Raw genomic sequence first — 49,194 nt, forward strand, 5'->3', positions numbered from 1 at the left:
AGGCACCGACACCGTGTCGACCAACTGAATCTATCAGGGAGCTAAAGACAGGTTTCATCAGAGTACGCGACGTTCGTTAGCAGCGCAGCGTATGACCGCATCGAGCCCAATTTACTTGTCTTTTGCGTCGCGGCGAATGTCGGCTTTGACGAAGGGAAGAACCCCGCGTAGTTGGAAGAGGAAAGCCAAGAACACACTTTCTCAGAGATCTACTGGCGACTGCCGGTTTATGTCATGAAGGTGAGCTAGAGTTTCGCAAAGGCACAACTTCGTGGAATTTGCCGCTTGCGGTGAATTCGGGAGGTCTTTTGCTTGCTCGAACTGTGACGTCATCTAGGCCGTTGTCGCGAAATACTTTCTTCACCGACCCGATGACGTCCTCTAGAACAAGCCCCGCCGCCGCACCCGTTGCCAGTTGCACGCGCAGCTCGAAATCGAATTCGCCAGTCTGGATCAACTGGATGCGCTGGGCTTGGTCGTGCTCAAAATCGAAAATCAGTGGCGACAGGGTCACCTCGCCTACGCGAACCAACGTCGCTTGGCGTCCCTCGACCTGCAAACTACGAAACGGCGATCCACAGGGGCAAGCATGCTGGTCAAACCGAATACAGTCACCCAAATCATAGCGGATGAAGGGCTGAACGTCGTTAGCGAGCACGGTCAGCAGAGCGGTCGCAGACAACGTTCCGTCGGGAACGGGTTGCATTGCTTCGTCGACCGCTTCGAGGATAACCCAATCTTCATTCACGTGTTTCCTCCCGTGGCTACACTCGAACGAAAGCGCCAAGCACTCGGTGCACCCATAGGGATCGGCAATGCCGTATTTCAGCGACGGAAAGGCTCGCCCGACTCGTTCGCGGAGATCGTCGGTGAGTGTCTCGCCTCCTGTGGTAATGAACGCCGGTTCGATCCGCAGCCGCCTGGCCTCTTTTTCCTGGACTAGAATGGCCAGCATGCTGGGGTACGTCACGATCCAAGCGATGTTCCCAATCGCATTCAGTCTTTTGACAAGCTGACCAATTGGCTGTTCAGCCTCGACAAAGGTGACACCAAAGCCCTTGGCAAGCCGGGGGTTCAAACGTTGCACTAGTTTGTTGAAACCGTTTCCGGCAAAATGGCCGTTCCCGCCTGTAATCGTCACCCTGTCGCCAAGTTTTCGGACGTCTCGCACAAGCTTCCGATGATATCGTTCGAAGCGTGCCAGCATGATGCCATAGGCATATTCCACGAACGATTCAGACAAGACGATGACGGCAGGTTCGCCCGAAGTCCCGGAGGTCTGAAAAACGGCGACATCGTCGATAGGCACACCAACCTTGCGCAGGTCCCGCAGATGTTCGCGGGCCTTGTCGAGTGGAAGAGAGCGGATTGTCAGCCAGTCGTCGAACTCTGCCATGAGTTCGGGCTTATGGGTCACCGGTAAGTCGTAAAGTTCGATCTCGGCAGTTGGTGGCAGCGCTGCGTATAGTCGGCGAAACAGAGGTGAGTCACCACGCGCCTTATCCACGAGGCGCCGCAGGTTGCGGAGTTGCTTGGCTTCTATTCGCGTACGTCCGCCCCAACCTGTCCAGAGTCCACCAATCAAATACCCTAATGCTTTATGAAGACTAAGATGCATGTTCTCCGGCATTTCTCGTTTTGTATCCCGCGTCGGAAAAGTCGCTAATTCTTAACTATAGCAAAGAGCTGCGCTGCATTGACCAATGTCAAATCTGACAGTCGCGCAGGATCATAGTCACCTGAGATACCGCGAAAGCGGACATGAGGTCACCAACACCAAACGGCAGCTCCGTCCGCAAAATGGACATTCAAGCAAATTGCAACGAACGGCTGCTACGCGGACAAAGCGGTCGCTAGACTGTTCTGGGATAAGAAGCTAGATCATCCAAGCTCAACTGCAAAACTACTCAGTATTTCCACGTTTTTTGCAGTTAGTGCGAGATCGATCTCGGGGGTTATTCCAAACACTCAAGAATTGGTTTCAAGCTAAGAAGATGGAAAATATACGGCTTGCTGGCAGCGAACATTAGCGTTTGCCGCCCTACAACTAGTGATGGCGCTTGTCTGCCTTGAACGGGGCTAGGCTCTCTTGGAACTGCTCGATGAACTCAAGCGTCACTAGTGACGGTTGCTTCAAAATCGGACGCACAAGGGAAAGCGTATGTGACAAGAGCGGTTTGAACGGTCGGTAGCTCAATCCGTTGTCTGCATATTGGACGGCGTCCAACTCGCTGACCACGGAAATCCCGACACCTTTTACAGCCAATTCACAAGCCGCCGTGAACTGCCTGACTTCGATGTGGGAATTCAATTTGACGTTGGCGTTTTGAAACGCTTTTGAAAGCTGTCCAAAAAAATCGCTGTCGCGCCGTGTGTGAATAATCTTGGCGTTTGCAAGATCCGTGGGTGTCACCTCGGAGAGTTTTTCCAATTCATGCCCGGTAGGAAACACGCAAACTGTACGGACATCGATGTCTCTGCTTTCGACGGCCGGATGCCCGTTAAAGTTATCTGTGATTCCGAAATCATATTGCTCGCCGATCATCCACTCGAGAATGCGTTCCGGTCTGTCAGGTTCGATCGTCATTGTTACACCTGGCCGATCTTCTAAAAACGTGGCAATGACGTTGGGAAGGTGACTGGTGGCGAACCCGGGCAAACATGCGATGCGGATGTGTCCCGCTTTGCGTTGGGTTATGTCTTGGCTAACGTCCGAGATCTGCTTCATCAATTCCAAAACGCGCTCTACGCTGGGTTGCAGATAACGCACCTCCTGCGAAGGAACTAAGCGACCTTCACGGCGATCAAAAAGTTGAAAGCCAAGCGATTTTTCCAGATCAGAAAGCAGTCGGCTGACCGCAGGCTGGCTTATCCCAAGATCCGTAGCTGCAGCGGTGACCGACCCATTTGTGGAAACTGCCATGAGCGCTTCCAATTGGCGGATCCTCAAAGTTTGACTCATACTTTGAACCTGGTTCGTTGTTTCTTAGTCAGTTTATAATGTAATGTTATGTTTTTCTCAAAAATTAAATGCTTGAATTATAAATTTGTAACGTTAACGTCGTGAAATCGTCATGTGTGCTGATTACGCGTTGCAGTTGGCATTCAACGAAGCATCAAAACTGATGCATGGGAGGAATCATGAATAAGCATTTTCTCGGCGCTCTTGCCGTAACCACTGCGTTGTCCCCCGTGGCGGCGATGGCGCAAACTGAAGTTCAGTTCTGGCACGCCTTCACCGGCCGACTGGGTGAGCTTGTTAAAGCGCAGGTCGAAGAGTTCAACGCCAGCCAGGATGAGTTCGTCGTGGTCGAAAGCCACAAAGGCAATTACTCAGAAACTCTGAACGCAGGAATTGCGGCTTTCCGCGCCGGTGAGCAGCCCCACATTCTAATGGTTTTCGAAGTGGGCACTGCAACGATGATGTCGGCCGAAGGTGCGATCAAACCCGTCTATGAAGTGATGGCTGAAAGCGGTGCGCCGTTCGATCCTGACGCATATATTGGCGCTGTCAAAGGGTACTATACTACAACGGACGGAGAAATGCTCTCACTGCCTTTCAACTCGTCCACACCGGTTCTGTGGGTCAATCGTGATGCCTTCGAAGCGGCGGGTGTTGATCCGGACACAGATCTATCGACCTGGGAAAAGGTTGGCGACGTGCTTGAACAGCTGAAGGCTGGCGGTGAGGACTGCCCGCTGGTGACCGCATGGCAAAGCTGGATTCACCTCGAGAACCTGTCCGCCTATCACGACGTTCCGTTCGCATCGCAGGACAACGGTTTTGCCGGTCTGGATACCGAGCTGATGCTGAACGGTCCGGCACAGGTCGCACACCTGACAGCAATGGGGGACTGGGCCAAGGATGGCAAGTTCATCTACACCGGGCGCAGAAACGAAGGTGGCGCAAATTTCCGGGCTGGTGAATGCGCGTTGTTCACCGAAAGCTCGGCTGGTTATGCCGGTATCAGCTCTGAAGCTGAGTTCGAGTTCGACGTGCGCCCGCTACCCTATTGGGAGGCCGTCACCAGCGAGCCTCAGAACACCATTATCGGCGGCGCATCGCTTTGGGTAATGGAAGGCCATGATCCCGAGGAATACAAAGGCGTTGGCGAGTTCCTGAGCTTCCTTTCGTCGTCGGACGTTCAGGCTTCTTGGCACCAGAATACCGGTTATCTTCCAATCACGTCCGAAGCTGGTGAAGCTACTCGTGCTGCAGGTTTCTATGACGAAAACCCAGGCACCGACATCGCGGTGATCCAGATGACTGCGAAGGAACCAACCGCAAACTCGAAAGGTCTGCGTCTTGGATCGTTCGACCAGATTCGCGGCATAATCGACGAAGAGCTTGAGGCCGTCTGGTCCGGTGAAAAGACCGCTCAGGAAGCGATGGACAGCGCAAAAGAGCGCGGTGACGCACTGCTGCGCCGGTTCGAATCCGCCAATCAATAAGTCTTAATTTGATGCGGGCCTGTTAAGGGCCCGCATTTTCTTTTTTCGGTGGAATATCAGGATGGAAAAACGCGTCACCTTCCGCGGCTGGCTTTTGCCATTGGCGCTGATTGCCCCTCAGGTCATCATTTCCGCCGTTTTCTTCTTTTACCCCGCAGGCCAGGCTGTTTGGCAATCTCTGTTCATACCTGACCCCTTTGGGCTGTCGTCCCAGTTCGTGGGACTCGGCAACTTTGAATTCCTGCTGAGCGATAAATTCTACCGAGCCTCCTTCGTAACGACGGCAGTGTTTTCAACGCTCGTCACATTGTGCTCGATGATACCGGCGTTGTTTCTGGCGGTCATTGCGGACCGCTTGATCAAAGGATCGGGCGTTTACCGGACGTTGCTGATCTGGCCCTATGCCGTTGCCCCTGCGGTCGCAGGCGTGCTTTGGCTGTTCATGTTCAACACACGCGTTGGCGTCGTCTCGTGGTACCTCGGCCAACTCGGTTATGACTGGAACCATGTCCTTAACGGAACCGAGGCCATGGGGCTGGTTGTTGTCGCCTCGGCCTGGGGGCGCATCAGCTATAACTTCCTGTTTTTCTTCGCGGCATTGCAGTCAGTTCCAAGGTCCGTGATTGAGGCCGCTGCAATCGACGGCGCGCGCTTCTGGCGTCGGTTCTTCACGATCGTGCTGCCGCTGTTGTCTCCGACTGCATTCTTCCTGCTGGTGGTGAATGTCGTCTACGCCTTCTTTGAAACCTTTGGCGTTATCCACACGATCACCGGAGGCGGGCCGCAGCAAGCGACGACTATTCTGGTCTACAAAGTCTTCTCGGACGGGTTCGTTGGGCAGGATCTTGGCTCATCGTCGGCGCAGTCGGTCATTTTGCTTATCGTCGTCGGCCTGTTGACCGTCATCCAATTCAAATACGTGGAAAAAAGGGTGCATTACTGATGGCGGCCCAACAACACGGAATGGTCGAAAAACGCGGGATGGGGATCTGGTTGACCCACGCATTGATGATCCTTGGAGTGCTGATCGTCTTTTTCCCAATCTGGCTGGCATTTGTCGCCTCGACTGTCACTCAGCCAGAGATCGTGTCACCGCCTATGCCGTTGGTGCCGGGTGACCAGTTCTGGGAAAACTACAAGGCCGCGCTGTTTTCCGGTGTGAATGTCCCGGTCGCTACAATGTTGTTCAACAGCCTCGTGATGGCCATTGGTATTGCGGTGGGCAAGATCGTAATCTCACTATTGTCAGCCTTTGCGATTGTCTATTTCCGATTTCCCGGGCGCACGACGTTTTTTTGGCTGATCTTCCTGACCCTTATGCTCCCGGTAGAGGTCCGTATCGTTCCAACCTTTGAAGTTGTTGCCGGCTTCGGTATGCTCAACAGCTATTACGGATTAATCTTCCCACTTATCGCTTCGGCTACGGCGACGTTCCTGTTCCGGCAGTTCTTTCTGACCATCCCAGATGAGCTGGCCGAAGCAGCGCGAGTCGACGGTGCTCGCCCGATGCGGTTCTTCATTGATATCGTTGTACCCATGAGCAGGACCAATATTGCGGCGCTATTCGTAATCCTGTTCATCTATGGCTGGAACCAATACCTTTGGCCGCTGCTTATCACCACCGACCCTGAAATGAACACCATTGTGATGGGCATCAAACAGATGTTCCCGTCCGGCGATGATGTGGCCGAATGGCCGGTCATCATGGCCACATCAATTCTGGCAATGATCCCACCGGTCATCGTGGTGGTGTCGATGCAAAAGCTCTTTGTCCGTGGCCTTGTCGATAGCGAGAAGTAAGAAATGGCAACAGTAACCCTAGAGAACGTCAAAAAGAGCTTTGGCCCAACGGACGTCATCCACGGCATCGATATCGATATTGCTGATGGTGAGTTCATCGTGATCGTTGGGCCTTCGGGCTGCGGCAAGTCCACGCTGTTGCGGATGGTTGCGGGACTTGAAACCGTGACTGATGGCGAAATCCGAATTGGAGAGGAACGAGCCAACGACAAAGAGCCGATGGATCGTGACATCGCGATGGTCTTCCAGAACTATGCGCTCTACCCACATATGTCTGTGCGCCAGAACATGGGATATGGCCTGAAAATCGCCGGGTTGCCGAAGGTCCAGATTGATCAGAAAGTGACCGAGGCCGCCAAGCTGTTGCAGCTGGAACCCTTGCTGGATCGCAAACCCAGACAGTTGTCAGGTGGTCAGCGTCAGAGGGTGGCGATGGGTCGGGCTATTGTCCGCGAGCCAGCAGTTTTCCTGTTTGATGAGCCGCTCTCAAACCTTGATGCCAAGCTGCGGGTCCAGATGCGTCTGGAAATTCGCGAACTCCAAGAAAAGCTGGGGATCACGGCGCTCTATGTGACCCACGATCAGGTCGAGGCCATGACGATGGCCGACAGGATGATCGTGATGAATGGTGGCATTGCCGAGCAGATTGGAACGCCGTTGGAGGTTTACGAAACGCCCAGAACTCTGTTCGCGGCACAGTTCATTGGCAGCCCTGCGATGAATGTGTTTGACGCCTTGCGTGAAAACGGGACGATCAAGATCGGTGAAATTTCAGTCGGCCGATCTGCAGGTCCTGATACCGCGTTGAATCTGGGGATTCGCCCAGAGCACCTGCTGTTGGATGATAATGGTCCGCTGGAAGCAGCGATTCAGATGGCAGAACCGTTAGGGGCCAACACTCTGTTGCACGGTCAACTCGCGGGCGTCGGCGGAGCGATCACGATAAGCCTTCCAGGCGTCCATCCGATCGAAGGCAGGCATCCGAACATGCGGTTTTCGGTCGACCCAGAACACATGCATCTGTTTGACCAATCAACCGGCGAAAGGCTGGACGGCTAATGGCGTTTCCTCAAGTCGAAGCCTTTCGTGGTGGAGAAAACCTGATCCGGGTCGTGGGCCATCGAGGGGCAAGAGGCGTTTTGCCTGAAAACAGCATGATTGGCTTCGACTTCTCGCTGTCCATTGGCGTACCGCTTCTTGAATTCGATGTCGTTCTGACGGCTGATGACGTTCCGGTTATTACCCACAATCATCGTCTGCACGCATCTGGCTTTCGCGACGCCAATGGCCTGTTTCTTTCTGGAGAGGAGCCGAAAGTCTCATCTCTGACTTTCGACCAAATCCAGCAATTCGATATTGGACGGTTAGACGGGCATTCTGACTATGGTCAACGCTTCCCAGATCAGGCGCAACTGGACGGTGTTCGTGTCCCAAGGCTGATAGATTTGCTCGATTTGGTCGCCGAACCAAAATACGGCAATGCCTATCTGATGCTTGAACTGAAGTCGGATCCTGACCTGGCTCACGATGCAGTGTATCGAGAGAACTTTGTTGGGCGAGTTCTCCAAGAGGTTCGCGCCAAAGGTCTATCTATGCGCGCGGTTTTGCACAGTTTTGACTGGAACCTTTTAGAAGAATGCCAGCGACAGGCTCCGGATATGCCGTCTTCTTACCTTACGCAGCTTCCGGAAAACGAGGACGATGTGGGCGAGGATTCCTCGAAAGCGGTTTGCCCAGACCTTCGCGGTCGTCGCGATGAAATTCCAAATTTGGTCAAGCAAGCTGGCGGTTCGCTTTGGTGCCCGTACTACGCTGATGCAATAGCTGAAAATGTGGCGCGCGCAAAAGATCTGGGCCTATGTGTTGCCGTTTGGACGGTCAATGAGCACGAAGATATAAGCAGGATGATCGACCTGCGCGTGGATGCAATCGTATCTGACTACCCCGGCCGGGTTCAAAGGCATCTGTCGGATTTAGGCCTGGGATGGCAAATCGAAAACGGGTGAATTCTGCGTCGCTAATTCGTGACGTTTTTTGTGTTTCTGCCAGTCACAATCGGAAAGGATCGATCACATCATCACTTCAACCTGCTGTGGAGGGCGAGAACCATAGTGGATCAGCGTACAAAACAAGTTGCAGCATTGCCTCTGCAATTGTTCGGCGGCCGCCTCAAGGTGCTCCTTATAACGTCACGTGACACAGGGCGCTGGATCATGCCCAAGGGCTGGCCGATGGACGGCGAGCAAGACTGGCGCGCGGCGGAAATTGAAGCGTTGGAGGAGGCTGGGGTAGAAGGTACAATTTCCCGCAAGCCGATCGGTGAGTTTGAGTACGCCAAGGTTTTTAACGACGGAACCAGTGTCCAAGTGAAAGCCACGGTCTACCCTCTCTACGTCGATAAGGTGAAGCGCCGGTGGAAGGAAAGGCACCAAAGAAAAAGGCATTGGTTCTCGCCCAAGGGTGCTGCGAAAGCACTCAAACAGCCAGAGCTGGAAGACTTGCTCCTCGAACTAAAAAGCAATCCTAGAAAGAACAAATCAATCCGCGAGTTGCTACCTTGAGCCGATACCGCGTACTTTATCCAGACTCAGGTCGATAGCTACTTTGCTCTGGAAAACCGACCTAACCCTTTCATTCAGAAATTGCTATCTAGGCTTGAAACCAGCGGAAATCTGATCTCTTGGGACGAGCGCCAAACATCAAAGCCTCAGTTTTCAACGAAGGTTGAATGTCCGCATCGCAACTCGATGAAACCATCTTGAGGTTCGTTCAATTCAAAAACCTCTTCTGAAGGCAAGTTCAAGTAAATCCCTCGAAAGACGCGCAGGGTTAAGCCGTGGCCAACAACTATGACAGCCCCCTCAAAAGACTTGCTGGAATACCAAGAAGAAACCCGGTCATGTACGTCAGCATAAGACTCTCCGCCCGGTGCGGAACAGTTCCAACGGTCAGCGCATCGCGCCTCCCATTCTTGGGGAAATCGTCTTTTGATCTCGTTTTCCGCCAAGCCTTCCCATCGCCCGAAACTGCATTCCATCAAACTGGTTTCATACTCGATGGCTTCCGGGGGAGGCCAAGTTCCTCGACAACGATGGAAGCCGTCTGTGCCGCTCGACCAAGTGGGCTTGAAAATACCGTCAGAGGGTGACGGCTGCATAGGCGGTGCCTTAGTCTTTTTGCACTCGCCACTGCCTGAGCGACCCCTCGCTTGGTCAAGGGCGAATTCTGCCAACCTTGACGTCGTTTTTGAAAATTCCATTCGGTTTCACCATGGCGAAGCAAGAAAATAGTAGGGTTGAGTTTTTGGTTCAAAACGTATCGAAGCCTTCCTGTACTGAAGCAAACCGAAAAACCTGATTTATCTTCCACGCAGTGCAAGTTTAAACGGAAGCCCCAGAATTCAATAGAAGCTTCGGATTTGTGCGATTAAGTCTAGGGCGTAAAACAACGTGGTCATACAATCTTCGCGTCCAGTGCTTTGTCGCTGCACTTGTTCCGCATTGGGCTCCGAGCAGTCCTTCGCTGCGGTGTCCATCAATGTCCGCTTACAAGAAAATCAGGTGCAAAGCTCGTCGGCTGTCACCCAAATTGTCACCCAAGGGCGAAAATGCACTTCGGCGTAAGCGCGCTAAGTTCAGTAAGCATCTGTTTTTGTTTAATTTAAGTGGTGCCCGGGGGCGGAATCGAACCACCGACACGAGGATTTTCAATCCACTGCTCTACCCCTGAGCTACCCGGGCACGGGAACGGCGACTGCCGTTGGGTGGAGGCGTTCTATGACTTGCCACTGGCAGTGTCCAGAGCCTTTTTCACATTTTTTCAATGTGGGCGGTGCGGCCCTTCTTCTTCCGGCGATAAGTCCGTTTCGACATCCTCTTCGCGCTGGGACGGAACGGAATATGACCCATTTAGCCACTTGGCCAAGTCGATGTCGGCGCAGCGTTTTGAACAGAAGGGGCGAAACTTCGTAACGGTGTCATCTCCGCAGATGGGACAGCTCATTTCAGAACCTCCGAAAGCGGGAATCGGGCTCGTTTGCGCTGTAGCTCAAAATGCCCAAGAGGTGTCCAGCCGGCCATTGTTGTCTCGATCGGGTCAGCCTTCAAAGCAGCGCGCAAGGCGGATTCAAAGCCACGGCGATCTTTCTTTGGCATAGGGGCCAGATCCACGGTGATTTGCCCGCCCAGGCCGCGCACGCGCAATGCGCGGGCCAACGCCTTGGCGCAAGAGAAGTTGGCTTTAGTTCCCGCCGCCAGCGACGTGTCGGCACCAGTATTCACATCTACAGCGATCAAGGCGCGGGTGGGCTGGATATAGAGATGACCGCCCCCCGGCAATGGCTCAGATACCCCGCAGGCAACATCCAAAGCGTCAAGCACCCCGTGCGTATCGAAGCCACCGGCCTGCGTTACAACCTCGGCTGGATCAGTCCAGTCGCGCCATGCAAGAACATGCGGCCCATCGCCTTCCAACAGAAGTTCAGGCTCGGTCCCCGGATCATTGATAACCTGATCCGCATGAGCCAACATCGCGTTGATGTCCTCGGCGATCTCACCCGCGTCTTCCCCGGCGCAGCACGACCGCAGAATCAATCCGTAGGAACTGCCATCCATACACTCATGCGCAATTTCCAGGAGACGGTCACGCTCATCCTCGTCCCGGATGGAACGCGAGATGTTCAGACCCGGCGCGTCGGGCGTCACGATCGCATAACGGCTTTTGAACAGCACCCGATCAGTGACCGGCAACGCCTTGCCCGGCTCGGCATAGCCGCTTACCTGAACCAGCATCAGGGCACCGGGCGACAAACCTTTGACCTGACGCAGAAAAGCAGGCCCATCCGGCGTTGTCAGGAACATGCCACCCTGCCCCTTGACCGGACGGTCTGCGCGGGCGCGATAGATTGTTCCGGGCGCGGGCGCATCCCCAGCAATCAGGAAATCTTCAAGTTTTCCGTCAACCATCAATGCCGCAGCTTCGCGGTCGTCGATGTGGTCCAGTACGATGGTGCGGCCTTTCATGATGCCTCACGATACAGCGGGTATCCGATGCCTTGCAGCAGAGCAGCGGTTTCAGACAGGGGCAAGCCTACGATACCGGTGAAGGAACCGGAAATCCACGGGATGAATGCGCCAGCGGGGCCTTGGATTGCGTAGGCACCTGCCTTGCCCTGCCAATCGCCAGTCGCCAGATAGGCGTTGATCTCAACGTCAGAAAGGCGTTTGACCTTGACCTGAGACACCACATCGCGCTGCAGCACACGCTCGCCACGCCGAACCGCGACCGAGGTGATGACACGATGGCGCCTGCCTGACAAAGCGTGAAGAAACTCGGCCGCCTGCCCAGCGTCCTCGGGCTTGCCCAATATCCGGCGACCCAGTGCGACCGTGGTATCGGCGCAAAGGGTGATATCATCGCTATCGGCCTGAACCGCCTGCACTTTTGCCCGCGTGATGCGGTTGCAATATGAGACGGGCAATTCGCCCTTCAGGGGCGCTTCGTCGATATCGGGGGCGCGAATGGCATCGGGCTGCACGCCAAGCTGGGCTAGCAGGTCCAGCCGCCTTGGGCTGCCCGATCCTAAGATAAACGCCATTGGGTTGGGCGTTACTTGAAGCGGTAGTTGATCCGACCCTTGGTCAGATCATAGGGGGTCATCTCGACCTGAACCTTGTCGCCGGCCAGAACACGGATGCGGTTCTTGCGCATCTTGCCTGCCGTATGTGCGATGATCTCATGGCCGTTTTCCAGCTCGACCCGAAACGTCGCATTAGGCAGGAGTTCCTTCACGACACCGGGAAATTCGAGCGTATCTTCCTTGGCCATGTTGTCTCCACATTTACGTTGCACTCGCAGAATCTACGAGGATGTGCGCCTAAATGAGCCTATTTTGGGCTTATTTCAAGGCCGGAATCGCTAAAGTCGGGATAATGTGACGGATTCGACTCGGGTGGTCTGCTCGTCCCAATGGCTGCGGTTCAGCACGCGTCCGTCCGCACGAACCGTCGCGATAGCGCCAAGGTCGATTTCCGCGAAGGTCCAGCCGGGCTGATTAAGCGCGCCTTCCGCCAGCACGCCAGTTGCGGGGAATCCCTTGTCAGGCGGCCCGAAAATACCGCCGGTGCCGGTGTTCATATCCACAGCCTCGGACCAGTCATTGCTTCGCACCAGGGAGGCCATCACTGTAACGCATTGATTTTCCAATGCTCTGGACATCGCGCCAATCCGCACGCGCCAATAGCCGGACAATGCCTCGGTGCAGGACGGTACAAGGATCAAGTCTGCCTCGCTCAGCGCGCGGCCCAGCAAAGGAAACTCGCTGTCGTAACAGATCAGCACGCCGATCTTGCCCAGCGCAGTGTCGAACAGTTTTAGCGGGCCGCCGGGGGCGATGTCCCACTGCTCGCGCTCGAACCGGGTCATGATCTGTTTGTCCTGATGATCCTGTCCGCCATCCGGCGCATAAAGCTCAGCCCGATTCACTGGGCGCCCCGGCCCGCCCACAACCGGGGCCGATGCCCCCAGAATATAAACCTTGTACTCACGGGCCAGTCGCTGATGCAGGGTGTGCACGTCTTCCATCCGGTCGGAAACTGCGTGGATCGACCGCTCCAAATTGCCGGCTACCTCTGCCCCGTCCAGCGTCGACAATTCCATCGCGCCGTATTCGGGAAAGACCAGCAGTTCGGCCCCTTGCCTAACCGCATCGCTGACCCAGCGATCCAACTTGTCCTCATACTGTGCCCAACTGTCGAGCCAGTCGAGGTCATAGGCGGCGGTTGCGACTTTCATCTGAGGGATCCTTCGGTTCTGGATTGGTGCAACACTAAGTCAGGAGCGCGCGATCTGTATACACCCCGACGCGACCCGACAGGAAAGTGAATTGGCAAAAAGGCCGCGACTTGGTTCAATAGGGACAAGAGGACCCCCATGCAAAACCCTGAAAGCTTCGAAAAGTTCTACTTCGCCAAAGTTGGCATGGGCGAGGCCTGTGGCTGCGCCGAACGCGTCATCGACGTATTCGAGTTCAATCGAAAAGGCGGGGCGCAAACTAAGTCCGAAGTTCAACAGGAAAAGCCCAGACGCCGGTCTTTTCGAGGGTGGGCGGTGAAATATGGTCTTCTCAGCCGCAGACAGACCCGTTGATACCTGACAGCGAAGCTACGCGTTCAGATCCCTGATCCAGAATTGCAACGGTTTCTTTGTCTCGGCCTCTTCGCTTATATCCTTCCACGAAAACTGCGCAACTACACCGGGCAGAGGCTCATACCCGCGCGCGCGCCAGAACGCGTCCAGCGGGCGGTAATTATCGGGCCGCATCGGATGATCCACCGGGCGTTGCACCGCGCAGAAGGCACATTTCTTGAATCCCAGTTCACGGGCATGCGCCTCGCGTAGATCGAAGAACTTGTGGCCAACACCCTGCCCCCGATAGTCCGACAGCAAAACGGATTCCGCACAGTAGAAGATTTGCGACAGGTCCAGACCTGCGCCCTCAAAAGCCGCTGCGAAATCGTCGGAATGATCAATCAGAGGGGCACCGGTGGATGCGCCGATCAGCCGATTACTATCAAAGGCACCTACAACGATGGACTTGTCGCTATCACGGTAGGATTGCAGGTATTTCCGTTCGTAATCCAGATCGCCGTCATAAAGGTAAGGCCACGCCCGAAACACTTCGATCCGCAAGCGCGCGACATCGTCCAGAGCGGCCTCCAACGCCGCTCCGGTCAGGGGGCGGACGGCTGTAACCTCAGCCATTCGAGACCTGTTTGGTCCAATCAGCGAGGTTGTAGAAGGTCGTAACGCGGGTAATTTTTCCGCTCTTTAGATCAAAGAACGAGCCCGCAGGAAGGCGATAGGTCTGCCCATGCGCTTCGGGCAAGCCTTCATCAGTTTCCAGATAGGTGCCGTTCACGGTGAATTCGGCCGCCGCGCGGGTGCCGCCTTCGGCGTCGAACACCACGATGTCGGTCAGGTTCTCGCGGTAGCAGCGATTCATATGGGCGCAAAAGGCTGCGAACTGTTCTTTGCCAACCCGAATTTGGCCTTCGTTCACATGGTGGGCCACATCGTCGGACAGGCACGCCAACATGCCCTCCACATCACCTGCGTTGAAGGCGTTGAAGTAGGTTTTGACGGTCTCGTTCATGATCACTCCGTAGGCTCGCCCCAGCGGTCTTTCAGATGCTTGATGATCTGATCGCGGGTCTGTCGGTAGTGATGTAGCTTTTCTTCGCGGTTCTCGCCCAGTCCAGTAGGGTCCATTATTGGCCAATAATCGACATCCAGATGAAAAATCCGGGTTAAGTCCAGCGCCCGGCGCTGGCTGGCGGGCGACAGCGCGACGATCAGGTCAAACGAGCTGAGGTCGTCGCCCCATTCCTGCATCTCATCAAACGAGCGTGAACGATGGCGGGACAGTTCAACACCGATTTCCTGGCACACTGCAATGCAGAACCCGTCGATTTCCAAGTCATTGTGAACACCGGCGGACTGGACATATGTGCCGGTGCCATAGAATTTTTTCATGATACCTTCGGCCATGGGTGACCGAACCGAATTATGGTCGCAACAGAACAGGATGGACTGCGGCAGAGGCGTCACCCGTCACCCCCCGAAATGCAGCACGCAGATCAGCGTGAACAAGCGGCGGGCGGTGTCGGTATCGACTTCGGCTTTACCTTCCAGCCGCTCCTGCAGGACCCGGCTGCCCTCGTTATGGATGCCGCGCCGGGCCATGTCGATGGTTTCGATTTGGCTGGGCGGCAGAGACTTCACCGCATCAAAATAACTTTCGCAAATCTGGAAGTAATCCTTCACCACCTGCTTGAACGGCCCCAGCGAAAGATGGAATTCGGCCGCTTTCTCCTCGGCCTCGGTCGCGATGTCGAACACCAGCCGTTTGTCGCGGATCGACAACTGCACATGGTAGGGACCGTCTGGCACAACCCTGTCCCCGCGTTTGGGCAGGACAAACGAGTTGTCTTCCAACAGATCATAGATCGCGACCTTGCGCTCCTGCTCGATCTCAGGGGTCGGCGGAGGCAGATTGCGGTCATCCAGTTCGATATGCGAAATGCGGGTCATGTGTGTGCAGTCCGTTCAGGTCGGATCAGGCTTATCGCAACAGAAATAATTGGACAACGCGGGAATGGATCAAATCGACGGCTCCGCTGGGTCAATTTGCTCTTTTGTAGCAATGGGTCGGCGAACATACCGGGATGCCAGTGGGTCAGATGCGTGTCGGGTTCCAACTTTGGGCCGCCAAGCTTTCACTCGTTCAGCCGTTTGAGCCGTGCCGTGACGGACAGACCATGTGCCTCAAGGCTTTCTGACTGGGCCAGTTGCTCGGCCGCGGGGCCAATTTCGCGCAATGCCTCGGGCGTCATCTGGCTAAGGGTGGTCCGCTTGAGGAATTCCATAACGCTAAGGCCCGACGAAAAGCGCGCTGACCGCGCCGTGGGCAGCACGTGGTTGGGGCCGCCGACATAATCTCCGATCGCTTCGGGGGTGTATTGCCCAAGAAAGATAGCACCTGCATGGACCGTTTTTTCACTAAGCGCGACTGGATCAGACACGCACAGCTCTAGATGCTCGGGTGCGATTCGGTTGGACAACTCCGCCGCCTCATCCAGATCGCGCACTGTTATGATCGCCCCGAAATCACGCCAACTGGCACCGGCGATCGCGCTCCGCTGCAGCGTTTCAAGCCGTTTCGCCACGGCCTTTGCTACGTCCTGCCCAAACGAAGCATCGTTCGTGATCAGGATCGACTGCGCGCTTTCGTCGTGCTCGGCCTGACTCAGCAAGTCCAGTGCAATCCAATCCGGGTCGTTATCCTTGTCGGCAATCACCAAAATCTCAGAGGGCCCAGCGATCATGTCGATGCCGACCTTGCCGAAGACACGACGCTTTGCGGCGGCGACAAAGGCGTTGCCCGGTCCGGTAATCTTGTCGACCGGAGCAATCGTGCCCGTGCCATAGGCCAACGCCGCGATCGCCTGTGCTCCGCCAATGCGGTAAATCTCATCCACACCCGAAAGTTGCGCCGCCAGCAAAACCAGCGGGTTCACTTGACCGTCCGGCGTCGGCACGGCAATCGCCAGCCGCTCAACTCCTGCCACCTTTGCCGGAATGGCATTCATCAACACAGAGGACGGGTACGAGGCCAAACCACCCGGCACATACAAGCCAGCCGCCGATACAGCAGACCAGCGCCAGCCCAATGTCGCACCGGTTTCGTCAACCCATTGATCATCAGACGGCATCTGCCGTTCATGATATGCCCGAATTCGGTTTGCGGCTAATTCCAAGGCGGCGCGATCATCGGGCGTGACCTGTGCCACGGCTTCGGAAATTTCAGCCGCTGAAAAAGCCAATGTATCGGGCGTTAAATCAAGCCGGTCAAATTTTGCGGTCAGTTCTATGACTGCCGCGTCACCACGGGTGCGCACATCTTCAATAATCTGTGCCACAACGGCGTCAACGTCGGGGCTATCCTCGCGCTTGGCGGACAACAGCGCCTTGAACACCGGTTCGAATTCGCGCGAGGTCGTATCTAGAAAGACGGGCATATGTGCACTCCGGGGCGTTTCACCGGGACATATCGCCCGGATGGGCTGGCCTCAACCCTTCAGCAGCAGGGTGCAGCGATTTGCGCATCGGATAATGCGGCATACCAAGCCAGTTTGTCGGCGCGCCTACATCTAACCACCCATAGCGACGATAGAACGCGCGGGCAGTTGTCGTGGCATTCAGATGCGCCGTCGTGCATCCCTGCCCGGCCAGTTCATGTTCCAATCGGATCAGCAGCGCCAACCCGATCCCGCGCCGCACATAAGCAGGATCGACGTAAAGTAGCGAGAGTTCCGCCCCGTGGCGCACCCCACCGACACCAGCGACGACGCCATCTACCTCGGCCAGCCAGAGGGTCGCCCCCGACTGTATCCATCGCCTTATGGTCTGAGGATCCTTGTTACCCGTCCACGCCGCCAGCAGAGCGGTGTCTTTATGGTGGTCACCAGCGCAAAGATAGGTGATCGACCGGGTCAGAACCCGGCTAATCTGAAACACGTCAAACACGGTCGCGCGACGCAGCTCCAGACCCGTGGATGGCCCAGAGAACGCCTGCGCTATGCCGCGCTTATTCCGGATGGTGCGGGGCCTGCCCGGATGGAGCCTGATACGGTCGGGTGACATCCTTCAGGGTGGCGTCCAGCGCCTCGACCGTCAGGCGAATTGCGCCATCTCCGGCCAAGGTTAGCAAGACCTGACCTGCACCATCCTCTGCGGCCTCGAAATCGACCGACAACAGTGACATGACCATGTCCTTGTCGCTGCGGTCGATACCCTGGCTGGCAACCGAAAGGACCGAGTCAAAGACCAACACCGACTGCACCCGCTCGAATGGCCGATCGCGAAGGGTAGCAGCCTCCTTGTCTTCCCACCGAAAACGATTGAGCAGCAGGCCAAAACGACGTTGCGACGGGCGCCACGTCATCTCGGTGATCGGAAACACCGCGTCCTGAGTGAGCGTCGAGATCACCTGTAGGTCGTCAGGGTCCTGCGCGCCCAGGTTCAGAGGGGCCTCGCGACCGTCGTGGAAACTTGCATCAGTCATTGGTTCTTGATCCGTTCAATCTTGGCACCCACGCCTTCGAGCTTGCGCACCACATGTTCATATCCGCGATCCAGATGATAGACCCGGCTGACCGTCGTTTCACCTTCTGCCGCCAATCCCGCCAAAATCAGCGATACCGACGCACGCAGATCCGTCGCCATGACGGGCGCGCCTTTTAACCGCTCGACCCCTGTCACGGTGGCCGTGCCGCCATGCACTTCGATGTCGGCCCCCATACGCACCAGTTCGGGTGCGTGCATGAACCGGTTTTCAAAGATACGCTCTTCTAGAACAGATGTCCCCTCGGCCGTACACATCAATGCCATCATCTGCGCCTGCAGGTCCGTCGGAAAACCCGGGAATGGTTCGGTGACCACATCAACTGCGCTGACGCGACCGTTCTTGCGTGCGACTTTCAAACCCTTATCGGTTTCGGTGACATTCACACCTGCGGCATCCAGTTTCGCCGCGAAGCTTTCGACCAGAGACATACGGCCACCCAGCAATTCGACCTCACCTCCGCACATGGCCGGAGCCAGCATATAGGTGCCCAGTTCAATCCGGTCGGTCACAACCTGATGGGTCGCGCCGTGCAAACGGTCGACGCCCTGAATTTCGATGGTCGACGTGCCCTCACCGGCGATCTGCGCGCCCATCTTGCGCAGGCATTCCACCAGATCGACAATCTCGGGTTCGCGCGCTGCGTTTTTCAGAACCGTGGTGCCCTTGGCCAATGTCGCTGCCATCACAATATTTTCGGTCGCACCGACGGATGCAAAACGCATCTCATGCACAGCGCCCTTCAGCCCACCTGAAGCCTTGGCATGTAGATAACCGTCTTTCAACTCGATCTCGGCGCCCAGCGCCTCAAGCCCTTCGACGTGCAAGTCCATTGGTCGCGCACCGATCGCGCAACCGCCGGGAAGCGAGACCACAGCCTCACCAAACCGCGCCAGCAGCGGGCCTAGCACCAGATTCGAAGCCCGCATCTTGCGCACGATCTCATAATCGGCCGTATGGCTCGTCAGGTCATGGCTGGACATTGCCAGCACTTGCCCGTCCTGCAGCGCCGACACCTCGGCGCCCAGCGATTGCAACAGGGCGGTCATGGTCTTGATGTCACTCAGCCGCGGCGCATTGGTAAGCGTCAGCGGTTCATCGCTTAGCAACGTGGCGGGCATCAGGGTCAGGCACGCATTCTTGGCCCCCGCAATCGGTATCTGACCGTTCAGCGGCCCGTTGCCCGTCACCAGAATCGAATCCATCTGCTCTTATCCCTCGTCCTTGCCGGCCTTGTCCCCAGATGTCGCACGCGCCTTGGCCTGCGCCTTGCGCCGCGCCATATTCGCCTTAAGCGCGGCCTTCAGCCGTTCCTCGCGTGCGTCACCGGGTTTACCGTGTTTTTTAGGTGTATTTCTATCTGCCATAGTCTTTCTCTACAGGAGGCGAAAAAAACCGTCCAGACACCCTTGCGCACCGTTTCGTTTGAGTCTAATCACCCGCCCACAGCGCTGCTGTAGCTCAGAGGTAGAGCACTCCCTTGGTAAGGGAGAGGTCGAGAGTTCAATTCTCTCCAGCAGCACCATCTTTTCAATTAGTTACCGTTCTGCAATCCAAATGGGATGTCCACCCGTGGCGCACATGTGGCGCACGTTGAAGTTATTTTGCGTGGTTGCAACACCCCATCAGTACCGTTTGGAGCACAGCTGAAACTCTAATCATTTACTACTCAGCTCGACAGGCAGTGCAGCTCGAAATTGTGAACTGTGGTTGATGTAACCGCACCGTTATCAAGAAGGATTGCCTCAACCCGGAGAATGTGGCCATCCAGCTTCGCTCTGTATTTGGCCCCCAATCCCGTCAAATCTTGAACGCAACTGGATTGCTTGGAACATACGCCTTTGTTGCATGGGGGCTTTTGTTTGTAGACGACAATTGACACAAGCTGGAACAAAAATAGAACTCATAGCTATGCAAAAATGGCCACGCACAATCCCCTTCGATCTACGATGCAAATTGGAAAGCCTGCGCGAATATCGCAGCGCACCGAGTTTGCAGGATGATTGGGGGGCAATCTTCGAGTGGCTGAACGACCACGGCGTTGAACCGCCGGATCATGCCCTGCCGACAGAGCCAGAACTACGCGGGCCGGTCGGTCATACATAAAACCCGCGCTGCCTGTTTCGCTGGAGGGGACCTCGGCAGCGCGGGGCGTCCGTGAGTGGTGACTTATGATAGGTAGCGCACGCAGATTACTCATCACCGTGCCACAACGCCGCAAGAAAAAACCCGCGTCGCCTACCCCGCGCTGAGACGAGACTTTTTCCTCGGTAAAGAAAACCATGTCATACCTTTCATGTATTCTTGAGAGAGGCACAAAATGGTAACGAATTTTCGGGCAATTATAGAAGTTGCTGAACGACTGATTGTAATAGCCGCCGCAGCTATTGCGGTGTTCCCACTTTACCAATGGTATAGCGAAGCAGAGGATCGAAGACTTGATAGAGTAACGGGGTTCATATCCGCAGGCGCAGAGTGTCAAAACTTTACTGATCACGCAGAACTGGTGAAATTGATCGAATACGAAACGCAGGTTCCGCAGAAAAGAAATACAATTTGGTACAGACTGAACATGGCAAACATGTGCAGCGAATTGCTCGACAGTTTGTGGGACGAGTTTGGAGGCGGTGACATGGATGCTTATCTCAATAAGGCGCTGTCTTGGGGCACGGACAAGGACTTCGGACAAAGTTTGAAGTAAGAACGCCAAGATTTGAAAGTTACGTACAACTCGGGCCATTTTTTTCTGGCTCTGTGGAACTGGCTTGAGAAAAAACACCCCGCGCAAAGGCGGGGTGAAGTTGGTCCAAAAAACCGGGTGCCTCGGGTAAGAGACATAAAAAAATACGAAGCAACATGAGCCGTGGATCAGATTGCGTGAGGGTGTTTGCGTCCTATCTGGCGCTGACATGTCGAAAGCTGGATTTCAAAAAGAGGTTGCACCCCGCACGAAGGCGAGGTGCAGTCACTCATGAGACGATCCCGGCTGGGTGTTCGGGATCATACATATTACGGCAAGTGTTTAATATTGGATCAGATTGCCCGTACCGCAGTTCAGAGGCTGCGAACCAAAGTACGGGCATTGTCCGGTCGAAAAAAACAGACGATACGATATACGGCTTAAAGTCGTTGGCGGATGATAATCGCAATGGGCGAGTGAACACTACGTCAAGCCCAATCGCCGCCCAATTGAACGAGTTGCGGACCGTGCTGGACGCTAGGACATTTCAGCGATATTGGAGATTGCGAAAAAGTAAAACGGCGCAACCAGTACACCGGAGGTTTAGCCATTAGAAAACTTGATCTAATGACAAAATCGGGGAAGACTAGGTTAATGGTCCTTCGACTTTGGGAAAATAGTGGATATGGCTTCCTTAGATTTCACGTCTTCCTTTATATACGAAGAGGCGGGTTTTAGCGCGAACTACAAACAGGGTTCAACTGATCCAACAGACGGAGTTCTTTCCGACGATGGCTCAAACAATGCCTTTGAGTTTGGTGAGCAATTGTTTGAAAACGGGAGTCTTATCGGAACATTTGCTGGTACCTTCACAGTCGGTAGTAGCACTTGGATAGTGGTTGAAACCGTTCCGAGCACGGGTCCTAACACTGGGCAATGGAAAGTTTATACTCCGGAAGGAGTGGTAGACATTCCGCCAGGAACTATCAATGAAGGCGACCTTGACAGGGGAGATTATATTGTACCGTGCTTTGTCGCTGGTACGCTCATCCAAACAGACGTTAACAAACGGCCAGTTGAGGAATTAAATCCTGGAGATTTGGTTCTCACAGCGGACCACGGACTCCAACCAATTCGGTGGATAGGTTCGCGAAAACTCGACGCTATTGATCTAGCCTTGAATCCGAAACTACTTCCAATATGCATCTCTCAAGGAGCATTGGGCAATAACGTGCCGTCGAGAGACTTGTTTGTTTCCCCGCAACATCGAATGGTAATTAGCGGGTGGCAGGAAGAATTACTTTTCGGCGATCGTTGTTTTTTGGCGGCGGCAAAACACTTGGTGAACGGTGATACGATTTACAAATGCAGTATTACTGAAGTGAAATACTATCACATACTATTCGACCAACACGAGATCATTGTAGCCGAAGATGCGCTCTCAGAGAGTTTTCATCCAGGGGATTATGTTGTCGATGGAATGGCAGAAGAAACCCGCAATGAGATTTTTGAAATATTTCCCGACTTACGAAACAATGTTGGAAAATATGGTCAAACAAGTCGGCCTACTCTTAAACGATTTGAATGCACGCTACTCCAAGCCACAAAGAGTCGGCTGCACTAAGGCATAGAAAGCCTAGTTTTTCACAGGCAACAGTTTTAGATTTTTTGGCCGTTTTGGTATAGAATTTTTGCGGCAAACGGCTTCTGCTAAAACGACCTTTGAACACAACTGCGTTTTCAGTTAGGCACCATTGTTCAGTTTTGCTTCCTTGGAACGCCCAATTCGTTTCGCAATTGGCCTAATGCGACCCACAATACTACGCGCGGATGCATCTTATCATCTTTTGTGTCGGGCAAAGAATTGACCATTGCATCAATTCGACACAACAGGTCTTCAATCTTTTGTTTATCAAAATCCATTTTTGTTTTCCTCAAGAAGTGTAATTTTCATACGGCTGGAACCAGTCTGACTTTGATGTTGACGGGATCGCGCTTTTTCTTATCTTTTTCGGAGCAGCAATAGTATTTTTTCTGGGCCGGTGGACCGTTCAATGGATGGTTCGACAGTTGCCTTCTCTGGCGCGCCACTTCTCGATCCAACATAGGTCTGCACGAGAAAATCCGTAGCTATTCGAACTTAATTGGTTGAATTCAAGGGCTCTATGAGAATTGCTGCGTTCTATGGCAGTTTCCTACGATTTTCTGCCAATTTCGACTTTCTTTGCCATAGCTTTGTTCTTCGACTATATACCGTCACGGTTTTGGCGTTATGGTTATGCTATTTCCAAACGTTTACATATGTTTATGTGGTATTTTGTTGCGCAAGTTACCCCACGCCGATATCGGGGATGAGATTGGCGTGGGGTTGCAGGATAGCCCAAGCGGTAAATTAACCTGGTTTCCTCCACTCAGACGGAAACTACTTGAGCTCACTACGAAATTTGACGCTATACGAACTTAAGAACCAAACATGAGTCCAGTTTACATCTTATTTAGCGCCACCACTGATTTGCACGTTTACTGCTGTCGCCACGCCCTGCTTCTGCAACTCCCACTGCAATAGCGGGCAGTGCGTTTGGCCAACGGAAACAACACCTCCCCACATTCCGCGCAAATTCGCGTACCGATGGGAAGTGTTTGTCCTTCACTTTGGACACGTAACAAACGGCAGTGCTCCTCAAAAGCCGCTTCGTGTTTCGCCTGCGTCTTACGCCATCGGTATTCCGCGCTGCGGCAGGCATCAGAACAATACCGGCGAGACGGCCGCAGCGCCAAAACTACAGTGCAGCAACAGCGGCACCTGATCAGCAGATGCGGGGATGAGATAAACTGCAACGGCAACTATCTATTCCTGTCGGCCTGAGCCCACCAAACCCCACGGCCTCCCATCCACAACGCCGCTTCCACTGCCAATCGCACGTTGCTTGGTTTGTTGCTGTTGCTGCGCTTTGCACTTGATACGATAGCGTTTCCGGTTGGCCTTCACATTTTCGACAGTATCCAGAATTGCGATGTCCTGCACGCTGCGCACGCTCATGTATGAATGGCCCTCATGGGTTTCCAGAGACAGCGCCCCCGATACCGTGACCGGAACGCCCTGCACCAGATGTTCCGCCAGCGCCTGAGCGCGTTTGCCCCAGAGACTGCACCCGACAATCTGTGCGTCATCGCCCAGGCCAGCCGATACGCTGAAATTGCACACGTCGGAGTTGCCCGCTTTGGTGAGTTTCGCGCCCTTCGATACGCGGCCTAATATTGTGATGCTCAGCATGTTGTCTGTTCCTCCGTTCGACGCTGCGTTGCGTTTTGCGCCTGTGCTCAGTTACAGACCGTGACGCCACCGCTTCCGTGCAACACCTGCGCCAACAAAGTGTTGGTGGTTTGCATTGCGTCAGCCATCGTGACGGTTTCGGCTGCGCTGAAATTCAGGAATTCTTCGCAGCCGCCGTATTCCCAGTCGCGCGTCTGGCCGCCGTGGGTTTCCGCAAAGCAGCGCTGCAGGTCGTCAGCGACAGAATTGCGCACGATGATTTCGCTGGGCCCCGCGCCTATTTCATCCATTAGGTCCTGCCTGGCTGCGTCTGGGTTGTGAGCTTTCAGTATTCTTCCCATCGGTTTGTCTCCTGTGATGGTTGGTTGGTGGTTCTGGTCCGTCAGTTGCGTTTTTTTCTCTCCCTGCCCAGACACGCAGCCGTTCTGCCCGTGGCAGCGTTGTATCGGCCTGTGGTGAGCTTGGGGGAACACATGGCGATGTTGCGCCCGTGGGTTCTGTTGCGCCAGTGCCGAGACAACACAGCGGGTGCGGATGGCGTCGCGCATCATCGGCCACCGATCGGACAGCCGATATGATGCGCAGGGAAATCCACACGTCCTGCGTTTCCCGAGCATCAGCGCCAACCTCGCCACAGGGACAGACGCCATGAGGGACGCGATCGGGTGTCACATGATGGGCGCAGCGCTCGGTTGATTGGAAAGCGCGTCACACTGACCACCACGGGACAGGATCCCGATCAGCGCCGGACAGGTCGATTTGATCCACGCGCGATGGGTAAGTTTTTGCCGTGCGAACCCCCCGTATACCGTTAGCCGCCTGATGGTCAGGCGGAGTAGCGCCGTACTCCGCCTGATGGTGTGGTTTCGTCTCCGCCTGATGATCAGGCGGAGTAGCATCAGCAGCGTCGGCGTCGTCTTCACACGCCGAACCACCCTCATCATCGGTCAGGTCAAACGCGTTAGGCCCGAAGTCATAGACCGCAGGCCGCCGTGGTGCTGCAGGTTCAACCACATAAATCAGCCCCAGCGACTGCAACTCCCTTAGCGCACGGTCAACCGTATCCTTGGACAGCCGCAGAGCCTTAGCGATTGTGTCCCGCCCCTTGCGCCAGCCGTTTTCCGGCCTCCACTGTGAAACCATAAGCAACAGCACCAGCTGCGCGCCGTGGTTCATGTCGATATTGCGCAGAGCATCCCACACAAACCGTCTTGCCTGCTTGTGCGTTGCTACCGGGTCAGACGCGCCGACTTGCCGCCTGCGCTTGCCGCTGTTGTCTCTGTGTCTTGATACCATCATAGTACGTCCACCGCGTTCCGGTGTGCTTCCGTATGCACTCTGATGCGACGTTTGGCGTGCGGGTGGGGGTTCATCGTCCCACCCGCATCATCGTTCCGCCGATGCTTCCAGCGCTTCGAGAATGTGCAGCCCGCGATATTTCGGCGGCGCGTTAATATACAACCGCGTTACCTTTGGCCCGCGTCCATCTTGCCGCCAGCGTTCCACCGTGCGCGGGGAAACGCCCAAAATAGCCGCCAAATCCTGCGTGCTGTACAGCACGTCCCGTTCCACCATCCCGCCGGCAGCGGCCAGGACAGGCTGTTTCATGTGCGTGAATTCCGTCATGTGTATACCCCCTGCAATCGGCAACAAATCTCTGTCAGCACAAATGCCACGGTACCTGTGTCCGTTAGGATTGAGCCAAACGGACTATTTTCTAACCATCTGATATCTCATCGCTTTACAGGCGAGGGCAGGTTTCAGGAGCGTATGACCGCCCCACCTTCCGCAGCGTGTCGCGTGCTTTCATGATTGGGTTTTCCGGCGGGCAATAACTTCGCGTCATGAAATCCTGATAAATGTCCACCGCATGTTCCGGGTCCGCATCCGTGTCGACGCCGGGCCCCGAATTGATACGCTGACGAGGCAGCCAATCGGCTTCCCATTTCCGCAGACGTTCGACGCCGTCCGACCGGCCCATACTGCGCAGTATCCGCGCGACTTCAGCGCGGGCATTCTTCGCTGTCAACGCCTGCCCGTGGGCTTTTCCATCGCGCAGAAAACGCACCGCCGCGATGGCCGCACACCGCAGCAGGGTTTCCCCAGCTGGCTTCTGGGGCTGGCCATTGCCCCGTTCACGCGTGACTGCTGTGCCTGCATCGTGCAGTATTTCAGCCCGTAACCGCCGCAGTTCTGCCAACTCATCGCCCTGTATCAGCTCCGAGTGTGCCGCGTCCATGTACCGGATAATCGCTGTCAGCGCTGTGCCCCGCTTCATATCTTTAGACTGGTGCTGCATTGCGCGGGTCAGGTCAGCCCGCATCTGCACATACGCCGCCCCAACCCGCCGCCCGTCATACGTGGTTGGCATCTCCGACAGTCTCTGATTGCCCGTGTCGCGCCCGTTCGTCATGCGACCACCTCGGCAACGTGACTTTCCCATAGCGCCTGCGCATCTACACGCTGCGCCCACAGGTCCGCCGCCGAATATCGCCCCAGCAAATCAGGGCGGGCGTGACCAATCATCAGTTCGCAAACACGTTCCGGTACGCCCAGCGCTTCCAAACCGGTACGGTATGTTCTGCGCAGCGCGTGAAACCCAAACCCCGGTATGCCCAGCGCCACGCGCAGAGGTTTCAGCAGCTGGGTAAACCCGCTGATGCGTTTGCCATGCCGACCCGGAAACACAAGATCACATCCGGCCAACCGCTCCTGCGCATCCACAAGGGACAGCGATGATGTACCCAGAGGCACACGCACAGCCTCACCCATCTTGTGCAAGGCAGCCGGGATATTCCAAACGTCACCGGATATGTCCGCGTACGTCATCCAGGCTGTTTCGCTGCGCCTCTGTCCGGTCAACAGCATGAACCGCAGCAGATCGCGATGCACAGGGTTTGTCAGTTGGCCTGTCGCGATCCAGAAACCACGAATTTCCTCTGGCGTGGTCAGCGTCACCTTGGGGCGCGTATTGAGTTTCTGGGTGCGCGTTTCCCTGTCCCTGCGATACCCGGCCAGCACATTTGCGGGCAGATATCCAGCGTTTGCGCCCCAGGTCAGCAGACCGGACAAGCACTTGCGCAAATAGTCACTTTGCTGCCCGCCTGCCTCAATCGCATCCATAACACCCACGATCTGCGCCCGCGTCAGATCCTGCGCTGGGCGGTTCAGGTATCGCTTGAGGTTACGCTGCAGGCAGGAAACTACATCGTTGCGCTTTACGACGCCACGTTGCGCCAAGCGTTCAGTATATGCGTCAATCAGCTGAGACAGGGAGAGCGCGTCGAGTTTGTCCGTTGGATCTATGCCCTGCCGCATCTCAGCAAGCAGCCGCAGCGCCTCATCGCGTGCCGTGGCCAGCGTAACCGCATCAACCGACCCAATCCGCACGTTGCGGGCAATAGCCTCGCGACCAGAGCCAACACGCCCCTTCACATAGTAGGACGCCGACCCGCTGGGCTGCACGCGGACAATCAGGCCCGGTGTCTGCGCATCCCGCACATCATAGGGCTTGGCGCGCGGTTTGAGCCTGGCCACACGCTGAGCTGTCAGCTTGACCGGTTCGGCGGGTTTGGGCTTCAGGCGCACCACGGGCGCGGGCTGTCTGTCTGTCATCGTTTCATCCGTCATCATCGTTTGGCATGTGGCGCACATATGGCGCACCAGAGTGAGGGCTTGTGGCGGCCTCAGTCAGAAGAATAGGCCGCATACGCCTGTAATTGAAGGGGTTCCTGGGGCTGTGGCGGGCGCTGTCTATTCCCACCTGTCCCTTGGTAAGGGAGAGGTCGAGAGTTCAATTCTCTCCAGCAGCACCATCAAGCCCCCAAATTTTTTTTGTTTGAAAATTCGGTCGAACACTGGATTAGCAAACTGAATTCGCCGGTATTGGGCACCCGTGGGTGAAACGCTGTTTATCGATAGGTTTTGCCGCCTCCTGCATCCAGCTTTGGTCGCAATTGGTCAGCCCCGTTTGGGTTATTCCGTAAAATGTGCTTCGAAATGCAGAACCAGGTGCTTTGGCTTTTGACTGTTGCCCTGTTCTTTCACGTCGTCGCGCGCCTCGCGCATTAGGCGCAGGACAGTCTCAAGGTCATCGCTTTCTGATTTCATCAACCCGTAGGCGTGCAGGATTTTTCCCGCAGGCTCATGTTCTCCGGCCATCGCCAATTCCGTGGCGCATTGCCAAGATCGGTTTTTGACCATGTCGGAATACCTCATCGGCGTTCGGTTCCTTACTTAGTCGTTCCGGGCCTCCGTCCACCGCTGGCACATCGTCGCCAGTTACGACCCACATTGGTGTACCGGTTTGTCATTCGGGTCTAATTGTTCGGTTAGCGAGACCGTATCATATTCAACAGATACAACATATCCGCTGTACAGTCTGCACAAACCCCGTTCTGGACCTTTTCGGACAACCAATCGGTTTCCAGCCATATTGGGACATCTGCGCAATCTTTGCATTCAGCATATCCAAGGTGGGCTCCTCAATCAGTCTTTCGATATTCGCCATACGTCTATCTCCATTCCAATCACCCAAATGATGTGGAAGGAGGCAGTTCACGCAGCATGTTGCAAAGCGCCAATGACATGCGCATTGCGGCCAAATGGGTTTCCAAGTCTGAATGTGGTTACAGTCGGGGGGGCATCACAGACTCCGCGAGGGCTTGGTGTTTTGGCTATGCGCCGCACCCCCTGATCCCGCCGCAACCCCCTCGGTTGACGTGGCAACCATACGATACAGCAGGACTGCCGCGCATATGGCAAGCGCCCTGCGGGTCTACGTATGAATCCCTGCCAGAAACATGTGTCTAAGCGCCAAAAGGCTTTGCATCTAACGGGTAAGACAAGGCAAATCTCTGTTGCCTTGTCAGGCGCAGTTGAAAGGGATCAGGCGTCAGCAGGTGCCAGGATCGTCATACCGGCGCTTGTTGCGACAGCCATGATCGCCGGTATGTCAGGGGGCGCGTCCATAACCGGAATCTCGGTTGTTCCGTCGGGCATGGCTTCGCCAGCCTGGGTAAAAAACGTGTCATGCATGGCGCCCGGAGAATTGACGCAAAGCAGCCGACCGGGTTGGGCGCTAGTACAAGTAAATGCGTGAACCGCGCCATCTGGCACTTTTACAAAATCACCGCCTGAGACCTTGATGGTCTCACCGTCCACAAGAAACTCAAACTCCCCGTCCAGCACGAAGAAACTTTCGTCTTCACCCGCATGATGATTAGGCGGCGCGCCAGCACCCGGGGCGGTCTTGATCTCGACAATCGTATAGCGATCCCCGGTCTCTGCCGGAAAGGCGTGAAAGGTCAAAAGATTACCAAGCAGGTGATAAATGCGTGGACGAGATTCAGTCATCGGGCGACTCCCTTTACTTCAATCTTCATGTCATTATGATACACATATCTACTTATGAGACAAGTGTATCATAAAAGGACCTGAACTTGGCAACACGGACAAATCAGAAAAACCGAACGCGCGAGGCACTTTTGTCGGCGGCGCGTGCGCTCATGTCCGAGGGCACCGAAGTAACCCTGGCGAAAGTGGCCGAACACGCGCAGATCAGCCGCGCCACGGTTTACAGGTATTTCTCCGATCCCGGGGTGCTGGCTCTGGATGCCACATTGGACATGGAGGTCAGGCCGACTTCAGACTTGCTTGAGGGGATATCGGACGTTCGGCGGCGTGTTCATGCGGTGGCGCGGTATTACCTTGAATTCTCGCGCACGCATGAGGCGTATTTTCGCCAATTTTTGTCAGAATCCTTCAAAGCATCGCTTCAGGACGGAACCGTAAAGATGCGGGGGGCCAGACGCGTTGCCGCCTTTGCTGAGGCTCTTACCCCTGTTCGGTCTGCTCTGGGCCCTTCAAAGTTCGAAGATCTTGCAAACCGGCTTTCCATGACAACCGGAATGGAACAATTCATCATTCTCGAAGACATTTTGCGCGTGGACCAGCCGACCGGTGACCGGCTTCAAGAGGGGTTGGTCGATGCCCTGCTGGACAGATATCTTCCGACCTAGCAGTGCATCAAATACTTATTTCACTGTCACAGGCTGGTGTTAGTCCCAGCGCGTTTTCGGCGAAATTTTCAGAGTTTCCGAAAATGTGGCATAACTCACCAAAGCACGTGTCTCAGTAAACTATTGTTTCCGAAGGACGAGAGCGACGGATGGGTACGAAACGGCCACCCCAAACGACCAAATGTCCGAATTGCGGTCAGCTTACGGATATAGCGTCCGGAACCTGTTCGTCTTGCGGTGCTCCGCTCAGTGCGAATTGGTCGGGGTTTCAGGGGCGCACGCTGTGGGATGTCCTAAACCTTTTGATCGTGCCTTTTGTTCTGGCGGTGGGTGGGTTCTGGCTGAACGATATTTCGGTCAAACGTCAGAACGAAATTCAGCAGCAAGAAACACTTCGGCAACGCGAAAGGGATGAAAGCCGATTGCAGACCAACGCGCTGCAGGCGTATTTCGATGCGATCGGCGAGCTTCAGTTGGAACAGTCCTTGGGAAAAGTCTGGGTCCGACCGGCGGTATTGGCGATCGCAAGAACCAAGACGCAGACCATCATGCGGGAAATCAACCGCGAACGGCAGGGTCTGGTTGTTCAGTTTCTGAAAGATGCCAACCTCATTGTTCACAGGCAGCCGGCAACAGTCGTCCCGTTCTATCAAAACAATGACTGTACGCCGCAATCGACGACGAAAGTTGATAATCGCGCGTTTCTTTCCTTGGAGGATACCAAGCTGATCGGGGTGTCCCTAGCCAACGCGGATCTGCAAGCCGTCGAACTGACCGACGTGGACATGCGCGAAGCCGATCTGCGCAATGCCAACCTGTCCTCGGCCATTTTGGTCAACTCGGATCTACGGGGGGCCAACCTTAGTTCCGCGAACCTGATCGGCGCAGAAATGACAGGCGCCTATCTGGTGAATACCCAATTGCGTGGTGCAGGGCTGACCGGTGCAATCCTGAGGTGTTCCTTTCTGAGAGGGGCCAATCTGGAGGCCGCAGACTTGCGCCGCGCGAATTTCAGGGGTTCGTCCATGGAAGGCGCTAATTTCTGGGCCGCCGATATCCGAAACGCAGACTTGTCAGAAACATTTTTGCGCAAAGCAGACTTCAAGGCGGCATTTCTGGATGGCGCCGATTTCAACTGGGCTGATCTGCAAGGGGCGCTGCTGGATGACTCTTACCTGATCGGGACTTCGTTTCTGGGCACCGATCTCAGTGGCGCGGATCTGACCAATGCCAGCTTTATCGAGGAAGTCCACGACCCCGAGCACGCTCAGAAAGAGGAAACCCTGAAAAAGAACTTTGAAGTCGCCCAGAAAGCGCTGCAAAACGCGATCCTGTGCGACACGATCATGCCTGACGGTTCACTTGAAAGCCGCGACTGCAATCCAGACTCAGGCTTGGAGACGGCTGCCCCGATGACAATGCAACCCATCGAAGACGTTGAGCGGATCGTCGGCACGTATTTTGTGGAGGGGTATTTCGACGGTTATTTCGATAACGCGACAAACACCTATGTTGAAGAACAGTGCTGCTACAACGGAATCCTCTCGATTCAGGCCGAGGAAGACCTGAAGAACTATGCACGCCTGCACTGGACGATTATTTCCGACGACCAAAACCAACAACGGGCTGAAGGTGTCGGCCAAGTTACTGACACCGGAGAACTATACTTCATCTTTTCCTTGGGTGCCTTCAAGGGCGACGGCCTGACATCCGCGGTCGAGGCCGACATGCTGTCAGCCAGGTTCCGCTTTTTGTTCAATGGCGGCTTTGGAGGCGAAACCTGGGGTCTGTTAGAAGCCCGGGAGTAGGATGTTGATTACTCAACCCTGCCCGGCGCTTCTGTAGCGCAAACCGCCCGATTGTTAGTGAGGGTTCCAGCCTGCGTAAGCGGGGCCACTTGCCGCCGGTGGCGTCAGTTCAATCGCTTGGACGCAGCCAGCGCACCCGCCAGGGCATTCTCGATCTCACCGGGAAATTCGCGACCTTTTTCATGCAAACCTGCAGCGACCCAGCCAACCGTATGACCTCTGGCACCGATGTCGTTCGCCCGACCCAATGTCAAAGAGGTGCGTTCCGTGCGAACAAGCGCCATCGATTCCTCGATTTCGCTTTCCGTCAGCACCATGCTGACGGCGCTGTAGATATCCATAGATACCTGCAACGTCTGATGCTCCAACCGATGCACTGACTCTGAAAGCATGCGCGTGCAAAAGGCTGAAAGAAAATACCACCGGAAAATGGAGAACACGCGTTTCTGGAACTCACCTGTCAAACCCGCACCGAAAGAGGCAGCGCGTGCAATCTGTTCAAACGCTGCTTCTGCCGCCGAGGATGCCTGACAGATCTGATGTTCGCGCATTTTTGTAGGAACACCGCACGATGCTGAACTCACTGCAGCGTCTTGTGTTTCAAAATTCATTTTAGCCCTCCGGTAAAAACCCTTGATGAGGACATGGGAAACTCAAAGTTCATTCTAATGTTTTTTTCTGCCTTATTTCGCTGTAATCCCTCGATTTCTGGCAATTACAAAAATGACACAAATGGGCGTTTAACGCAAACATATCCGCTCTGAGTTTGTTTTCGCCGTGACGCGGCTCGCCCCAAGCACCGGCTGAACCGTGCAACAAAATCAGGCGTTCCCGCGCAAAATGCCCTCAAAACGGACATGATCTGGTACCAGTTATGCCTATTTCACCGCCTATACCAGTTCAATCCCGCGGATTTGTTTACCAGTAAGACTTTAACGAGGGGGTACGAGCGGGACTAAGGGGGGTGAGCGCCTGCCCAGCCCGACTCGCCCAAGGGCAGAGCAGCTCCCCCATCATAGCGACTTAATCGATCTTGCTTTTTTGCGCATGCGGGGTGACGCCGAAACTCGACCGATACACCCTTGAGAAATGGCCCGGGCTTTCGAACCCGCAAGCCATCGCCACCTCGGTGACCGACGCTTCGGTTTGCAACAGCAATTTCTGCGCCCGCTCCAGACGTAACTCCATAAAATATTTCTTGGGGGACGTATTCAGGTATTTTCCAAACAGTCGCTCAAGTTGCCGGGTCGAAATGCCAAGGTCTTCGGCAATCTGAGACGGAGACATGGGGGCCTCTATGCAGTCTCGCATGATGTGGATGGCTTTCGCCAAATGCGCATTACGCATCCCGTTTCTGGATTGCAACGAAACGCGTTGTTTTGCGGTGGCATTGCGCACGGCGTTGTAAACCATCTGGTCAGCCACCGCGATGGCCAGTTCCTCGCCGTGGTCGCGCTCAATCAGGTGCAACATCAGGTCGGCTGTGGCCGTACCGCCGGACGCGGTAATGTGCTTTTCATCTGCCACAAAAACGCTGCGGACAAGGTTTACTTCGGGAAAGGCCTCCATAAAGGCGTCGTGGTATTCCCAATGAATTGCCGCCTGCATTCCATCCAGAAAACCGGCCTCGGCCAGCAGCCATGCGCCCGAACATAAGGCACCGATCGCCGTTCCCCGCGCCCGTTCGCGGCGTAGGGTCGCCAGCAAAGGGCGGGTGACGTGGTTGCGCATATGGATGCCGGACAACACAAAAAGCTGGTCGGTCTTCGGCAGATCGTCCAGCCCGCCATGCACTAATGTCACCAGTTCATTGGAACAGACCGCGCGTTCACCATCCTCTGAAACCAGCGTCCAGTCATAAAGCTGTTCCTCACTGACGAGATTTGCGATCCGCAGCGGCTCGACCGCGCATGAAAAGGCAAGGTGCGAAAACTCTTCGATCAGGATGAAAGTGATGTGCCGGGTTTGGCGCATGGGGTGATCCGTCTAGTTGGGCGTGTTTCATGCTGCACGATTCTTTTGTGTATACAATTTGTATTTTTTTCGAATACAGAAGGGAAGACCCAACACGAATCGTGCTTGACTGGGGGAAACCGGATGAAAGACGACGCCAAATCTCGCAAAGCGGAGCTGACCGAACATCTGAAGGTCGGAATTCTAACCCTGCGCTTGCAGCCCGGCACTGATCTGGACGAGGCGCATCTGTCCGATGCGTTCGGCCTGTCCCGCACGCCTCTGCGCGAGGTGTTCCGACAACTTGCAGGTGAAGGATATCTGGATCTGCGCACAAACCGATCTGCGCGGGTGTCCGAGATGTCATATACCACCCTGCGCGACTTCTTTCTGGCCGCACCGATGGTTTACGGGGCCATTCTGCGACTAGCGGCGCAGAACGCGACAAGGGCACAGATCGACGCGCTGAAAGATGCGCAGCAGGCGTTCAAGGCGGCCTTGCGCGCTGGGTCCGCCGAAGACCGCGCCCTGGCCAATAACCGTTTCCACGACGTGACCGGAGAGATGTCGGGCAATGTCTATCTGTTGCCCTCGTTCAACCGCCTGCTGATAGATCACGCCCGGATCGGGATGACGTTCTATCGCCCTCAAACCACCAAGATGACCGAAAACCTGTCTGAAGCCAGTCGCCAGCACGACGCCATCATCGCCGCCATCGAGGCGGGCGATGAGGCGGCGGCTGCACAGTTGGCCGAGGACCACTGGAACCTTTCACGCGATCAGATCGAACTGTTCGTGATGCCCGACGCGTTGGATGTGCCCATGGGCGCGCCCCTGTCGAAACCTGCATGAGGATGCAATGAACCCGATTTTCAAGTTTGAGGGGATCTATACCCCGGTGATCACGCCCTATCACGCCGATGGGTCCGTGAATTGGGATGCTCTGGCGCAGGTAATCGAGTACCTGATCGACCACGGTGTGCATGGGTTGATCTCGGGCGGGTCGACGGGTGAGAACTATGCCCAGACGGTCGAAGAACGGCTGGAGCTGGCGCGGTTCACGCATCAGCAGTTGAAGGGCCGTCTTCCCCTGGTGATCGGCACAGGCGCGATGCTGACGGCGGATTCGATCGCTCTGGCCTCGGGCGCGCGCGAGATCGGCGCGGATGCAATCCTGCTGGCCAGCCCGCCCTACGCGGTGCCCACCGACCGCGAGAACGCATTGAACGCGCTGGCCGTCGACAAGGCCGCTGACCTGCCCGTGATGCTGTATAACTATCCGCACCGCACCGGCACGATGATGGGAGAAGAGTTCCTTGACCGGGTTGGTCGCAGCCGAAACTTCTGCGGCATCAAGGAAAGCTCGGGCGATATCAACCGGGTGCATCTGCTGGCGCGGGATTACCCGCATATCCAACTGGGCTGTGGCATGGACGATCAGGCGTTGGAGTTCTTTGCCTGGGGCGCTCCGTTCTGGGTTTGCGGTGGATCAAACTTTCTACCTGCCGAGCATGTGGCGCTGTATCAGGCTTGCGTGACCGAGGGGGATTTTGCCAAGGGCCGCCGGATCATGTCGGCGATGATGCCACTGATGCGGGTCTTGGAGCAGGGCGGCAAATTCATCCAGACGATCAAGCACGGCGTAACCATGAACGGGATTAATGCGGGCGAGATGCGCCCCCCGCTGAAAGGGTTGAACAAGGATGACAAGCGCGCGCTGCAACAGGTGACACGCGTATTGAAGAAAACAATCGCTGACATTGTGGCTGAGGGGTAAGGCAATGGAACTGTTGACACAGGACGAATACACATCCATCGCCGCAAGGCTGGACCTGCCCACCGGGGCCTTCATTGACGGCGGCTATCGCCCCGCGATCTCGGGCCAGACGTTTGAGACGGTGAACCCTGCAACCAACGCGAAACTGACCGATATCGCTTCCTGCGGCGGCGCAGACGTAGATTTTGCCGTCGAAAAAGCGCGCGAGGCGTTTGACGATGGCCGATGGTCGCGATTGCATCCTTCGGACCGTAAGGATGTGCTGATCCGCCTGTGCAAACTGATGAAGAGCAACGCCCGCGAGCTGGCGGTGATGGAGAGCATCGACAGCGGCAAGACCATCTATGACTGCGAAACCGTCGACATCCCTGAGGCGATCCACTGCCTGAAATGGCACGCCGAGGCGATCGACAAGATTTATGATCAGGTCTCACCCGCCAGCGACGATCACATCGCTATGGTGGTTCGTGAACCGATTGGCGTAGTGGGTCTAGTGCTGCCGTGGAACTTCCCTCTGCTGATGCTGGCGTGGAAGATCGGACCAGCCTTGGCGGCAGGCTGTACCGTGGTCGTGAAACCGGCGGCCGAAACCACGCTGACCGCCCTTCGTCTGGCCGAACTGGCGATGGAGGCCGGTCTGCCGCGCGGCGTGCTGAACATTGTTCCGGGTGGCGGGGCCGAGGTGGGCGAGCCCATCGGGCGACATATGGATATCGACATGGTGTCCTTCACCGGCTCAACCGTCACCGGCAAGCGGTTCCTGACCTATTCGGCGGAAAGCAACGCCAAAGAGGTAGTGCTTGAGATGGGCGGCAAGAACCCCGCCATCGTGATGGAAGATGCCGAAAATCTGGACCGCGTGGCCGCGCATATCGTCAACGGCGCGTTCTGGAATATGGGAGAGAATTGCTCGGCCTCGTCCCGGTTGATCGTGCATAAGGACGTGAAGACTGAGCTGCTGGAACGCATCGCCCATCACGCGAAACAATGGAATATCGGCGACCCTCTGAACCCGGAAACGCGTATGGGTGCGCTGGTCAGCGAGGGGCATTTCACCAAGGTCTGCGGCTATCTGGAACAGGCCGATAATGTCGTGATCGGCGGCACCGCAAAGGACGGGTTTGTCGAGGCCACGGTCGTTGAGGTGCCCGGCAATGACGCAGTTTTGGCGCGCGAGGAAATCTTCGGCCCCGTGCTGTCGGTGATCGAAGTCTCGGGCTTTGACGAGGCCATCAAGATTGCCAATGACACTGAGTATGGCCTATGTGCTTCGATCTTTACGGCCAATGTCAAACGCGCCATTCGCGGCGCTCGGGCGATCCGGGCCGGTACGGTCACGGTGAACAGCTTTGGCGAGGGCGACATCACCACGCCCTTCGGCGGCTACAAGCAATCTGGCTTTGGCGGGCGCGACAACTCGGTTCACGCCCATGATCAATACACCCAGCTGAAAACCATCTGGATTGATCTGGCCGATGACGCGGATGAGGCGGTGGATTGAGCAGCTACACCGCCCGCACCCTGCCCCTCCACCGTGGGCCTGCGGCGTGGAGCGTTCTTTTGGGGGCGCAGCCCTCGGCCCGCGAGCTGAAGGCCGAAATCAATGCTGACTTCACGATCATAGGCGCAGGATTTGCTGGCTTGTCCGCAGCCCGGCGTCTGACGCAACTGCAGCCCAGTGCCAAGATCGTAGTGCTGGAGGCCGGGCGCGTGGCCGAAGGCGCGGCGGGGCGGAACTCAGGCTTTATGATCGACCTGCCGCATGATCTGGCGTCCGACGATTATGCGGGCGCGGGCGATGACAGGGCCATGATCGCATTGAACCGCCGCGCTATTGCGTTCGCGCGTGAAGCCGTCGAGCAATACCGGATCGACCCGAACTATTTCGATGCGGCGGGCAAAGTGAACGGCGCCGCCAGCGCAGCCGGGCACGTGCATAACAAAAGCTACGCACGGCATCTGGCCAGTCTGGGCGAGACCAGTGAAATGCTGGACCCACAGCAAATGTATGAGTTGACCGGCTCGCGCCACTATCGCTCGGGTCTTTTCACACCGGGGACGGTGATGCTGCAACCGGCGGGCTATGTGCGCGGTTTGGCGGCTGGGCTGGTCGGGGATGGGGTCGCGGTGTTCGAGAACTCAGCCGTCACTGGGTTTCAGAAACAAGGCGGCGCGTGGCAGGTACGAACGGCGCGTGGCGCGGTCAGCACGGGTGCGGTTATCCTTACCGTAAACGGTCATCTGGAAAGCTTCGGGATCGAGACCGACCGACTGATGCAACTGTTCCTCTTTGCTGCAATGACGCCCGAGCTGGACGTGGATCTAATGGCCCTTATCGGCGGTCAGCCGCGCTGGGGTGTGACCCCGTCTGACCCGATGGGCACGACCATGCGTCGGATAGATACCGGTCAGGGCGGCAATCGTATCATTACCCGGACCTGCGCCGCGCTGCGTCCCGGAATGGCCGCCACGCCTCGCGATCTTGAACGCGCCTCGCGGGTCATGCAGCGCAAGTTTGATCAGCGTTTTCCACAGTTGGCAGGCCTGCCAATGCAGTACCAATGGGCGGGCCATCTGTGCCTGAGCCTTAACGGAGTGTCCGTCGCGCGGCAGATCGAACCGGATGTCTTTTCCGGCTGCGTCCAGAACGGGCTGGGCACCGCACGCGGAACGCTGACAGGCATCGCAGCGGCCGAGCGCGCCTGCGGGTACAACTCGGACATCACCCGGCACTTCGAAGCAGAACACCCACCCAAACGCTTGCCCCCGCAGCCCTTTCGCGAGCTTGGTGCGAATGCAGTATTACGATGGAAGGAATGGCGGGCCCGCGACGAATGAACGGACCCACCGCTTTTCAATAGCTTTGGTTCAACTCATCCGCCGCCGGGATTTCCCGTTCCCGTCGGGCGATATAATCCAGCAGCGCTTCGTTCTTGGCCTCGTCCAGCTTTGGTTCCTGGTATTCGGCCAGCAGGGTTTTGGCCCGGGTCAGGGCGCGTTCTGTGATCTCGATGCTGCCTTCGGCCTGCCATTGCTCGATCGAGTTGTTGTCGAACATCTCAGGCATGAAAAAGGCGCTTTGGAAATTGTCCTGCGTATGCGGATGGCCCAAGTAGTGTCCGCCGGGACCGACATCGGGAACAGCGGCCAAGGCTTGATCGAAATCATCCCATTTCAGCCCTTCGGCCATGCGATAGGCCATCGCGCATTGTTCTGCATCGACGATGAACTTGGCGACGGAACAGTGCATCCCGGCCTCATTCCAGCCCGCGCTGTGCCATATATAGTTGGCACCTGCATGGACCACCGCCTGCAACGTGGTGGCGGATTCATATCCGGCCTGCGCGTCAAAGGTCTTGGCACCGCCCAAAGTGTTCGAGGTACGCCACGGCACGCCGTAGTACCGCGCCATTTGGCCGATCATGAAGTTCATCAGGCTGATCTCGGGCGTGCCTGCCATCGGCGCACCGGACTTCATCGAGACGGTCGACAAGTAATGCCCGTAGATCGCGGGCGCACCCTTGCGGATGATCTGCGTATAGGCCAGTGCGCTTAGCGCTTCGGCGTTCAACTGCGCCACGGTAGCTGGAACGGATGCCGGTGTATTCGCCCCACCTAGTACGAAGGGCGAACACAGCACCGGTTGCTTGCGGCGGCAAAAAGCGCGCAAGGCCCCCAGCATGGTTTCGTCCCATACCAAGGGCGAGTTGCCGTTACAATTGCCGGTGGTGACCGGGTGATCCTCTAGGTAATCCTCGCCGAACAGAATGGCGCACATCTCCATCACGTCCTCGGCGTTTTTGGGGCTGGTGGTCATGCCCATGAAGGTCTTGTCTGAATGTTTCATCGACGAATAGGTGATCCGCAGATGGCGCTGGCTGATCGGGTGATCATAGGGTTCCACGATGTGATGGGCGCTGGAATGCAGCGCGGGCAGCATGTGGGACAGCTTGTGGAACATCGCCAGATCGTCCAGCGTCGGGTTGCGGCGCACATCCTCAAAGTCGCGCAGGAAGGGCGCGCCGGTCATCGGCACAAAGATCGAATGCGGCCCGCCCAGCCGCACATTCTTTTTCGGATCGCGCGCGTGATAGGTGAAATCGTTGGGGATGGTGGCGATCAGATCGCGCATCAACCCGCGATCCAGATAGACCATCTCACCCTCGACCTTGGCGCCAACCCTCTTCCAATCCTCCAACGCGATGGGATCGCGAAACTGGACACCCACATTCTCGAGAATATCCATTGAGGCGTTGTCGATGCGTTCAACCTGCGCGCCGTCCATCACCTCACACAAGGGGATGCCACGGGTCAGACCGGGCAGCATGTCGAAATTGGGCGCGGTGCGCAGGGCGCGGCGGGCGGAACGGCCTCCTGCGCGGTTGGCGGTGCGAATGTTCATGGGGCAATCCTCCGATCTTGACCCCAGACTGGAGGATTCGCAGGCCACGTACGTCACTGATTGCGATATCTGTTTGCAAGAAGCGACATTGACAAGAAAGCGATCCGCTAAACTCTTAAATGCTGACTGGCTTTCACCCGTCGAATTGCCAATACTGAGGTGAATGAAAGTAATCCAAAACCCGCCGATGATTGCCGCCCATCATGTCCAGACGCCACTATAACCTCCCGCCGTTAACCACCTTATCCGCGTTCGAGGCCGCAGCGCGGCACCTGAGCTTTAAGAACGCGGCCGAGGAACTTTCGGTCACCCCCGGCGCGGTCAGCCACCAGATCAAGGCGCTTGAGGGCGATCTGGGCACAGCCCTTTTCCAACGAAAACACCGGGGCGTTGATCTGACCGAAGATGGGAAAGCCTTGTACGAGGCACTGTCGTCCTCTTTCACTTGTATCTCGAAAACTCTGGGCGCAATCCGGAATCGCGCTTCGGTCGAAAAGGTCACGGTGGGATCGACCACGGCCGTTGCCGCCCTGTGGCTGTCCCCGGCTGTCATCCGGTTCTGGCGCGACATGCCCGAGGTCAACGTTGATCAATTGTCTCAAGACCGCGCCTTTCGCGACAGGCCGGATGTTGACTTCTTTATCCGCTATGGCCGTGACAGTGATCCCAGCCTTACAAATACGCCTTTGTTCCGCGATCATTTGGTGCCGGTCGCCAGCCCCGAGGTCGCCGACAGACTGATCGGCGCCAGATTGGATCAACTTGCAGCCGAGCGGTTGATTCACCTTGAGTCCGAAGACCGTAGCTGGACAACCTGGCCAGAATGGTTTCAGCAATTGGGGTATAGCGGCACAATTCCAATTGAATCCCGCGTAAACAGCTATTCGGTTGCCTTGCAGCTAGCCCGCAAGGGGGCTGGGTTGGCGCTGGGGTGGCAGCGGCTTATCCAGCCGATGCTGCAATCCGGCAAATTGGTCACCATCGGCCCGCATCAACTGACCGCGCCAAACCAGTTCTACCTTGTCGGTCGCCCCGATGAAGATCTGTCTGACAGCGCGCGCGCCCTGAAGAACTGGATCATTCAAGAGGTTCAGAACGGTTCGGTTTAGGTGAAATCACTCTTTGATGAGGTTTTCTGATGTTGTGTGGTGCCCTTCCCTTCCGCCAATACAGATAAAGCGCATCCAGCACACCTTCAGGAGAGCCCGATGAACAAGCATAGCCCGCTATCCTCCGTTCTGGCCGATGTAAATGTCGCCAACGGCCTGCCTAACGAACATTATGTCGACCCGACCGTTTTCGCCGAAGAACGGAAATCGGTCCTGTATGCGAACTGGGCCGGGATCGGGTTCGGCAAGGATGTGCCCGAAGAAGGCGACGCCAAGCCGGTCGACTTTCTGGGAATGCCCCTGCTGATCGTGCGCGACCGCGACGGAGAGGTTGGCGTTTTCCAGAACACCTGCCGCCACCGTGGCATGATTCTGGTCGATACCCCCCGCAAAATCGGCGGCGCGATCCGCTGCCCCTACCATAGCTGGTGTTACAGCCTGAAAGGGGAATTGCGCGCGACCCCACATGTGGGCGGCCCCGGCCACAACACCCACGAAGATGTTGACCGCAAGAAGCTGGGCCTGGTCCGCGTGCGATCTTATGTCTGGCGCGATGTGATCTTTGTGAACGTGGACGGCAATGCCCCTGCCTTCGAGGACGCCCATGCCGCTCTGCTGGAGCGTTGGAAGGAATTTGACCAGCCCGTGTATCACGGCGGCGAGACATCCTCGTTCAAGCTGGAGGTCAAGACCAACTGGAAACTGGCGGTCGAGAACTATTGCGAAAGCTATCACCTGCCGTGGGTCCACCCCGGCCTGAACAGCTATTCCCGGCTTGAGGATCACTACAATATCGAAGAACGCGGGCACTATTCCGGTCAGGGCACGCTGGTCTATCGGCAACTGACCGATCAGGACGGCGCAACCTTCGAGGACTTTGAAGGCCTCAGCGACCAATGGGATGAGGGCGCGGAGTATGTGGCGCTCTATCCGAATGTCCTGCTGGGCGTGCAGCGCGACCATGCCTTTGCAATCGTGCTGGAACCCGTCGATCAGGAAAACACGGTCGAGCATATCGAACTGTACTATGCCAAAAGCATAGAAGACACACCCCAACATGACGGCCTGCGCGCCTCAAACGCGCAACTCTGGAAGACCGTATTCGAAGAAGACGTCTTTGTTGTCGAAGGCATGCAGAAAGGCCGCCACGGTGTTCTGTTCGACGGCGGCCGCTTCTCGCCCGCGATGGACGGGCCGACGCATAACTTCCATCACTGGGTCGCAACACAGATCGAAAACGGTCGCGCGGAATAGAGCCACGAACCGGTTGGCCTGCGCCGACCGATCCCGACGGAGACCCAATGGACAAGACCGACTTGGATCGTCTGTTGCTTGAGGCGCATGATCACAATGATCTTGACGCCTTGATCCGCTATTACACCATGGCCGCTGACGAGTGTGAGGCCGCGCAGGACATCGACGCGGCCTGTTTCTATTTGACCCACGCCTTTGTCTTTGCACTGGAATCCGGCGCAGCCGAGGCAGACGCCTTGAACGCGCGACTGGCTGCTTATGGGCGTGTGCATCGGTTGGACTTTTTGGATTAGCGTGGCACTAAGCCTGCTCGACCGGAAATAAGAACTGCGTCAGTTGCCTTCCTGCACCGATGGTGAAAGAAAGCACGTGGATTAGCACCTGACCCTACGGGACCCTATCCACGAGCCTGCGCAGTTTATATCCTGATCGCACCACCACGGTCGCTTTGGGAGGGGCGGACGCATGGAACATGAAACGGATATGCTGATCGTTGGCGCGGGGTTCTCGGGTCTGATCATGGCGGTCGAGGCGCGAAAGCGAGGGATCACCAAAATCGCAATCCTTGAAAAGGCAGACGATATCGGCGGGACCTGGCGCGAGAACACCTATCCCGGCGTGGCCTGCGATGTGCCTTCGCACCTGTATTCCATGGCCACGCATCTGAACCCTGACTGGAGCCGCGCCTATGCGGGCGGGGCCGAGATACAGGCGTATCTACAAAAAGTCGCACAGGACGAAGGGCTGTACGACCTGTGCCATTTTCACCATCGCCTGAAGGCGGCGCGGTGGGACGGAGCGCGCTGGCAGGTCGAAACCCACGAGGGTCAGCTCTGGTCGGCCCGGTTTCTTGTTTCCGCCATAGGCGCCCTGCATATTCCCAGTATTCCAAACATTCCCGGCGCAGACAGCTTTCCCGGCCCCAGCTTTCATTCGGCCCAGTGGAACCACAATGTTTCCCTTACAGGCAAACGTATCGCGGTCGTAGGAACAGGCGCTTCAGCTGTCCAGTTCGTCCCTGAGATCGCGAAGATGGCAGCCCAAGTCACGATCTTTCAACGCACCGCGCCTTATGTACTGCCCCGCCCCGATGGACCGATCGCGCCGTGGGTGCGCCGCCTGTATCAACGCCTGCCCATACTGCCTAGGCTTCGCCGCAAACTGATCTATCTGGTTTTCGAATACCGCCACCGAGTCTTTCGCGGCGAAAAGGGGGCCGTCAACTTTGCTATGAAGATGTGGCGCAATTCGCTGGAAAAAGCGATCTCGGACCCAGCCCAGCGCGACATGCTGACGCCCGACTATCAGATCGGCTGTAAACGTATCCTCAGTTCTAACGACTGGTACTCTGCCCTTGCACGCGACAACGTAACGGTCGTACCGCAGGGTGTGGCCGCAATCGAAGGCGATCAGATCATCGCATCTGACGGCACGCGTACCAAGGCCGATATCCTGATCTGGGGCACCGGGTTCAATGTCACGGAAACGGTCGAATTTCTGAATATCAATGGAACAAATGGCCTGAGCTTGCGGGACGCGTGGTCTGACGGGATGAAAGCCAATCTGGGCACAGCTATCGCCGGATTTCCGAATTTCTTTATCCTGCTGGGGCCCCATACCGGGCTGGGTCATAACTCGGTCGTTTTGATGATCGAGGCGCAAGTGCGCCATATCGGGCGTGTCTTGGACAAAATGAATAGCAATGGCACCCAGACCATCACGCCGGATGCTGAAAAGCAGGCTTCTTTCCTGCAGGAAATGCAGGACCGGCACGTAGACAGTGTCTGGCAAGCCGGAGGGTGCACATCCTGGTATCAGGATGCCAAGGGCCGCAACACAACCCTCTGGCCCGGCACCGTATCAGAATATGAAAAGCGCATGGCGCGGTCCGGGATCGAGCAATACTCGGTCGTCCCGACCCAAAGTGGAGAGCATTGAGATGACCACCCTATTCATTATCGTTCTTTTGATCGCGGCATTTTTCGGAGCCATGAATCTCTGGACCCGAAAGCTGACACAGGATGGTTTGAAGCGAGTTCCGCAACTGGGTCAGATCGCACCGGTGCAAGGCGGCAGTATTCACTATGTCGAGGCGGGCGATCCTGCAAAACAGACCATCGTGATGATCCATGGTCTTGCCGGGCAGTTGCAGCATTTCACCTATGCGATGGTCGACATGATGGCCGATGATTACCATGTCATTGCGGTCGACCGCCCCGGCTGCGGATATTCGACACGCGACACGGGCGATCTTGGTCAACTGCACCAACAGGGCCGGATGATACAAGAGTTGCTGGATGCCAAGGGCGTGGAAAATGCCGTCTTGGTCGGACATTCACTGGGCGGAGCGGTCTCACTGGCCATGGCACTAGACAATCCTAGCAAGACAAAGGCGCTGGCGCTGCTGGCTCCGTTGACGCAAGTCATGCCGGGGCCGCCTGACGTCTTCAAACCGTTGGCGATCCGAACGGATTGGCTGCGCAGCTTCATCGGTAATACGATCGCGGTGCCAATGGCCGCAAAAACCGCCCCTCATACTCTGGGCATCGTGTTCGGCCCCGAGCCCGCGCCCGAAGATTTTCTGGATCGCGCGGGTGGTGCCTTGGGTCTGCGCCCGACGGCTTTCGTTACTGCGTCACAGGATGTTGCGGGCATTGACGACAGCATGGACACGCAGGTTGCGCGTTACCCGGATCTGAAAGTCCCCGGCGGCATCCTGTACGGCCAAGAAGACGCCATCCTGTCGCCCGAGGCGCATGCCGCCCCCATGACGCAGTTTGGCCTGACAGACGAACGACTTGAGGGGCTGGGTCACATGATACCAATTACGGCCCCAGAAACCTGCGTTGCTTTTATCCGCCGCATTGTGGTGGCCGCAAACGCCGAAGGCGAGGCCGCCGACAAGACAGGATGAAGCACCGCCAAAAAGAATCCCGGTTTGGGGGTCATTTCCCTCTTGACCCCCTCGGGCCCCTCCCTTAAATCGCCTTTCACTCGTGGCGGAGTAGCTCAGTTGGTTAGAGCAGCGGAATCATAATCCGCGTGTCGGGGGTTCAAGTCCCTCCTCCGCTACCAAATTCTCTTAACAATATCAGAATACTGGATGCATTCTGGCATCACTAGTAGCGATGTTTCCCTGTTCTGGGTGACATTTTGGGTGACAGCTGACGATTTTTGCACCTGGTTTTCTTGTAAGCGGACATTGATGCACACCGCAGCGAAGGACCGCACCGAGCCCAAAGCGGACAATTGGAAGAATAGTATTCTATCTTCAAATCGACTCTATGCTTCTGGGTCGCTCGAAGTTTTGTCGAGCTCAGCGAGTTCCTCCCAAACGCCTTCAGGGATGGACCACTCTGCCCATTCCATTGCCTGTTGAACATGCTGAGGCCACGTAACTCCGCAAATCGTCGAAGTGATATCTTCGTCTTTTAACGAGTATTGCAAGGCTGCAGCACCGACTGGAACATCGTAATGACCGCATATCTCTTCGACTGCACGTATTGGCGCAAGTATTTCATCATCTGCTGGTCGATAAACGTAGAAGCGGTGGATCGCACTGCCTCGGGCCAATACACCTCCTGAAAAAGGTGCTGCGTTCAATATCGAACAGCCTCGTGATTTTGCGAATTCAATCAGAGGTGCCGCATTGTTATTTACCAGCGTGTGCCTGTTGTGTGTCAGGACTACGTCAAAATCCCAAGCCTCCAAAATTGGCGTCATTAAGTCGACACGTCCCGCAGCGATTCCAACAGCCTTTGCCAAACCTTCGTCCTTGATACGAAACAACTCTTCAATCGCGCCACCGCTTCCTTTGACCTCCGATAAGTCGCTGGCGTATTCAACATCATGGATGTGGAGAATATCAACGCTGTCGACACCGAGAGCTCTAAGGCTTTCCTCAAATGATTTTCGTGCTTGGGATGCATCGAAAGCGCCGGTTTCCAGATTTCTGTCGATCTTGGTGGAAAGCACTCGTCCACCCGGCCACCCGCCAAGCTCACGAATGACTTTCCCGATGCGCTCTTCACTTCGGCCCATGGCATAGCAACGCGACGTGTCCAAGAATGTATTTGGCTGCGAAAGAATTGCCTTAATGGTACCAATCGCTCGGTTTTCGTCGACTTCATAACCATAAATTTCCGGAATACTGCCCAATCCTGTAGACCCAAACCCGATCCGAGGGACCCGTATCCCAGTCTGACCAATCTCGCGCAACTCCGCCATGCCATCCTCCCAATAGGTTCTGGAATTTGCAAATGTTGCGCGATCAAATTCTTAGAAACAAGTCAGTCTTGCTGTCGGAGTCATTCGTGGGAGGCGCTGCACTCGTTCATGCAGTCCAATTATGAAGCTTTTCCGCTAAATGGCAGCTTTGTCCGCAGAGCGGTCTTTCGATCAAAGCGCAGCGAATGGCCGCTCACGTTTCCGCGACGAAAAGATGCGCTTCTTGTGGAACGTGCAATACGCCGGATCTGTCGTACTGGGCCAGCTTAGCGGCCACTTCTGCCACAACCGCTTCAGCAATCCTGTCTCCCGCCTTTCTGAGGTCCACCTCAATCGGCAGAGCCATGATTTGTGCCCGCAGGTCTTCAAAACGGCGTTCAAGCACCAAGGCGTCTTGACGGCTGATTTGGAAGCCTGCGTCCGTCAGAAGGTTCGAAATTAAGTCTCCATCGCGGAACGAAAACGGCGCCTTCGCCTTGGTCGCTGCGTCGGGGCCAACATGTCTTTCGAGGGCGTCTGCAAGCGCCCCATTAAATGGTGACACAGCGCGCCAACACGTCAGAAAGAGCTGCCCTTGATCACGCAGTATGCGGTGAACTTCTGTCAAGGCTGCCGGTTTGTCGGGGAAGAACTGCAGGCCCTGTTGAATGAAAGCATAGTCAAACGAGCCGTCTTTATAGGGTATGTTGCATACATCCGCGGCATGCCATTCAAAAGTATGATCAGATTCTGGTTGGTTGGCCCGCGCAACCTCTATCATCGTTTCGTTTAGGTCCACGCCGACAATGCGTCCTTTGCCTGACAAAGTCTTGGCGATCTCACGTGTCAAAGCGCCAGTGCCGCAGGCTATATCTACGATGTGCGCGCCATTGCGGAGGTTAACCTTCTCCATCGTCGCTTGCGCCAGTGGTCCAAACATGGCGGGTACACTATGGCTGTCGTATTTGAGAGCAGCTTCTTTGGTCAGTCGGAAATTGTCTGCAGCCATCACCCTACCTTTCTAGTATTCGCCGATCGTATAGAGTGGTTTGTTACTCTGGTAGGCAAGCGTGGAGTTCAATCGGAGCAATCAATCCGCCGGCGATGTTCCGAACCATGTGTTGAACCTTAAGCGCCGTATCATCGCCCATGATAAGATGAAGGCCCAGTGGTGGAGGGCCATCTGCACTGCTTTGCGCGGCAGCCAGATCGGCGAAGAACTGTTTGGCAAATTCAGTTCGGTCGATCCGGTCACTCACCTCGAAACCAACGGAATTCAAAGCAGCCTCATACGTCTCCGGTGGTGCAAGTGCGCTTTGATCTGAGGAAGAAGCCCAAGGCGCCGGATAGTCCATTTGTCCCTCTCCGACTTGCATCACATCGTAAATTGCAAAGATTCCTCCTGGCTTGAGGACCCGTTTCGCCTCGCGCGCTATGCCTACTTTGTCCGTGATGTTCATTCCAACGTGGATCATATAAGCGGCGTCCATGGAACCAGCTTCTAGCGGCAAATCGAGCACGCTGCCTTCGATAAGTTGAACCCGATCCGATAACCCGGTCCATTCTGTGAGTGTCCTTCCGGTTTCCACAAACTCAGCGGTCAAATCAACGCCAGTTACGTGCGCTCCGGTAGCTGCCGCGACATAGCATGCCGGACCGCCGAGACCGCATCCAAAATCGACAACCCGGCTTTCGGGGGTAAGGCCAAGAGCCTTCACAAACGGTTCGGTTGCGAGGCGCCCACCAATGTGAAACTCGTCAACTGGAGCCAAGGCGTCTTGAGAAAATGGTGGGGCTAGGTTCAGCGCTGCGCAACCATCAGAAATCTGCTGGAGCAGGTGACCGGAATGGTAATGGTGCGCGACTTCATTGGGATTAGTCATTACGCAGCCTCTCTAATCGATGCAGCTAGGGTACACGCAGTTATCCGAAATGTCAGCTTCGTCCGCATTGCAGCCGTTCAATGAATTAGGCTGAAAGACCGCATTGAGCCCGAAGCAGACATCACATTTGGTGATGGTCTATGATCATAGACATCGCTTGAATGCTAAAGATTTGGTGCCAATCAGCTCGGCATGCTAGCATTCATAAGAGATCGAGGTTTGAGGTGAGCCAGACACGGGGGCACCATGTCTAAGACGCTATATGAACGTCTGGGAGGAACGGATGGTATTCGGCGGATAGTCGACGTTCTGGTGGACAATCACTCCAAAAACCTAGTTGTCGCTGCACGATTTGCGGGAACCGATATGGAGCACCTCAAACAAATGGCAGGAGACTTCTTCATAACTGGTTCTGGTGGGCCTGAGATGTATAGAGGCAAGGATATGGTTGCAGCGCATCAGTACATGAACATCAGCGGAGATGAGTTTGTCGCTGTTCTGGACGACGCCATGAACGCCCTGAAGGCCAACGACGTCGGTCAACGGGAACAAGAAGAGGTCTTATACATTCTATATAGCCTCAAGGACCAAGTTGTAGGTATCTGACTTTCGCCACAACCGAGTAGAGTCGGCAATATTCAAATCATTAAATCAAAGCTTGCTTGTCCGACTTGCAGACTCTTGAAGTCAAATATCTTACTATGGGTCAATCGTGCATTTGGGCTAAAAATTTATGCGCAAAAGGAACCTCCAATATGAATAGGAGATTGTCTACGATCTTGGCCGCTGATGTTGTCGGTTATTCCACTCGGATGCGTGAAGATGAAATCGACACGATTGTCTGACGTCAGCGCCAATGGGACATTTTAGGTCGATTTGATAAGAGAGGGTTT

General features: G+C 55.8%; 54 protein-coding genes and 3 tRNA genes. 23 read left to right on the forward strand and 34 right to left on the reverse strand.

The window, feature by feature from the left end; translation table 11 throughout:
* Positions 1–232: 232 nt before the first annotated feature.
* Entirely contained in the window at positions 233–1,630 is a 1,398-nt protein-coding gene (locus GOV88_RS19475) for a phenylacetate--CoA ligase family protein (protein ID WP_254449278.1), read from the reverse strand.
* Positions 1,631–2,047: 417 nt separating this feature from the next.
* Complete coding sequence (locus tag GOV88_RS19480) at positions 2,048–2,962, reverse strand: LysR substrate-binding domain-containing protein (protein WP_171123598.1); 915 nt, start codon at positions 2,960–2,962, stop codon at positions 2,048–2,050.
* Between the two features lie 179 nt (positions 2,963–3,141).
* Between GOV88_RS19480 and ugpB the strand changes: the two genes are divergently transcribed.
* The 6 genes from ugpB to GOV88_RS19510 all read left to right on the forward strand — a co-directional run bounded on the left by ugpB (position 3,142) and on the right by GOV88_RS19510 (position 8,813).
* Positions 3,142–4,452: a sn-glycerol-3-phosphate ABC transporter substrate-binding protein UgpB gene (gene ugpB / locus GOV88_RS19485; RefSeq protein ID WP_171123596.1), complete on the forward strand. Its 1,311-nt coding sequence runs from the start codon at positions 3,142–3,144 to the stop codon at positions 4,450–4,452.
* Positions 4,453–4,513: 61 nt separating this feature from the next.
* Positions 4,514–5,395: a sn-glycerol-3-phosphate ABC transporter permease UgpA gene (gene ugpA / locus GOV88_RS19490; protein WP_155150415.1), complete on the forward strand. Its 882-nt coding sequence runs from the start codon at positions 4,514–4,516 to the stop codon at positions 5,393–5,395.
* Between the two features lie 20 nt (positions 5,396–5,415).
* Positions 5,416–6,252: a sn-glycerol-3-phosphate ABC transporter permease UgpE gene (gene ugpE / locus GOV88_RS19495; RefSeq protein WP_171123913.1), complete on the forward strand. Its 837-nt coding sequence runs from the start codon at positions 5,416–5,418 to the stop codon at positions 6,250–6,252.
* 3 nt (positions 6,253–6,255) lie between these two features.
* Positions 6,256–7,311 (forward strand): sn-glycerol-3-phosphate ABC transporter ATP-binding protein UgpC, encoded by a 1,056-nt coding sequence (ugpC, locus tag GOV88_RS19500; protein WP_171125965.1) that lies wholly within the window; start codon positions 6,256–6,258, stop codon positions 7,309–7,311.
* Positions 7,311–8,258 carry a glycerophosphodiester phosphodiesterase family protein gene (locus tag GOV88_RS19505; protein ID WP_171241437.1) on the forward strand — a complete coding sequence of 316 codons (948 nt, stop codon included), beginning with the start codon at positions 7,311–7,313 and terminating at the stop codon, positions 8,256–8,258. Before ugpC ends, GOV88_RS19505 begins: the two co-directional genes overlap by 1 nt.
* Before the next feature lie 105 nt (positions 8,259–8,363).
* Positions 8,364–8,813 (forward strand): NUDIX hydrolase, encoded by a 450-nt coding sequence (locus tag GOV88_RS19510; RefSeq protein WP_171123589.1) that lies wholly within the window; start codon positions 8,364–8,366, stop codon positions 8,811–8,813.
* Between the two features lie 146 nt (positions 8,814–8,959).
* Here the strand turns inward: GOV88_RS19510 and GOV88_RS20555 are convergent, their stop codons facing one another.
* The 8 genes from GOV88_RS20555 to GOV88_RS19550 form a co-directional block, all read right to left on the reverse strand.
* Positions 8,960–9,385 carry a histidine phosphatase family protein gene (locus GOV88_RS20555; RefSeq protein WP_371808271.1) on the reverse strand — a complete coding sequence of 142 codons (426 nt, stop codon included), beginning with the start codon at positions 9,383–9,385 and terminating at the stop codon, positions 8,960–8,962.
* A complete protein-coding gene (locus tag GOV88_RS20810; protein ID WP_371808270.1) occupies positions 9,289–9,621 on the reverse strand; it encodes a histidine phosphatase family protein in 333 nt (110 codons plus the stop codon). The genes GOV88_RS20555 and GOV88_RS20810 overlap by 97 nt, the downstream gene beginning before the upstream one ends.
* A gap of 296 nt (positions 9,622–9,917) precedes the next feature.
* Positions 9,918–9,992, reverse strand: a tRNA-Phe gene (locus tag GOV88_RS19525).
* A 79-nt stretch (positions 9,993–10,071) separates the two neighbouring features.
* Positions 10,072–10,254: a DNA gyrase inhibitor YacG gene (locus tag GOV88_RS19530; protein WP_171211967.1), complete on the reverse strand. Its 183-nt coding sequence runs from the start codon at positions 10,252–10,254 to the stop codon at positions 10,072–10,074.
* Complete coding sequence (locus tag GOV88_RS19535) at positions 10,251–11,273, reverse strand: ribonuclease E/G (RefSeq protein ID WP_171241440.1); 1,023 nt, start codon at positions 11,271–11,273, stop codon at positions 10,251–10,253. Before GOV88_RS19535 ends, GOV88_RS19530 begins: the two co-directional genes overlap by 4 nt.
* A complete protein-coding gene (locus tag GOV88_RS19540) occupies positions 11,270–11,848 on the reverse strand; it encodes a nucleoside triphosphate pyrophosphatase (protein ID WP_171241441.1) in 579 nt (192 codons plus the stop codon). Before GOV88_RS19540 ends, GOV88_RS19535 begins: the two co-directional genes overlap by 4 nt.
* Positions 11,849–11,859: 11 nt before the next feature.
* Complete coding sequence (gene infA, locus GOV88_RS19545; RefSeq protein ID WP_005978431.1) at positions 11,860–12,078, reverse strand: translation initiation factor IF-1; 219 nt, start codon at positions 12,076–12,078, stop codon at positions 11,860–11,862.
* Between the two features lie 90 nt (positions 12,079–12,168).
* A complete protein-coding gene (locus GOV88_RS19550; protein WP_171123569.1) occupies positions 12,169–13,044 on the reverse strand; it encodes a carbon-nitrogen hydrolase family protein in 876 nt (291 codons plus the stop codon).
* Between the two features lie 138 nt (positions 13,045–13,182).
* Here GOV88_RS19550 and GOV88_RS19555 point away from each other — a divergent pair, with 138 nt between their 5' ends.
* Positions 13,183–13,398, forward strand: a complete 216-nt coding sequence (locus GOV88_RS19555; protein WP_171211971.1) for a hypothetical protein — start codon at positions 13,183–13,185, stop codon at positions 13,396–13,398.
* Positions 13,399–13,413: 15 nt separating this feature from the next.
* Here GOV88_RS19555 and GOV88_RS19560 read toward each other — a convergent pair whose 3' ends face one another.
* From GOV88_RS19560 to GOV88_RS19600, 9 genes are all read right to left on the reverse strand, one after another.
* Entirely contained in the window at positions 13,414–14,013 is a 600-nt protein-coding gene (locus tag GOV88_RS19560; protein WP_171241442.1) for a GNAT family N-acetyltransferase, read from the reverse strand.
* Complete coding sequence (locus GOV88_RS19565) at positions 14,006–14,404, reverse strand: ketosteroid isomerase-related protein (protein WP_171241443.1); 399 nt, start codon at positions 14,402–14,404, stop codon at positions 14,006–14,008. Before GOV88_RS19565 ends, GOV88_RS19560 begins: the two co-directional genes overlap by 8 nt.
* A 2-nt stretch (positions 14,405–14,406) precedes the next feature.
* Positions 14,407–14,859, reverse strand: coding sequence for a low molecular weight phosphatase family protein (locus GOV88_RS19570; protein ID WP_171123576.1), 453 nt, complete (start codon positions 14,857–14,859; stop codon positions 14,407–14,409).
* A 3-nt stretch (positions 14,860–14,862) separates the two neighbouring features.
* A complete protein-coding gene (locus tag GOV88_RS19575; protein WP_171123578.1) occupies positions 14,863–15,342 on the reverse strand; it encodes a UPF0262 family protein in 480 nt (159 codons plus the stop codon).
* Positions 15,343–15,527: 185 nt separating this feature from the next.
* Complete coding sequence (gene hisD / locus GOV88_RS19580; protein WP_171241444.1) at positions 15,528–16,829, reverse strand: histidinol dehydrogenase; 1,302 nt, start codon at positions 16,827–16,829, stop codon at positions 15,528–15,530.
* 19 nt (positions 16,830–16,848) lie between these two features.
* Positions 16,849–17,454 (reverse strand): GNAT family N-acetyltransferase, encoded by a 606-nt coding sequence (locus GOV88_RS19585; RefSeq protein WP_174834585.1) that lies wholly within the window; start codon positions 17,452–17,454, stop codon positions 16,849–16,851.
* The gene (locus tag GOV88_RS19590) at positions 17,399–17,875 is read right to left on the reverse strand and encodes a DUF2948 family protein (RefSeq protein ID WP_171123581.1); all 477 of its coding nucleotides are present in this window, start codon (positions 17,873–17,875) and stop codon (positions 17,399–17,401) included. Before GOV88_RS19590 ends, GOV88_RS19585 begins: the two co-directional genes overlap by 56 nt.
* On the reverse strand, positions 17,872–19,140 hold the full coding sequence (gene murA, locus GOV88_RS19595) for a UDP-N-acetylglucosamine 1-carboxyvinyltransferase (protein ID WP_171123583.1): 1,269 nt from the start codon (positions 19,138–19,140) through the stop codon (positions 17,872–17,874). Before murA ends, GOV88_RS19590 begins: the two co-directional genes overlap by 4 nt.
* A 6-nt stretch (positions 19,141–19,146) precedes the next feature.
* Positions 19,147–19,302 (reverse strand): hypothetical protein, encoded by a 156-nt coding sequence (locus GOV88_RS19600; protein ID WP_171123585.1) that lies wholly within the window; start codon positions 19,300–19,302, stop codon positions 19,147–19,149.
* 83 nt (positions 19,303–19,385) lie between these two features.
* Here GOV88_RS19600 and GOV88_RS19605 point away from each other — a divergent pair.
* From GOV88_RS19605 to GOV88_RS19615, 3 genes are all read left to right on the forward strand, one after another.
* Positions 19,386–19,460: transfer RNA gene (locus GOV88_RS19605), tRNA-Thr, on the forward strand.
* A 795-nt stretch (positions 19,461–20,255) separates the two neighbouring features.
* Positions 20,256–20,636: a hypothetical protein gene (locus GOV88_RS19610; protein WP_170384200.1), complete on the forward strand. Its 381-nt coding sequence runs from the start codon at positions 20,256–20,258 to the stop codon at positions 20,634–20,636.
* Positions 20,637–21,300: 664 nt separating this feature from the next.
* The gene (locus GOV88_RS19615; RefSeq protein ID WP_171241445.1) at positions 21,301–22,239 is read left to right on the forward strand and encodes a Hint domain-containing protein; all 939 of its coding nucleotides are present in this window, start codon (positions 21,301–21,303) and stop codon (positions 22,237–22,239) included.
* Between the two features lie 134 nt (positions 22,240–22,373).
* Here GOV88_RS19615 and GOV88_RS19620 read toward each other — a convergent pair whose 3' ends face one another.
* The 9 genes from GOV88_RS19620 to GOV88_RS19660 all read right to left on the reverse strand — a co-directional run bounded on the left by GOV88_RS19620 (position 22,374) and on the right by GOV88_RS19660 (position 29,244).
* Complete coding sequence (locus tag GOV88_RS19620) at positions 22,374–22,538, reverse strand: hypothetical protein (RefSeq protein ID WP_171241446.1); 165 nt, start codon at positions 22,536–22,538, stop codon at positions 22,374–22,376.
* A 925-nt stretch (positions 22,539–23,463) separates the two neighbouring features.
* A complete protein-coding gene (locus GOV88_RS19625; protein WP_171241447.1) occupies positions 23,464–23,889 on the reverse strand; it encodes a single-stranded DNA-binding protein in 426 nt (141 codons plus the stop codon).
* 47 nt (positions 23,890–23,936) lie between these two features.
* On the reverse strand, positions 23,937–24,230 hold the full coding sequence (locus GOV88_RS19630; protein WP_171241448.1) for a hypothetical protein: 294 nt from the start codon (positions 24,228–24,230) through the stop codon (positions 23,937–23,939).
* Positions 24,231–24,597: 367 nt separating this feature from the next.
* On the reverse strand, positions 24,598–25,188 hold the full coding sequence (locus tag GOV88_RS19635) for a helix-turn-helix domain-containing protein (protein WP_171241449.1): 591 nt from the start codon (positions 25,186–25,188) through the stop codon (positions 24,598–24,600).
* A gap of 87 nt (positions 25,189–25,275) precedes the next feature.
* On the reverse strand, positions 25,276–25,515 hold the full coding sequence (locus tag GOV88_RS19640; RefSeq protein ID WP_217358939.1) for an AlpA family transcriptional regulator: 240 nt from the start codon (positions 25,513–25,515) through the stop codon (positions 25,276–25,278).
* A 115-nt stretch (positions 25,516–25,630) separates the two neighbouring features.
* Complete coding sequence (locus tag GOV88_RS19645) at positions 25,631–26,302, reverse strand: hypothetical protein (protein ID WP_171241450.1); 672 nt, start codon at positions 26,300–26,302, stop codon at positions 25,631–25,633.
* Positions 26,299–27,504 (reverse strand): integrase family protein, encoded by a 1,206-nt coding sequence (locus tag GOV88_RS19650; RefSeq protein ID WP_171241451.1) that lies wholly within the window; start codon positions 27,502–27,504, stop codon positions 26,299–26,301. The genes GOV88_RS19645 and GOV88_RS19650 overlap by 4 nt, the downstream gene beginning before the upstream one ends.
* Positions 27,505–27,864: 360 nt before the next feature.
* Positions 27,865–28,107 carry a hypothetical protein gene (locus GOV88_RS19655; protein WP_171123612.1) on the reverse strand — a complete coding sequence of 81 codons (243 nt, stop codon included), beginning with the start codon at positions 28,105–28,107 and terminating at the stop codon, positions 27,865–27,867.
* Positions 28,108–28,776: 669 nt separating this feature from the next.
* Positions 28,777–29,244, reverse strand: coding sequence for a cupin domain-containing protein (locus GOV88_RS19660; RefSeq protein WP_171241452.1), 468 nt, complete (start codon positions 29,242–29,244; stop codon positions 28,777–28,779).
* An 86-nt stretch (positions 29,245–29,330) separates the two neighbouring features.
* Here GOV88_RS19660 and GOV88_RS19665 point away from each other — a divergent pair, with 86 nt between their 5' ends.
* Positions 29,331–29,909: a TetR/AcrR family transcriptional regulator gene (locus GOV88_RS19665; RefSeq protein ID WP_171123616.1), complete on the forward strand. Its 579-nt coding sequence runs from the start codon at positions 29,331–29,333 to the stop codon at positions 29,907–29,909.
* 149 nt (positions 29,910–30,058) lie between these two features.
* Positions 30,059–31,717, forward strand: a complete 1,659-nt coding sequence (locus GOV88_RS19670) for a pentapeptide repeat-containing protein (protein ID WP_171123618.1) — start codon at positions 30,059–30,061, stop codon at positions 31,715–31,717.
* Between the two features lie 104 nt (positions 31,718–31,821).
* On the opposite strand, the gene GOV88_RS19675 is transcribed toward GOV88_RS19670, so the two are convergent.
* Both GOV88_RS19675 and GOV88_RS19680 read right to left on the reverse strand, forming a co-directional pair.
* Positions 31,822–32,328, reverse strand: a complete 507-nt coding sequence (locus GOV88_RS19675; RefSeq protein ID WP_171126205.1) for a hypothetical protein — start codon at positions 32,326–32,328, stop codon at positions 31,822–31,824.
* A gap of 412 nt (positions 32,329–32,740) precedes the next feature.
* Positions 32,741–33,691: a GlxA family transcriptional regulator gene (locus GOV88_RS19680; RefSeq protein ID WP_171123622.1), complete on the reverse strand. Its 951-nt coding sequence runs from the start codon at positions 33,689–33,691 to the stop codon at positions 32,741–32,743.
* A gap of 123 nt (positions 33,692–33,814) precedes the next feature.
* On the opposite strand from GOV88_RS19680, the gene GOV88_RS19685 reads away from it, so the two are divergent.
* Genes GOV88_RS19685 through GOV88_RS19700 form a run of 4 tightly spaced genes read left to right on the forward strand, consistent with a single transcriptional unit; the run spans position 33,815 to position 38,285 of the window.
* Positions 33,815–34,522, forward strand: a complete 708-nt coding sequence (locus GOV88_RS19685; RefSeq protein WP_171241453.1) for a GntR family transcriptional regulator — start codon at positions 33,815–33,817, stop codon at positions 34,520–34,522.
* A gap of 7 nt (positions 34,523–34,529) precedes the next feature.
* On the forward strand, positions 34,530–35,447 hold the full coding sequence (locus tag GOV88_RS19690; RefSeq protein ID WP_171241454.1) for a dihydrodipicolinate synthase family protein: 918 nt from the start codon (positions 34,530–34,532) through the stop codon (positions 35,445–35,447).
* 4 nt (positions 35,448–35,451) lie between these two features.
* Positions 35,452–36,948, forward strand: coding sequence for an aldehyde dehydrogenase (locus GOV88_RS19695; RefSeq protein WP_171241455.1), 1,497 nt, complete (start codon positions 35,452–35,454; stop codon positions 36,946–36,948).
* Positions 36,945–38,285 carry an FAD-binding oxidoreductase gene (locus GOV88_RS19700; RefSeq protein WP_171241456.1) on the forward strand — a complete coding sequence of 447 codons (1,341 nt, stop codon included), beginning with the start codon at positions 36,945–36,947 and terminating at the stop codon, positions 38,283–38,285. The genes GOV88_RS19695 and GOV88_RS19700 overlap by 4 nt, the downstream gene beginning before the upstream one ends.
* A 16-nt stretch (positions 38,286–38,301) precedes the next feature.
* Here GOV88_RS19700 and GOV88_RS19705 read toward each other — a convergent pair whose 3' ends face one another.
* Complete coding sequence (locus GOV88_RS19705) at positions 38,302–39,849, reverse strand: trimethylamine methyltransferase family protein (RefSeq protein WP_171241457.1); 1,548 nt, start codon at positions 39,847–39,849, stop codon at positions 38,302–38,304.
* 203 nt (positions 39,850–40,052) lie between these two features.
* Between GOV88_RS19705 and GOV88_RS19710 the strand changes: the two genes are divergently transcribed.
* From GOV88_RS19710 to GOV88_RS19735, 6 genes are all read left to right on the forward strand, one after another.
* The gene (locus tag GOV88_RS19710; RefSeq protein WP_171241458.1) at positions 40,053–40,958 is read left to right on the forward strand and encodes a LysR substrate-binding domain-containing protein; all 906 of its coding nucleotides are present in this window, start codon (positions 40,053–40,055) and stop codon (positions 40,956–40,958) included.
* A 99-nt stretch (positions 40,959–41,057) separates the two neighbouring features.
* Positions 41,058–42,212, forward strand: a complete 1,155-nt coding sequence (locus GOV88_RS19715; protein WP_171241459.1) for an aromatic ring-hydroxylating dioxygenase subunit alpha — start codon at positions 41,058–41,060, stop codon at positions 42,210–42,212.
* A 47-nt stretch (positions 42,213–42,259) separates the two neighbouring features.
* Entirely contained in the window at positions 42,260–42,505 is a 246-nt protein-coding gene (locus GOV88_RS19720; RefSeq protein WP_171241460.1) for a hypothetical protein, read from the forward strand.
* Between the two features lie 172 nt (positions 42,506–42,677).
* A complete protein-coding gene (locus GOV88_RS19725; RefSeq protein WP_171241461.1) occupies positions 42,678–44,150 on the forward strand; it encodes an NAD(P)/FAD-dependent oxidoreductase in 1,473 nt (490 codons plus the stop codon).
* 1 nt (position 44,151) lies between these two features.
* Positions 44,152–45,126: an alpha/beta fold hydrolase gene (locus GOV88_RS19730; RefSeq protein WP_171241462.1), complete on the forward strand. Its 975-nt coding sequence runs from the start codon at positions 44,152–44,154 to the stop codon at positions 45,124–45,126.
* An 84-nt stretch (positions 45,127–45,210) separates the two neighbouring features.
* Positions 45,211–45,287, forward strand: a tRNA-Met gene (locus GOV88_RS19735).
* Positions 45,288–45,494: 207 nt separating this feature from the next.
* Here GOV88_RS19735 and GOV88_RS19740 read toward each other — a convergent pair.
* The 3 genes from GOV88_RS19740 to GOV88_RS19750 all read right to left on the reverse strand — a co-directional run bounded on the left by GOV88_RS19740 (position 45,495) and on the right by GOV88_RS19750 (position 48,301).
* A complete protein-coding gene (locus tag GOV88_RS19740) occupies positions 45,495–46,439 on the reverse strand; it encodes an aldo/keto reductase (protein WP_171241463.1) in 945 nt (314 codons plus the stop codon).
* A 193-nt stretch (positions 46,440–46,632) separates the two neighbouring features.
* A complete protein-coding gene (locus GOV88_RS19745; RefSeq protein WP_171241464.1) occupies positions 46,633–47,427 on the reverse strand; it encodes a class I SAM-dependent methyltransferase in 795 nt (264 codons plus the stop codon).
* Positions 47,428–47,470: 43 nt separating this feature from the next.
* Complete coding sequence (locus GOV88_RS19750) at positions 47,471–48,301, reverse strand: class I SAM-dependent methyltransferase (protein WP_171241465.1); 831 nt, start codon at positions 48,299–48,301, stop codon at positions 47,471–47,473.
* Between the two features lie 246 nt (positions 48,302–48,547).
* Here GOV88_RS19750 and GOV88_RS19755 point away from each other — a divergent pair, with 246 nt between their 5' ends.
* Positions 48,548–48,907, forward strand: coding sequence for a group 1 truncated hemoglobin (locus GOV88_RS19755; RefSeq protein WP_171238395.1), 360 nt, complete (start codon positions 48,548–48,550; stop codon positions 48,905–48,907).
* Positions 48,908–49,194 lie beyond the last annotated feature (287 nt).

Source organism: Ruegeria sp. HKCCA5491 (assembly GCF_013034565.1).
Taxonomy (GTDB): Bacteria; Pseudomonadota; Alphaproteobacteria; order Rhodobacterales; family Rhodobacteraceae; genus Ruegeria.

Excerpts from the sequence above, each read along its gene's own strand:
- GOV88_RS19705 (WP_171241457.1), bottom strand. The coding sequence starts at position 39,849 with ATGAACATTCGCACCGCCAACCGCGCAGGAGGCCGTTCCGCCCGCCGC.
- ugpE (WP_171123913.1), top strand. The coding sequence starts at position 5,416 with ATGGTCGAAAAACGCGGGATGGGGATCTGGTTGACCCACGCATTGATG.
- GOV88_RS19540 (WP_171241441.1), bottom strand. The coding sequence starts at position 11,848 with ATGGCGTTTATCTTAGGATCGGGCAGCCCAAGGCGGCTGGACCTGCTA.
- GOV88_RS19590 (WP_171123581.1), bottom strand. The coding sequence starts at position 17,875 with ATGACTGATGCAAGTTTCCACGACGGTCGCGAGGCCCCTCTGAACCTG.
- infA (WP_005978431.1), bottom strand. The coding sequence starts at position 12,078 with ATGGCCAAGGAAGATACGCTCGAATTTCCCGGTGTCGTGAAGGAACTC.
- ugpA (WP_155150415.1), top strand. The coding sequence starts at position 4,514 with ATGGAAAAACGCGTCACCTTCCGCGGCTGGCTTTTGCCATTGGCGCTG.
- murA (WP_171123583.1), bottom strand. The coding sequence starts at position 19,140 with ATGGATTCGATTCTGGTGACGGGCAACGGGCCGCTGAACGGTCAGATA.
- GOV88_RS19720 (WP_171241460.1), top strand. The coding sequence starts at position 42,260 with ATGGACAAGACCGACTTGGATCGTCTGTTGCTTGAGGCGCATGATCAC.
- GOV88_RS19645 (WP_171241450.1), bottom strand. The coding sequence starts at position 26,302 with ATGACGAACGGGCGCGACACGGGCAATCAGAGACTGTCGGAGATGCCA.
- ugpB (WP_171123596.1), top strand. The coding sequence starts at position 3,142 with ATGAATAAGCATTTTCTCGGCGCTCTTGCCGTAACCACTGCGTTGTCC.
- GOV88_RS19695 (WP_171241455.1), top strand. The coding sequence starts at position 35,452 with ATGGAACTGTTGACACAGGACGAATACACATCCATCGCCGCAAGGCTG.
- GOV88_RS19690 (WP_171241454.1), top strand. The coding sequence starts at position 34,530 with ATGAACCCGATTTTCAAGTTTGAGGGGATCTATACCCCGGTGATCACG.
- GOV88_RS19740 (WP_171241463.1), bottom strand. The coding sequence starts at position 46,439 with ATGGCGGAGTTGCGCGAGATTGGTCAGACTGGGATACGGGTCCCTCGG.
- GOV88_RS19725 (WP_171241461.1), top strand. The coding sequence starts at position 42,678 with ATGGAACATGAAACGGATATGCTGATCGTTGGCGCGGGGTTCTCGGGT.
- GOV88_RS19575 (WP_171123578.1), bottom strand. The coding sequence starts at position 15,342 with ATGACCCGCATTTCGCATATCGAACTGGATGACCGCAATCTGCCTCCG.
- GOV88_RS19640 (WP_217358939.1), bottom strand. The coding sequence starts at position 25,515 with ATGACGGAATTCACGCACATGAAACAGCCTGTCCTGGCCGCTGCCGGC.
- GOV88_RS19480 (WP_171123598.1), bottom strand. The coding sequence starts at position 2,962 with ATGAGTCAAACTTTGAGGATCCGCCAATTGGAAGCGCTCATGGCAGTT.
- ugpC (WP_171125965.1), top strand. The coding sequence starts at position 6,256 with ATGGCAACAGTAACCCTAGAGAACGTCAAAAAGAGCTTTGGCCCAACG.
- GOV88_RS19610 (WP_170384200.1), top strand. The coding sequence starts at position 20,256 with ATGGTAACGAATTTTCGGGCAATTATAGAAGTTGCTGAACGACTGATT.
- GOV88_RS19675 (WP_171126205.1), bottom strand. The coding sequence starts at position 32,328 with ATGAATTTTGAAACACAAGACGCTGCAGTGAGTTCAGCATCGTGCGGT.
- GOV88_RS19685 (WP_171241453.1), top strand. The coding sequence starts at position 33,815 with ATGAAAGACGACGCCAAATCTCGCAAAGCGGAGCTGACCGAACATCTG.
- GOV88_RS19730 (WP_171241462.1), top strand. The coding sequence starts at position 44,152 with ATGACCACCCTATTCATTATCGTTCTTTTGATCGCGGCATTTTTCGGA.
- GOV88_RS19475 (WP_254449278.1), bottom strand. The coding sequence starts at position 1,630 with ATGCCGGAGAACATGCATCTTAGTCTTCATAAAGCATTAGGGTATTTG.
- GOV88_RS19710 (WP_171241458.1), top strand. The coding sequence starts at position 40,053 with ATGTCCAGACGCCACTATAACCTCCCGCCGTTAACCACCTTATCCGCG.
- GOV88_RS19620 (WP_171241446.1), bottom strand. The coding sequence starts at position 22,538 with ATGGATTTTGATAAACAAAAGATTGAAGACCTGTTGTGTCGAATTGAT.
- GOV88_RS19535 (WP_171241440.1), bottom strand. The coding sequence starts at position 11,273 with ATGAAAGGCCGCACCATCGTACTGGACCACATCGACGACCGCGAAGCT.
- GOV88_RS19680 (WP_171123622.1), bottom strand. The coding sequence starts at position 33,691 with ATGCGCCAAACCCGGCACATCACTTTCATCCTGATCGAAGAGTTTTCG.
- hisD (WP_171241444.1), bottom strand. The coding sequence starts at position 16,829 with ATGCCCGTCTTTCTAGATACGACCTCGCGCGAATTCGAACCGGTGTTC.
- GOV88_RS19755 (WP_171238395.1), top strand. The coding sequence starts at position 48,548 with ATGTCTAAGACGCTATATGAACGTCTGGGAGGAACGGATGGTATTCGG.
- GOV88_RS19715 (WP_171241459.1), top strand. The coding sequence starts at position 41,058 with ATGAACAAGCATAGCCCGCTATCCTCCGTTCTGGCCGATGTAAATGTC.
- GOV88_RS19745 (WP_171241464.1), bottom strand. The coding sequence starts at position 47,427 with ATGGCTGCAGACAATTTCCGACTGACCAAAGAAGCTGCTCTCAAATAC.
- GOV88_RS19555 (WP_171211971.1), top strand. The coding sequence starts at position 13,183 with ATGCAAAACCCTGAAAGCTTCGAAAAGTTCTACTTCGCCAAAGTTGGC.
- GOV88_RS19530 (WP_171211967.1), bottom strand. The coding sequence starts at position 10,254 with ATGAGCTGTCCCATCTGCGGAGATGACACCGTTACGAAGTTTCGCCCC.
- GOV88_RS19625 (WP_171241447.1), bottom strand. The coding sequence starts at position 23,889 with ATGCTGAGCATCACAATATTAGGCCGCGTATCGAAGGGCGCGAAACTC.
- GOV88_RS19615 (WP_171241445.1), top strand. The coding sequence starts at position 21,301 with ATGGCTTCCTTAGATTTCACGTCTTCCTTTATATACGAAGAGGCGGGT.
- GOV88_RS19560 (WP_171241442.1), bottom strand. The coding sequence starts at position 14,013 with ATGGCTGAGGTTACAGCCGTCCGCCCCCTGACCGGAGCGGCGTTGGAG.
- GOV88_RS19650 (WP_171241451.1), bottom strand. The coding sequence starts at position 27,504 with ATGACAGACAGACAGCCCGCGCCCGTGGTGCGCCTGAAGCCCAAACCC.
- GOV88_RS19550 (WP_171123569.1), bottom strand. The coding sequence starts at position 13,044 with ATGAAAGTCGCAACCGCCGCCTATGACCTCGACTGGCTCGACAGTTGG.
- GOV88_RS19600 (WP_171123585.1), bottom strand. The coding sequence starts at position 19,302 with ATGGCAGATAGAAATACACCTAAAAAACACGGTAAACCCGGTGACGCA.
- GOV88_RS19660 (WP_171241452.1), bottom strand. The coding sequence starts at position 29,244 with ATGACTGAATCTCGTCCACGCATTTATCACCTGCTTGGTAATCTTTTG.
- GOV88_RS19630 (WP_171241448.1), bottom strand. The coding sequence starts at position 24,230 with ATGGGAAGAATACTGAAAGCTCACAACCCAGACGCAGCCAGGCAGGAC.
- GOV88_RS19750 (WP_171241465.1), bottom strand. The coding sequence starts at position 48,301 with ATGACTAATCCCAATGAAGTCGCGCACCATTACCATTCCGGTCACCTG.
- GOV88_RS19565 (WP_171241443.1), bottom strand. The coding sequence starts at position 14,404 with ATGAACGAGACCGTCAAAACCTACTTCAACGCCTTCAACGCAGGTGAT.
- GOV88_RS19670 (WP_171123618.1), top strand. The coding sequence starts at position 30,059 with ATGGGTACGAAACGGCCACCCCAAACGACCAAATGTCCGAATTGCGGT.
- GOV88_RS19655 (WP_171123612.1), bottom strand. The coding sequence starts at position 28,107 with ATGAGGTATTCCGACATGGTCAAAAACCGATCTTGGCAATGCGCCACG.
- GOV88_RS19635 (WP_171241449.1), bottom strand. The coding sequence starts at position 25,188 with ATGATGGTATCAAGACACAGAGACAACAGCGGCAAGCGCAGGCGGCAA.
- GOV88_RS19505 (WP_171241437.1), top strand. The coding sequence starts at position 7,311 with ATGGCGTTTCCTCAAGTCGAAGCCTTTCGTGGTGGAGAAAACCTGATC.
- GOV88_RS19585 (WP_174834585.1), bottom strand. The coding sequence starts at position 17,454 with ATGTCACCCGACCGTATCAGGCTCCATCCGGGCAGGCCCCGCACCATC.